The organism is Paenisporosarcina sp. P5_A11, from assembly GCF_056400705.1.
This window is the reverse complement of the sequence record NZ_JBFUKT010000004.1, coordinates 1-57,671: the sequence shown is the minus strand read 5'-3', so window position 1 is coordinate 57,671 and position 57,671 is coordinate 1. Positions and strand designations below refer to the sequence as shown.

At 38.4% G+C, this 57,671-nt stretch carries 54 protein-coding genes, 2 pseudogenes and 1 other annotated feature (1 of these 57 running past the window's edge); of the genes and pseudogenes, 25 read left to right on the top strand and 31 right to left on the bottom strand.

Annotated elements, in window-relative coordinates:
- Both AC1DOS_RS02605 and AC1DOS_RS02600 read right to left on the bottom strand, forming a co-directional pair.
- Positions 1-2,775 carry part of the coding region annotated (locus tag AC1DOS_RS02605; RefSeq protein ID WP_477536288.1) for an InlB B-repeat-containing protein on the bottom strand (this coding region is incomplete at its 3' end). 5,137 nt of the annotated region lie to the left of the window's left edge, so 2,775 of the 7,912 annotated nt are shown.
- Between the two features lie 39 nt (positions 2,776-2,814).
- A pseudogene (locus tag AC1DOS_RS02600) lies at positions 2,815-3,645 on the bottom strand (PA domain-containing protein); the annotation flags it as partial.
- Positions 3,646-4,547: 902 nt separating this feature from the next.
- Here AC1DOS_RS02600 and AC1DOS_RS02595 point away from each other — a divergent pair.
- Positions 4,548-5,708, top strand: a complete 1,161-nt coding sequence (locus tag AC1DOS_RS02595; RefSeq protein ID WP_477536287.1) for a CapA family protein — start codon at positions 4,548-4,550, stop codon at positions 5,706-5,708.
- A gap of 14 nt (positions 5,709-5,722) precedes the next feature.
- Here AC1DOS_RS02595 and AC1DOS_RS02590 read toward each other — a convergent pair whose 3' ends face one another.
- Together AC1DOS_RS02590 and ku are read right to left on the bottom strand one after the other, a co-directional pair.
- Entirely contained in the window at positions 5,723-6,016 is a 294-nt protein-coding gene (locus AC1DOS_RS02590) for a hypothetical protein (RefSeq protein ID WP_108587696.1), read from the bottom strand.
- Positions 6,017-6,145: 129 nt separating this feature from the next.
- Complete coding sequence (ku, locus tag AC1DOS_RS02585) at positions 6,146-6,973, bottom strand: non-homologous end joining protein Ku (protein WP_477536286.1); 828 nt, start codon at positions 6,971-6,973, stop codon at positions 6,146-6,148.
- 112 nt (positions 6,974-7,085) lie between these two features.
- Between ku and AC1DOS_RS02580 the strand changes: the two genes are divergently transcribed.
- Together AC1DOS_RS02580 and AC1DOS_RS02575 are read left to right on the top strand one after the other, a co-directional pair.
- A complete protein-coding gene (locus AC1DOS_RS02580; RefSeq protein WP_477536291.1) occupies positions 7,086-8,918 on the top strand; it encodes a DNA ligase D in 1,833 nt (610 codons plus the stop codon).
- Positions 8,919-9,005: 87 nt separating this feature from the next.
- On the top strand, positions 9,006-9,233 hold the full coding sequence (locus AC1DOS_RS02575) for a hypothetical protein (protein ID WP_477536285.1): 228 nt from the start codon (positions 9,006-9,008) through the stop codon (positions 9,231-9,233).
- A 48-nt stretch (positions 9,234-9,281) separates the two neighbouring features.
- Here AC1DOS_RS02575 and AC1DOS_RS02570 read toward each other — a convergent pair whose 3' ends face one another.
- A complete protein-coding gene (locus tag AC1DOS_RS02570; protein WP_477536284.1) occupies positions 9,282-10,091 on the bottom strand; it encodes a cytochrome c oxidase assembly protein in 810 nt (269 codons plus the stop codon).
- On the bottom strand, positions 10,081-10,599 hold the full coding sequence (locus AC1DOS_RS02565; protein ID WP_108587700.1) for a DUF2243 domain-containing protein: 519 nt from the start codon (positions 10,597-10,599) through the stop codon (positions 10,081-10,083). The genes AC1DOS_RS02570 and AC1DOS_RS02565 overlap by 11 nt, the downstream gene beginning before the upstream one ends.
- Before the next feature lie 185 nt (positions 10,600-10,784).
- Here AC1DOS_RS02565 and AC1DOS_RS02560 point away from each other — a divergent pair, with 185 nt between their 5' ends.
- Positions 10,785-12,362 carry a glutathione ABC transporter substrate-binding protein gene (locus AC1DOS_RS02560; RefSeq protein ID WP_477536283.1) on the top strand — a complete coding sequence of 526 codons (1,578 nt, stop codon included), beginning with the start codon at positions 10,785-10,787 and terminating at the stop codon, positions 12,360-12,362.
- A gap of 39 nt (positions 12,363-12,401) precedes the next feature.
- Here the strand turns inward: AC1DOS_RS02560 and AC1DOS_RS02555 are convergent, their stop codons facing one another.
- The 7 genes from AC1DOS_RS02555 to AC1DOS_RS02525 all read right to left on the bottom strand — a co-directional run bounded on the left by AC1DOS_RS02555 (position 12,402) and on the right by AC1DOS_RS02525 (position 19,088).
- Positions 12,402-13,709 carry a sodium:solute symporter family transporter gene (locus AC1DOS_RS02555; RefSeq protein WP_477536282.1) on the bottom strand — a complete coding sequence of 436 codons (1,308 nt, stop codon included), beginning with the start codon at positions 13,707-13,709 and terminating at the stop codon, positions 12,402-12,404.
- A 1-nt stretch (position 13,710) separates the two neighbouring features.
- A complete protein-coding gene (locus AC1DOS_RS02550) occupies positions 13,711-14,412 on the bottom strand; it encodes a response regulator transcription factor (protein WP_477536281.1) in 702 nt (233 codons plus the stop codon).
- Between the two features lie 21 nt (positions 14,413-14,433).
- Entirely contained in the window at positions 14,434-15,186 is a 753-nt protein-coding gene (locus AC1DOS_RS02545) for a sensor histidine kinase (protein ID WP_108587704.1), read from the bottom strand.
- An 82-nt stretch (positions 15,187-15,268) separates the two neighbouring features.
- Positions 15,269-16,267 (bottom strand): ABC transporter ATP-binding protein, encoded by a 999-nt coding sequence (locus tag AC1DOS_RS02540; RefSeq protein WP_477536280.1) that lies wholly within the window; start codon positions 16,265-16,267, stop codon positions 15,269-15,271.
- Complete coding sequence (locus AC1DOS_RS02535; protein WP_477536279.1) at positions 16,264-17,277, bottom strand: ABC transporter ATP-binding protein; 1,014 nt, start codon at positions 17,275-17,277, stop codon at positions 16,264-16,266. Before AC1DOS_RS02535 ends, AC1DOS_RS02540 begins: the two co-directional genes overlap by 4 nt.
- Positions 17,278-17,289: 12 nt before the next feature.
- Complete coding sequence (nikB, locus tag AC1DOS_RS02530; protein ID WP_477536278.1) at positions 17,290-18,210, bottom strand: nickel ABC transporter permease; 921 nt, start codon at positions 18,208-18,210, stop codon at positions 17,290-17,292.
- A 14-nt stretch (positions 18,211-18,224) separates the two neighbouring features.
- Positions 18,225-19,088, bottom strand: a complete 864-nt coding sequence (locus AC1DOS_RS02525; protein ID WP_477536290.1) for an ABC transporter permease — start codon at positions 19,086-19,088, stop codon at positions 18,225-18,227.
- Between the two features lie 235 nt (positions 19,089-19,323).
- On the opposite strand from AC1DOS_RS02525, the gene AC1DOS_RS02520 reads away from it, so the two are divergent.
- The 5 genes from AC1DOS_RS02520 (at position 19,324) to AC1DOS_RS02500 (ending at position 27,295) form a co-directional block, all read left to right on the top strand.
- On the top strand, positions 19,324-20,898 hold the full coding sequence (locus AC1DOS_RS02520) for a glutathione ABC transporter substrate-binding protein (protein WP_477536277.1): 1,575 nt from the start codon (positions 19,324-19,326) through the stop codon (positions 20,896-20,898).
- Positions 20,899-20,955: 57 nt separating this feature from the next.
- Positions 20,956-22,197: an amidohydrolase family protein gene (locus AC1DOS_RS02515; RefSeq protein ID WP_477536276.1), complete on the top strand. Its 1,242-nt coding sequence runs from the start codon at positions 20,956-20,958 to the stop codon at positions 22,195-22,197.
- On the top strand, positions 22,194-23,411 hold the full coding sequence (locus AC1DOS_RS02510; RefSeq protein ID WP_477536275.1) for an amidohydrolase: 1,218 nt from the start codon (positions 22,194-22,196) through the stop codon (positions 23,409-23,411). The genes AC1DOS_RS02515 and AC1DOS_RS02510 overlap by 4 nt, the downstream gene beginning before the upstream one ends.
- 95 nt (positions 23,412-23,506) lie before the next feature.
- The gene (locus AC1DOS_RS02505) at positions 23,507-24,388 is read left to right on the top strand and encodes a DMT family transporter (RefSeq protein WP_477536274.1); all 882 of its coding nucleotides are present in this window, start codon (positions 23,507-23,509) and stop codon (positions 24,386-24,388) included.
- A gap of 255 nt (positions 24,389-24,643) precedes the next feature.
- Positions 24,644-27,295 carry a PAS domain S-box protein gene (locus AC1DOS_RS02500; RefSeq protein WP_477536289.1) on the top strand — a complete coding sequence of 884 codons (2,652 nt, stop codon included), beginning with the start codon at positions 24,644-24,646 and terminating at the stop codon, positions 27,293-27,295.
- 208 nt (positions 27,296-27,503) lie between these two features.
- Here AC1DOS_RS02500 and AC1DOS_RS02495 read toward each other — a convergent pair whose 3' ends face one another.
- The 3 genes from AC1DOS_RS02495 to AC1DOS_RS02485 all read right to left on the bottom strand — a co-directional run bounded on the left by AC1DOS_RS02495 (position 27,504) and on the right by AC1DOS_RS02485 (position 30,276).
- Positions 27,504-27,659 (bottom strand): DUF1540 domain-containing protein, encoded by a 156-nt coding sequence (locus AC1DOS_RS02495; protein WP_477536273.1) that lies wholly within the window; start codon positions 27,657-27,659, stop codon positions 27,504-27,506.
- Between the two features lie 261 nt (positions 27,660-27,920).
- A complete protein-coding gene (locus AC1DOS_RS02490; protein ID WP_477536272.1) occupies positions 27,921-28,904 on the bottom strand; it encodes an ornithine cyclodeaminase family protein in 984 nt (327 codons plus the stop codon).
- A 67-nt stretch (positions 28,905-28,971) separates the two neighbouring features.
- Positions 28,972-30,276 carry an MFS transporter gene (locus AC1DOS_RS02485; RefSeq protein ID WP_108587715.1) on the bottom strand — a complete coding sequence of 435 codons (1,305 nt, stop codon included), beginning with the start codon at positions 30,274-30,276 and terminating at the stop codon, positions 28,972-28,974.
- A gap of 180 nt (positions 30,277-30,456) precedes the next feature.
- On the opposite strand from AC1DOS_RS02485, the gene AC1DOS_RS02480 reads away from it, so the two are divergent.
- On the top strand, positions 30,457-30,972 hold the full coding sequence (locus AC1DOS_RS02480; RefSeq protein WP_108587716.1) for a helix-turn-helix domain-containing protein: 516 nt from the start codon (positions 30,457-30,459) through the stop codon (positions 30,970-30,972).
- Positions 30,973-31,111: 139 nt separating this feature from the next.
- Complete coding sequence (locus AC1DOS_RS02475; RefSeq protein WP_477536271.1) at positions 31,112-32,008, top strand: thermonuclease family protein; 897 nt, start codon at positions 31,112-31,114, stop codon at positions 32,006-32,008.
- 202 nt (positions 32,009-32,210) lie between these two features.
- On the opposite strand, the gene AC1DOS_RS02470 is transcribed toward AC1DOS_RS02475, so the two are convergent.
- Positions 32,211-33,398 carry a hypothetical protein gene (locus AC1DOS_RS02470; protein ID WP_477536270.1) on the bottom strand — a complete coding sequence of 396 codons (1,188 nt, stop codon included), beginning with the start codon at positions 33,396-33,398 and terminating at the stop codon, positions 32,211-32,213.
- A 332-nt stretch (positions 33,399-33,730) separates the two neighbouring features.
- On the opposite strand from AC1DOS_RS02470, the gene AC1DOS_RS02465 reads away from it, so the two are divergent.
- Positions 33,731-34,828, top strand: coding sequence for an MBL fold metallo-hydrolase (locus AC1DOS_RS02465; protein WP_477536269.1), 1,098 nt, complete (start codon positions 33,731-33,733; stop codon positions 34,826-34,828).
- 190 nt (positions 34,829-35,018) lie between these two features.
- Here AC1DOS_RS02465 and AC1DOS_RS02460 read toward each other — a convergent pair whose 3' ends face one another.
- The 3 genes from AC1DOS_RS02460 to AC1DOS_RS02450 all read right to left on the bottom strand — a co-directional run bounded on the left by AC1DOS_RS02460 (position 35,019) and on the right by AC1DOS_RS02450 (position 37,444).
- Positions 35,019-35,303 (bottom strand): DUF6509 family protein, encoded by a 285-nt coding sequence (locus AC1DOS_RS02460; protein ID WP_477536268.1) that lies wholly within the window; start codon positions 35,301-35,303, stop codon positions 35,019-35,021.
- 102 nt (positions 35,304-35,405) lie between these two features.
- Positions 35,406-35,735 (bottom strand): VOC family protein, encoded by a 330-nt coding sequence (locus tag AC1DOS_RS02455; RefSeq protein WP_477536267.1) that lies wholly within the window; start codon positions 35,733-35,735, stop codon positions 35,406-35,408.
- Between the two features lie 56 nt (positions 35,736-35,791).
- Positions 35,792-37,444 (bottom strand): M20/M25/M40 family metallo-hydrolase, encoded by a 1,653-nt coding sequence (locus AC1DOS_RS02450; protein ID WP_477536266.1) that lies wholly within the window; start codon positions 37,442-37,444, stop codon positions 35,792-35,794.
- Between the two features lie 109 nt (positions 37,445-37,553).
- Between AC1DOS_RS02450 and AC1DOS_RS02445 the strand changes: the two genes are divergently transcribed.
- Positions 37,554-37,853: an MGMT family protein gene (locus AC1DOS_RS02445; protein ID WP_108586734.1), complete on the top strand. Its 300-nt coding sequence runs from the start codon at positions 37,554-37,556 to the stop codon at positions 37,851-37,853.
- A 64-nt stretch (positions 37,854-37,917) separates the two neighbouring features.
- Here the strand turns inward: AC1DOS_RS02445 and AC1DOS_RS02440 are convergent, their stop codons facing one another.
- The 3 genes from AC1DOS_RS02440 to AC1DOS_RS02430 form a co-directional block, all read right to left on the bottom strand.
- Entirely contained in the window at positions 37,918-38,478 is a 561-nt protein-coding gene (locus AC1DOS_RS02440; protein WP_477536265.1) for a M15 family metallopeptidase, read from the bottom strand.
- Positions 38,479-38,607: 129 nt separating this feature from the next.
- On the bottom strand, positions 38,608-39,564 hold the full coding sequence (locus AC1DOS_RS02435) for an ABC transporter permease (RefSeq protein WP_477536264.1): 957 nt from the start codon (positions 39,562-39,564) through the stop codon (positions 38,608-38,610).
- Positions 39,533-40,456, bottom strand: a complete 924-nt coding sequence (locus AC1DOS_RS02430) for an ABC transporter ATP-binding protein (protein WP_477536263.1) — start codon at positions 40,454-40,456, stop codon at positions 39,533-39,535. Before AC1DOS_RS02430 ends, AC1DOS_RS02435 begins: the two co-directional genes overlap by 32 nt.
- Before the next feature lie 262 nt (positions 40,457-40,718).
- On the opposite strand from AC1DOS_RS02430, the gene AC1DOS_RS02425 reads away from it, so the two are divergent.
- Positions 40,719-41,429, top strand: coding sequence for a serine hydrolase (locus AC1DOS_RS02425; protein ID WP_477536262.1), 711 nt, complete (start codon positions 40,719-40,721; stop codon positions 41,427-41,429).
- A gap of 28 nt (positions 41,430-41,457) precedes the next feature.
- Here the strand turns inward: AC1DOS_RS02425 and AC1DOS_RS02420 are convergent, their stop codons facing one another.
- Positions 41,458-41,886 carry a YkvA family protein gene (locus AC1DOS_RS02420; RefSeq protein WP_477536261.1) on the bottom strand — a complete coding sequence of 143 codons (429 nt, stop codon included), beginning with the start codon at positions 41,884-41,886 and terminating at the stop codon, positions 41,458-41,460.
- Between the two features lie 56 nt (positions 41,887-41,942).
- Positions 41,943-42,677 (bottom strand): sulfite exporter TauE/SafE family protein, encoded by a 735-nt coding sequence (locus AC1DOS_RS02415; RefSeq protein WP_477536260.1) that lies wholly within the window; start codon positions 42,675-42,677, stop codon positions 41,943-41,945.
- 113 nt (positions 42,678-42,790) lie between these two features.
- Between AC1DOS_RS02415 and AC1DOS_RS02410 the strand changes: the two genes are divergently transcribed.
- A complete protein-coding gene (locus AC1DOS_RS02410; RefSeq protein ID WP_477536259.1) occupies positions 42,791-43,318 on the top strand; it encodes a GNAT family N-acetyltransferase in 528 nt (175 codons plus the stop codon).
- A 44-nt stretch (positions 43,319-43,362) separates the two neighbouring features.
- Here AC1DOS_RS02410 and AC1DOS_RS02405 read toward each other — a convergent pair whose 3' ends face one another.
- Entirely contained in the window at positions 43,363-43,749 is a 387-nt protein-coding gene (locus tag AC1DOS_RS02405; protein ID WP_477536258.1) for a hypothetical protein, read from the bottom strand.
- A 103-nt stretch (positions 43,750-43,852) separates the two neighbouring features.
- On the opposite strand from AC1DOS_RS02405, the gene AC1DOS_RS02400 reads away from it, so the two are divergent.
- The gene (locus AC1DOS_RS02400; RefSeq protein WP_477536257.1) at positions 43,853-44,488 is read left to right on the top strand and encodes a histidine phosphatase family protein; all 636 of its coding nucleotides are present in this window, start codon (positions 43,853-43,855) and stop codon (positions 44,486-44,488) included.
- Between the two features lie 95 nt (positions 44,489-44,583).
- Here the strand turns inward: AC1DOS_RS02400 and AC1DOS_RS02395 are convergent, their stop codons facing one another.
- The 5 genes from AC1DOS_RS02395 to AC1DOS_RS02375 all read right to left on the bottom strand — a co-directional run bounded on the left by AC1DOS_RS02395 (position 44,584) and on the right by AC1DOS_RS02375 (position 49,198).
- A complete protein-coding gene (locus AC1DOS_RS02395) occupies positions 44,584-45,060 on the bottom strand; it encodes an acyl-CoA thioesterase (RefSeq protein WP_477536256.1) in 477 nt (158 codons plus the stop codon).
- Between the two features lie 143 nt (positions 45,061-45,203).
- Complete coding sequence (locus tag AC1DOS_RS02390) at positions 45,204-46,145, bottom strand: C40 family peptidase (protein ID WP_477536255.1); 942 nt, start codon at positions 46,143-46,145, stop codon at positions 45,204-45,206.
- A gap of 11 nt (positions 46,146-46,156) precedes the next feature.
- Positions 46,157-47,260 (bottom strand): mandelate racemase/muconate lactonizing enzyme family protein, encoded by a 1,104-nt coding sequence (locus AC1DOS_RS02385; protein ID WP_477536254.1) that lies wholly within the window; start codon positions 47,258-47,260, stop codon positions 46,157-46,159.
- Positions 47,261-47,277: 17 nt separating this feature from the next.
- Positions 47,278-48,201, bottom strand: coding sequence for a S66 peptidase family protein (locus tag AC1DOS_RS02380; RefSeq protein ID WP_477536253.1), 924 nt, complete (start codon positions 48,199-48,201; stop codon positions 47,278-47,280).
- A 172-nt stretch (positions 48,202-48,373) separates the two neighbouring features.
- On the bottom strand, positions 48,374-49,198 hold the full coding sequence (locus tag AC1DOS_RS02375) for a M55 family metallopeptidase (protein ID WP_477536252.1): 825 nt from the start codon (positions 49,196-49,198) through the stop codon (positions 48,374-48,376).
- Between the two features lie 451 nt (positions 49,199-49,649).
- Positions 49,650-49,862: a binding site (T-box leader), on the top strand.
- A gap of 79 nt (positions 49,863-49,941) precedes the next feature.
- Here AC1DOS_RS02375 and trpE point away from each other — a divergent pair.
- The 9 genes and pseudogenes from trpE to AC1DOS_RS02330 all read left to right on the top strand — a co-directional run.
- On the top strand, positions 49,942-51,306 hold the full coding sequence (gene trpE, locus AC1DOS_RS02370) for an anthranilate synthase component I (protein WP_477536251.1): 1,365 nt from the start codon (positions 49,942-49,944) through the stop codon (positions 51,304-51,306).
- Positions 51,303-51,869, top strand: coding sequence for an aminodeoxychorismate/anthranilate synthase component II (locus AC1DOS_RS02365; protein WP_477536250.1), 567 nt, complete (start codon positions 51,303-51,305; stop codon positions 51,867-51,869). Before trpE ends, AC1DOS_RS02365 begins: the two co-directional genes overlap by 4 nt.
- Before the next feature lie 31 nt (positions 51,870-51,900).
- Positions 51,901-52,932 carry an anthranilate phosphoribosyltransferase gene (gene trpD / locus AC1DOS_RS02360; RefSeq protein ID WP_477536249.1) on the top strand — a complete coding sequence of 344 codons (1,032 nt, stop codon included), beginning with the start codon at positions 51,901-51,903 and terminating at the stop codon, positions 52,930-52,932.
- Entirely contained in the window at positions 52,929-53,717 is a 789-nt protein-coding gene (gene trpC / locus AC1DOS_RS02355) for an indole-3-glycerol phosphate synthase TrpC (protein ID WP_477536248.1), read from the top strand. Before trpD ends, trpC begins: the two co-directional genes overlap by 4 nt.
- Positions 53,717-54,331 carry a phosphoribosylanthranilate isomerase gene (locus AC1DOS_RS02350; RefSeq protein WP_477536247.1) on the top strand — a complete coding sequence of 205 codons (615 nt, stop codon included), beginning with the start codon at positions 53,717-53,719 and terminating at the stop codon, positions 54,329-54,331. Before trpC ends, AC1DOS_RS02350 begins: the two co-directional genes overlap by 1 nt.
- A 2-nt stretch (positions 54,332-54,333) precedes the next feature.
- Positions 54,334-55,542 (top strand): tryptophan synthase subunit beta, encoded by a 1,209-nt coding sequence (gene trpB / locus AC1DOS_RS02345; protein ID WP_477536246.1) that lies wholly within the window; start codon positions 54,334-54,336, stop codon positions 55,540-55,542.
- Positions 55,535-56,323 carry a tryptophan synthase subunit alpha gene (gene trpA / locus AC1DOS_RS02340; RefSeq protein ID WP_477536245.1) on the top strand — a complete coding sequence of 263 codons (789 nt, stop codon included), beginning with the start codon at positions 55,535-55,537 and terminating at the stop codon, positions 56,321-56,323. The genes trpB and trpA overlap by 8 nt, the downstream gene beginning before the upstream one ends.
- A 321-nt stretch (positions 56,324-56,644) precedes the next feature.
- Complete coding sequence (locus AC1DOS_RS02335) at positions 56,645-57,133, top strand: hypothetical protein (RefSeq protein ID WP_477536244.1); 489 nt, start codon at positions 56,645-56,647, stop codon at positions 57,131-57,133.
- 104 nt (positions 57,134-57,237) lie between these two features.
- Positions 57,238-57,671: pseudogene (locus tag AC1DOS_RS02330) on the top strand (dihydroorotate dehydrogenase); the annotation flags it as partial.

The following is a 57,671-nucleotide window of genomic DNA, read 5'->3' as shown; positions in this document are numbered from 1 at the left end:
TACCATATAGAAGTTTTCCATTGTACTATTAATGGAGAAGCTATAGCCAGCTGCTCCACCTGGCATTGACATTGCCTTATAAAGAATTTTAAAAGTATCAATTCCTTTTTCCGCAACGGTAATAGTGAATGGAATACGATATGACTCCGATGAGTTCGTCGCATTTACCAGGTAAATATAACCCTCGTAAGTGCCCTCAATTGCGTTTGACGGAACCGTAATTTTTGCTGTTGCTTTAACGGTACTTCCACCGTCAACATTAATGGATGTCACGCTTGAACCACCGGTAGAAAAATCGATTTTCACATCATTTCCAGTGCCAGGACCTACTTTATTGGATCCAGCAAATTTTGTAGAAATAAATTGAGTACTTACATTAAATGTTTTACTGCTAGCTCCTTGGTTGGTTACGTTAAAGTCTTTTGATGAAATTACATCATCAGAGCCGTTCAATGCGCCTTCTCCTCTACCATTAAAACCAAAGAACATACTGCCTGTAAGGTTATCAACTTGACTTAGTGTAGAATCTGAATCAACGGTATATGCTTTATCCAAAACTTGGATTTTTACATCCTCTTTTATCGCACGTGCAGGATCAACACGTCCAGCACCGACTTGGTATACGCTATAAGTCTTTGAATCTGTGTTAATATCCTTTGCTGTATTCATTAATGCCGACTTGACATCTGCCGGAGTATATTCTGGATTTGCAGCTAAAATCAATGCTGAAATACCTGCAACGTGAGGCGTTGCCATTGAAGTCCCGGACATTAATTCATAAGCATACTTATAATCTCTATTTTCTACACTAACTCCGTCTTGTGGCTCCCAAACGTCATATGGAACGGTGGACGAAATGTCAACACCAGGCGCTACAACATCTGGCTTGATTGACCAATCTTTTACCGGCCCCGTTGAGCTAAAGTTTGCCAACTCGTCGCCTTTCTTTGCGATCGGCGCATCAAGTGTATCTGGGAACGTAATCGTTGCTGATTTAGGATCCTTGTAAATGGCATCAGAAAGAGCTTGTCCCTGCGCTTGAGTCAATGAAACAGAATAAACATTATCCATGCTAACGCCTAAGAAGCTTGTTATATAACCTTGGTTATCTGCATCGGCACTATTGTTCCAAATAATCATACCTGCAACGCCGGCTTTTTTAGCATTTGCCATTTTAGTCTGTAAAAAATCTCCACCACGTTTCACAAGAGCAATTTTACCAGACATATCTAAACCATTGTAATCTGCCGCACTACCTAAGCCGACATCAACAATTGGGAATGATTGTCCTTTAAATGCATCGTCTGCTTGTGCGAAGGTTTTACCAAACAAACGAGCTTGATGGGAAGCTGAACCATTCTTAAGTGTCATCACTGGAATGTCTCCCGGAATCGTACTTGCACCAACCGTTATCGCCAGTGGAGAAGTTCCTGGTGAGCCTACAGTAGCTGCACCTGGACCACTATTACCTGCTGCAACATCACACACAACACCAGCTAAAGTAGCGTTGTTAATAGCGATACTGGTTGGGTAAAGTGGATTATTAATCGTTGCACCAAGCGAAAGATTGATGACATCCATATCATCCTTAACTGCTTGATCAATACCGTTCAATACGGAGTCTGTTGTGCCACGTCCACCTGGTCCTAGTACACGATAACCATAAAGGTCCACGTCTGGCGCTACACCATTTGCTGAATAAACGTCGTTATTATTTGTCGTATTTGCAGCTATAGTCCCTGAAACGTGAGATCCATGAGATGTAATATACTGTTTATAATCTGCAGGAGGTGGTCCAACAACTGGATCAGGATTCGCCTTAGCAGCTACCCAATCTTCATAATTCGTTTCCATTGGATCATGGTCATCCACATAAATGACATTTCCATTTGCATCGAATCCTGCATTGTTGACTAAGTCATGTCCACCTTTATATACAGCCTTTAAATCAGGGTGGTTGTAGTCAATACCTGTATCCAATACACCAACCTTAACTTTTTGGCCTGCACGAGGACCTGATTTAATAATACCTGTATGACCCTCAGCTTGAAGTTTATCTAATCCTAATAAAGAAAGCCCTGTTGTAGGCTTGCCTACAGATTCACTTGTCTCTAAAGCTTTTGGAGTAGATCCTTCAGGCACCGTATATTCTACTTGAGACCAAACAGAAGCAACTTCTGGATTTTTGGCAATATTTTCAACTATTTTTGCAGGTAGTGATAAAGCTACTCCATTAAATGCTTCTGAATATTCTCGCGTAATACTCATAGCCGTTTTAACAGATTTCCCGCCAATTATTTGCGTTTTAGGCTGCGTATTCACAAAGCTTTTAAATTTAGCATGAGAATCTTTAACCCTTTTTTGTGCGTCGGAATATTCGCTTGCAAAAGCTTTACTATTTACAGTTGCGCGACCTTTAGCCAACGATTGCTTAATGATTTGTATCTTAGCTGGGTCTTCTTTAAATTGAACAATCACGTTAATATTTTTTGAACTACGTAAATCTTTTTGGTCCACATGGATTTTTTGAGCGTTATCTGCTCCAGTGAGCTTATTAATGTTTGCTTTTTGCTCAGGAGTAAGCCCGTCAAGAATACGGTTTACTTCTTTTGCATTATAGGTTTCACTGGATAAAATTTGCTGATTTGGTTTAGTTTCAGCATGTACATGTGTTAAAGCCTGAGGTAATGCAATGTTTAATAGCATTAAGCTTAACGCAAAGCACGAAAATACTTTCTTCGCTTGTCTCTTACTAAACTTTTTTCTGTACTTCATATTTCTCCTCCTAAAATAATGAAATCATTTGATAACACTGAAACCTGTAGCTTTTCCTGTTTTTTACTGTCCTTAACAAGCACATCGATGGTTTCATTGGGCTATTCATCTTCAAGATTACATGGATAGTTCTATCTAAACATTGCCAAAAAGGTCTAGTTGGTTTCGCATAGGCAATTCCCTTTTCTGTCACCATGACAGCGAATGGAATTTGATAGGTTTCTGCCGGATTGTTCGCATTGGTCACATGGATATATCCTTCATATCTGCCTTCCTCGGCGCTGGAAGGAATCGTGATTTTCTGTTCCAGTTCCTGCGAAGTAGGCAGGTATTTGCCCGTCAACATTGTTGTACACAATCACTGCTTTAGCACCAGCGTTTTTGGCATTTTTAATTTTTTCATCAAAGGTAATTTCCCCGCGCTGAATCAACGCAAGTTTTCCGTTGAAAACATTCCCAGTAAAATCAGCTGCTTTACCAAGTCCTGCAAAGACAATTGGTAAAGTTTGTCCTTGCAAAATCTTCTAATCTATCAGAAAAATCTTTGCCTAGGAGCTGCATATTTTCAAACCTTTAATGGAAACGCTTCCAATTTTCCGCGCTGAATCAACGCAATTTTTCCGTTGAAATCTTTCCCAGCAAAATCAACTGCTTCACCAAGTCCTGCAAGATAATTGGTAAAGTTTGTCCTTGCAAATCTTCTAATCTATCAGAAAAATCTTTGCCTAGGAGCTGCATATTTTCAAACCTTTCAATGGAAGCGCTTCCATTGAATGTAGGAATCGACATGGAAACATCACTTGCCCCTACTGAAATGCCGAGAGCCGCTGTTCCCGGAGAACCGAGCGTTTTTTCGTTCGGTCCGGAGTTGCGCTGGCGCCTGTTCGAATTCCACGATCACTTTGACTAATTCCGGAGAAATCGTAAAGTTTGGATTGGTATCCAATTGCTCTAACGCCTTTCTTTGTTCCGAAGACAGGCTCTTTAGGATTTCTTCAGCATGATCAACTGGATTCAGCTCAAACGGGCTTTGCGCCAAAACGTTATATGGAGCACCTTGAGATAATAACATACCAACAGCTAACGTTCCTGTAAGAATCTAACTGATTTTTTTCCTCTACATACCGTATCCCCTTGTCTAATATAATTGTTTTTTCTCTCCTAATCTATTGTTTTACAAACAAGTCATTTAAAAAAGAATTCCTACGATTCCATCCACATCATCCCACATTTCTACTTTTTAGAAAATTAAACATAAGAAGTAACTTTGTAGCAATTGGTTCTACACCTACATAAAACAAAAGCACTATTCCGATCATGTGGACTAATAAGGTACAGGACAGTTTGTTTTAACATTTTTATATCGATGCAGCACTTGAAACAGCTGATATTGCTTTAATGGCCGATGACTTAGAGAAGCTACCCTATACAGTAATAGCGCCCCTACTATAATAATCGCTGTTCCAATTAAGAAAAGCATCTTTGTCTTCTTTTTGATTTTCCGGTTTATGTTTTGTCTGTGAAGTCACTAAATCCATACGTATTTCAGTACGTTATCGAATTTTTGTTGAAGAATTTGAACCGGAATAAGTTTTGAAATTAAGAAGCGCTTTTTATTTGCTTGTTACTTGCTGCAACCTTTTAACTGTAGCAAAAGAAAATGTTGGAGGACCTCTTGTTACATACGTTTTAGAGACGGTATATTTGTAGAGACTGCATACACTTGAAACACCCTTTTTACCTGATTGCAAAAGAATTGTTGGAGGATCGACATGAAAAAACTCGTCATTTTATTTACACTTTCGCTACTACTTGGTAGTTGTTCTAATTTACCGGCGAACGAAATCCCCATTAAACCAGCGCCTGTTGTGAACGCAATGGAACCTGATAATCCCAAAGAAAAAACAATCCCAATTGACGTGTCTTTAGAAAAACCAATTGTAACTAGTGTAAAACTGGTAGCCATAGGCGATATTCTTATTCACCAACCTGTCTATTGGGACGCTGCGACTCCTCAAGGCGGATATAATTTCTCTTCAATGTTTACGAAAGTGAAGCCCTTTTTAGAAGAAGCTGATATTGCCGTCGCAAACCAAGAAACGATGATTGGGGGCGCAGAACTTGGCCTCTCCGGGTATCCGTTGTTTAACAGTCCTTACGAAATTGGTGATGCTTTGAAAGAAGCTGGGATTGACCTTGTCACGCTTGCCAATAACCACACTTTAGATCGAGGTGAAAAAGGTATCAGAAACGCCCTTGCTTATTGGGATCGCATCGGGATGACTTATACAGGCGCATTCAAATCAAATGCAGATCGGGAGAATATTCGAACGGTTATTAAAGATGGAATTGGCTTTTCATTTTTATCCTATAGTTATGGAACAAATGGGTTACCCGTGCCAGAGGATAAAGAGTATTTAATCAACTTGATTGACTTGTCATTGATTAAACAAGATGTTGAAAAAGCTAAAGCCCTCTCAGATGTTGTGGTGGTTTCCATGCATTGGGGAAATGAATACGAAAAAGAACCAAACCAAATGCAACTTGATTTAGCAAAAGAACTTTCAAATATGGGTGTCGATATCATCATTGGACACCATCCACATGTCTTACAGCCGATGGATTGGATTGAACGTGTTGATGGTTCGAGAACATTCGTTATGTATAGTTTAGGGAATTTTTTATCTGCACAAGATGGACTAGAAAGAATGACTGGGGGTATTGGCGGAATAGAAATCACTAAAACAACGTCCTATGGAAAATCCGTGATTTCGTTAAGTAATCCAAGTTTCATTCCTACTTATGCGTACAATAAAAACAAAAGAAATTTCAGTATTATTCCGATGGTTCAATTAAATGATTCTTATTTGTCTAATTATCTAAGCTACTATGAGAGCACACAAGATCATATGATGACCTTAATAAAAGAATAAGTGATTGTTTAATTTCATTTTAAAGATCGAAATGTATCGATAAAATTCTGTGGATTGCTGTGAATATTAAAAGGAAATACACCTTGATTGGTGTGGAGATATAAAATCCCAGCATCTGATGATGAGAAGGGTTTGTAGGACACATCCATCACTTGATGAAGAGTGAACACTGCTCGTGCAGTTTTAACGACTTCATGTGTAATGGTCAATTCATGGTGCGTAGCAATTTTTTGCATTTGATAATAGAAATCGATGGTTCGCTCCACTTCGGTGTAAATGATTGTTACTCGTTGTGTTTCTTTGGTCATCACGCATTCCCTCCTCTTCCCTCTAATGGTACAGGAGTTATCCAGTAGATTCAAAAAATACAGTGAACCTCCTCGGAAAGTGAGGAGGTTTTTTGTTTGGGTAAGGATTCTTTTTTATGCACATTCTATTTAGGAAGTCTTTGCTTTTGCTGCGCGCTTTCGTGGTACTGCCTTTTTCTTTTTCGTTTTATCAAGTGAAGCTTGGAGAGCTGACATTAAATCTGTCACATTCGAAGGAGCAGTAGGTTGTTTTTCGGTCGCAGTAACTGTCTGATTGCCGGTCTTTTTCTCTTCAATTAATTCCATTAATGCTGTTCGATAGTCATCCGTATATTTCTCGGGTTCAAACGTAGTTGTTAATTGGTCAACGAGCATTAAAGCAGTCTCTAACTCTTTTTGAACAACGGCTGGTTCACTTGGGATATTCGGTACATCCTTAGCACTGCGAACCTCATCTGGAAAATGAATCGTTTCCATAACAAGCAATTCTTCAAAAACGCGAACAACTGCCAACTGTTCTTTCGAACGAATCATAATTTTAGCCACGCCAATTTTACCAGATTCCATCAATGCTTTTCGCAAAAGGGAATACGCTTTTCCTCCACCACTATCAGGTGCCATAAAATAACTGCGTTCAAAGTAGATGGGATCAATCTCCTCCAATTTCACAAAGTCGATGATTTCAACTGCCTTATCTTCGTTTTCTTTTTTCAACTTTTCTAGTTCTTCGTCATCCAACACTACGAACTTATTTTTCGAGTATTCATATGCTTTTACGATATCTTCACTCTGAACTTCTTTTTTGCATCCTGAACAAACCTTTTGATAATTAATAGGTGTGTTACATTCTTTGTGTAATTGTCGTAACTTGATATCTTTATTTTCAGTCGCTGTATGAAGTTTTACAGGAATATTTACGAGTCCGAAGCTTATGCTTCCCTTCCATACTGTATGCATTTGCTTACACCTACTCTTTCTTTTACTTACTATGCAATGTTTTGATCATTTTTATGTATTAGGAATGCGAATTAATCAAAAGCTACAACAAAAAGCGAGAGTAGGTAAACAATTGAAACCGATGCTTTTAACAGTGGCAACAGATATCCCTTTAGGCAAAAACTGGCTGTATGAAGCAAAGTATGATGGTTTTCGTTGCCTATTGGAGTGGGATGATAATGGGGCAATACTGAAGAGTAGGAATGGCAATGACCTTAGTGAGCAGTTTCCTGAAATTATTGGTTTTTGCCTGGAACTTCATGATCGAGTTCGTTCATTTTTACCCATAATTCTTGATGGAGAACTTGTTTATTTAATCAATAATGTTCAAAGTAATTTTTCAATCGTCCAACTAAGAGGACGTATGAGAACGCCAAGCGTTATTAAGAACCATGTTAAAGAATTCCCATGCCATTTTGTTGCATTTGATTTATTGACAGCCAAAGGAGAAAGTTACAGCGATCTTTCTTTAACAAAACGTAAGCAAAAACTAAAAAAGATATTTCAAACAATGACTCTTCCTATTTCAATTGACTATGAAGACAATCGTAAACTTCAAGCAATTGATGTTTATCACAATAGCGAAGAAATATGGAATAAGGTCACGGTAAATAACGGGGAAGGCCTCATTGCTAAACAAAAAACAAGTCTCTGGCAAAGTGATAAAAGAACCCCTCATTGGCTAAAAATTAAAAACTGGCGATATGTAACTGTTGTCCTCACGAAATATGATAAAAGTAATGGCTTTTTCCATGGTGCCATTTACGTCCATGATGATCTCGTTGAAGTGGTGACTTTTCGTCACGGTCTTAAAGAGGATGAACTACAAACACTCGTCACCGTATTCCAATCAAATGGTTTGAAGACTGGCGAAAACATATGGGCGTTAGAACCCTCCATTTGTGTCGAGATTGCTTGTATTGATTTCGACGGAAAACACTTAAGAGAACCTCGGTTCCATGCCTTTAACTTTGAAAAGGAACCAACCGATTGTCACTGGCAACACATGCAAAGGCAACTCTTTCCTGTCCCAGAAGCCATACAGATTACACATCCTGATAAGCCCATCTGGCCGGCAAGCTCTATTCAAAAAGACGATTATTTGCTTTATTTGCAGCATAGCTCTCCGTATATGCTCCCATTTTTACGAGACCGACTTCTAACGGTTATTCGTTTTCCACACGGAATGCTCGGTGAAAGTTTTTATCAAAAAAACGCGCCTGACTCAGTTCCTAATTTTGTAACCACTCAACAAGACGATGATATACGGTACATTATGTGTAATGATGTTGAAACCTTATTATGGCTCGGAAACCAACTTGCGCTTGAGTTCCATATTCCTTTTCAAACCATCCATACTCTTATGCCTACTGAAATCGTTTTTGACCTTGACCCTCCTTCAGTTCATGAGTTTTCTTTAGCGATTGAAGCAGCTTTGCGCATGAAAGCTATTTTCGATCAGTTTGGTCTTCAATCTTTTGTGAAAACTTCAGGTGGTAAAGGCATACAAGTTTATATTCCTTTACCAGTGAACGAATTTTCTTACGTAGACACTCGTGTATTCACGAAGTTTGTCTGTGAATTTTTATGCGAGCAAGAGCCTCAATGGTTTACTACAGAGCGATTGAAAAAGAACCGTCATAATAAATTGTATTTGGATTATGTACAACATCATGAAGGCAAAACAATCGTGGCACCATATTCTCCGAGAGGAAATGAAAAAGGCCTCATTGCGACTCCCCTCAATTGGGTTGAGGTCAATGAATCACTTAAACCTGATTTATTTTCAATTCCCGCAGTTTTAGAACGAATGAAAAACCAAGGCAATCCATTTCGTGATTTCCGATTAAAGATAGAAGAACAGAAATTCCGTGATGTTCTAAATCAACTGCAAAATCTCGATTAATCAAATAGAGTTTCTCGCGTCAACTGTCGTGAATAGTGAAAAAACACAAGGACATACTAAACATGCTAAGGAAAGGATGAAAATTCCATGGAGAAAAAGGTTTTCACTGAAGAAGATCGTGAACTATCAACTGGGGCTTTTTGGAAAAATCCAGACGGAGTTAAAACAGACAAATTAAGCTTATTCGATATGCACGAGGATATGAAATTCGTCGATGTCCTTATGGTTGATGAGTTAAATAAACAAGTAATCAATGATCCCGCACGGAAAGTAACCAAAGACCCTTCTGCCAATGAAGAAATTCATCCAAACTAACATCTTTTATCTACGAATTAAAAAACACCCACTCAAGTGTGTAATTTCTTACACATGAGTGGGTGTTTTAATTATGAACACTTTGCCACGAGGTCGCGCATTTTTATACCATTGAAAACAGAAAATAAAGATGACCAAAAGCTCGATCGCATCTCCGCCATAGTACATGATTAGTCCACCTATTTCAGACTGGGCTGATGAAATTCCACTTGGTGGATGTGCATAAATATACTTAGATAAAATACTGTGAGCAGCAAAAGCACCGACTAGTACCATTGAACGGTATGTAAAGCTTAACCGGTGTGGAGTCGGTTCCAAATAGATTATGGACATGGTGAAAAGATATCCAGCTACGAACACATGAATGTGAACGAGTATATGAATGATGATGTTCTGTTGCATCAAGACGTACAAGTCCGTGGTATAAAGTAGCCAAAGACCCCCTACGTTTAGGCTTGCTGCACAAAGTGGATTCGTAATTATTTGTACTGGCAAACTCTTCAATATACGTGTTAGACGTCTCGCAGAACGCACAGGGATTGTTCTCAAGATAAGCGTCATTGGTGTAGCTAGAACCATAAGAAGAGGTGCCAACATGCCAAGAAGCACATGACCTACCATATGCGCAGCGAAATCCTCATGCGCACGCTCCGCTAGTGGTCCGATGATGGCCATTGACGCACAGAGAATACCCACCATCCACAAAACACTTCGTACTTTTGACCATTGTTTCTTAAGTTGCCGATTAGATACAACAACAGCAGCTAAATAAAGAACTACGGCTAACAAAAAAGGTATAGCCATTATGAGTTGTAAGTTCACTTCACTTCCGGCGACATGACTGTGACTATTCCCCATTAAATTTGGCATCTCCTGGTTGGAATGAATGCAGTTTTACTCTACCAATCAGCAAAACGCCTGCTAAAATCATTGCCAACGCCGTAAGATTCCAAATCATGTCGTAAGGACGAATCTCCACACCGTAGCGAATTTGGTGCAATCCCATCCACTTATGCTGAATGGTCCCGTCGTACAACTGGAATGCCCCTCCCCCAAGAAACACACCTGCTAACCACCTTTTGAACCAATAAGCTTCCTTGCGGTGTAAGTCTGCTAATAAAAACGAAGAAGCAATGGTTGCAAACCAACTAAAAGCATGGAACAAACCATCTGAAACCAGCCCAATGTCTGTCGTTGATTTGTCGTAGAAATGGTGCCAATGTAACAGCTGATGAAACACAACTTCATCGATAAAACCGACTAGGCCTAGTCCGAATAGAATACCAGTCCATAGATTACGGGTCGCATACGTATAGCGATTGGTGAATTTTGAAGGATTAGATGAATGATTTATCTCAGCAGTCATAATATTCTCCTTTGATTGCACATCTACTGGATTACAAATCGTATTTTCCCTATGTTCACCTTTTGCTAGAAATTATATACGTTTACATGACAGGATTAATGCGGAACTTTTCTATACCATCAACCTAGTAATAAAATTGTAAAAAGAACTTAATATTCCGAAAAAATAGTTTACCAAAAAAGAATATGCTTATTTTAGAAAATAGGAGGAGTGATAACTTGAGAAAAATTCATCTAGTCATAATTATCGGTGTTATCTTTCTACTTCAAGCATGTTCTACTGGAGAATCTTCACAAGTAGACAATGAATCCGGTAAAGAGAGCAAAGTATTAATAGTAGCGAGGAAATCAGATGTTACTAATCTAGATCCTCATTTTATTGTCGATGTATCGACGGCTAATGTATTATACGAAAAGGTCTATGAAACTCTAGTGATTCCAAATGATAATATGGAACCCCAACCTCATTTAGCTACAGAATGGGAACAACTAGATGAAACAACTTGGGCATTCACATTACGAGATGATGTTGAGTTTCATGATGGGACTAATTTTAATGCGGACGCAGTAAAGAAAACATTTGATCGCCTACTCAATCCAGAGACTGCTTCTCCTCAAGCTAGTAAGCTTGGAATGATTAAAGAAGTCGAAGTAGTAGATGACCGACATGTCATCTTCCATTTATCAACACCCTATGCACCTCTATTGTCTATACTGGCTAGTAATGAAGGTAGTATCTTAAACCCAGAAATTTTAGAGAAAGATCCAGAGTCATTAAAGAAATCTGCAAACGGGACAGGACCTTTTGTCTTCGAGGAATGGAAATCTGGTCAAGTCGTGAAACTTTCAAAAAACAAAAAATACTGGGGAAAAGAACCTAAAGTTGATGGAGTTGAATTTAGAATAATTCCAGAAGATACAACGCGTCTAGGCATGGTTGAAAGAGGAGAAGTCCATATAATGGACCAAGTTCCCCTCAATGAAATAGAAAGAGTTGAAGCTTCAGATTCACTAAAGTTATATCGAAATGAAGGTTTAGGTGTTGAGTTTATAGGATTTAACGTACAGAAAACACCTGTTAATAACGTGGCGTTAAGAAAAGCAATTAGCTATGCCATTGATCAGGAAGCAATATTATCAGGAGTGTTTAACAACGTAGGTTTACTGAGTAATTCAACCATGAGTCCCAAAGTGTTTGGTTATTCTGATCAACTTACTGGACCATCGTACGATTTGAATAAGGCCAAACAATTCTTAAAAGAATCTGGTGTGTCAGAAGGTACACGATTAACCTTATTAACAGCAGATCGAGCTGAAAGAATTAGCTTATCTGAGGTTGTACAATCTCAGTTGAAAGCGATAGGTCTCGAGGTAGATATTAAAGTACTTGAATATGGAGCTTATATAGAGGCCAACTCAAATCAAGAAGGTCACCTCTTTATTGGTAGTTGGGGAAATGCTACTGGAGATGGAGATTATAACCAATACAATTTATTTCACTCGAGCTCACAAGGATCTTCAGGTAATTATCAATACTATTCAAATCCTATAGTGGATAAATTATTAGATCAAGCACGTCAAGAGAGTGACCCAGACAAACGCAATGAAATTTATGCAGAAACACAACAAATTGAATTAGATGATGCAGCATATGTTCCAATCAGAAGTTACGAAAACTTAGTTGTTTATCATCCCTCAGTAAAAGGAATTAAGTTAAACCCTATTGCTTACTTAATGTTAGGCGATGTAGAACTAACAGAATAAATAAGAGTCAAACTTAAAAGATTTCCTTTTAAGTTTGACTTAATTTTTTCGTTCGTATAATTCTATTCTTGCAAATAACATAAATACGATAGAGAAAAGCAATGAGATAATAAAACTTACCCATATTGATTGGAGAGATGTTAAATCAGGAAATAACGTTAAACTAAGTATCCATCCGAATAGGATCGAATATGGTAACATTCTAGAAATTGTACGCTTTGAAAAAATAAGAAATAACATTACAGGAATTACCGCTGCATATAGATGTCCATAGAAGAATAGGAAATCTAGTAAACTAAATTGTATAAAATGAGTAATAATTAATAAGATAAGAAGTAAAATTCCAGAGAAAACGTATGATTCCTGTCTCATTTGTTTATCCGTCATTCGAGGTTTAAACGGAAGGCGAATGTGTTTGATAAAGTGAACAGTCGTTGCATGAAGCTCTGCATGTACTGTCGTGGATAAAGTACCAAAACAAAATAAAAAGAATATGATGGACAGAAAAAGCGGTTCTATTTTTGTCATTAATTGGAATAGTAGCGAATAAGTTTCACTAAATGTCCCTTCAAAAATGACAATCAACAACATGGCAGAAAGTGCGATTGGAATGGTACTCCATACAAATGCGGTTGACCAAAAAGTAAGTCGCAATTTTTTTTGTTCAATCATATAAAGCCTTTGCCAGGTAGATCGATCTGTGAGCACCTGACCGAAACCAACTAACATAAACGTTAGGATAAAATAGTAAGCTTCTTGATTTTTTATAAACAATAAATATGGATGGTATAAGCGGATTCCATCATAAACTGTAAACGCGCCTTCTTGAATAAAAAAATACATAGGAATAAAAATAATTGCAGCAAAGATAAAAAAAACAGAAATCCCTTCGAATCGTCGTATCCACTTCATACCACCTACTCCTGCAATTAAGAAGCAGTACAGGAAAAAGAAAAAAATAGAAATCGTAAAAGGAATATTAAATAATAAATCAAATAATACCGCTGCTCCTATGGCTTGCATAAATAAGGAGTCTAAACCCAGAAAAAGAATAATGATTGTCATAATCCAATAGCCATCTTTTTTAAGACGATGTTTAAATAAATCCCCTATCGTTTCAAAATTCGGAAATCTTATTCTTATTTTATTGGCCACAATACCAAACAAAAATATCGACAAAGCCCCGGCTAAGGAATAACCAATACCCCCTAATAGACCGTATTTCACAAGAGACTCGGGTGACGATAGAATAGCATTCCCAGTTATCCAACGGGCCAATAAACTCATCATTCCAGTTGAAACCCCAAATACAATTGATCCAGTAATATAATGCCTATATGTTTTCATACTACTGATTTTCCGTTCTTTTAGGATTTATACGAAATTCTGAAGGTGTCACTCCGAATTGCTTTTTAAACATGGCGCTAAAGTAATGTTGACTATTAAAACCAGCCTTTTCTGCAATAACGGCCATACTCATATCTCGTTGGTTTATTAGCAGTTTTTTTGCCATTTCTAACCGATATGCATTTAAATAATCCGCAAAACCAATCCCAATTTCTTCATAAAACTTTCGACTTAAATAGTTTGCATTTAAATGAATTCTATTTGCAACGAAACTAAGGCTTAACTTTTCGTGATATTCTTCTCGAATAATGCTTAGAACTTCTTGCATGGAATCATTTTTCGAACTCCACTTTTGATATTTTTCGAGGAGACCTAAAAGTTCGCTTTCTACGATGGGCTTTGTTAAATAATCATTTACACCTATTCTTAACGAAGCCTTTGCGTATTCAAACGATTGAAAGGCAGTTACCATGATAATATCTAGTTCATAGTTCTTTTTTAATTCTTTTGCTAGCTCTAATCCATTTTTACCTGGCATCTGAATATCTAAAAAAGCCAGCGAAATTTTAACCTTTCCAGCTAACTGAAGTGCTATTGAAGCATCTTGTGCTTTGTAGAATGTCCAGTTTGGAAACTGGGCCTTCATGAGATATTCTAATTGGTCTAATTCCAAAACTTCATCGTCTACAAGAAGAATGTTCATTTTTGCTCCCCCACTCTTCAATTACTTCGTAAATGGAAATTTCACTTCTACTAATGTTTCATTCTCAATATGTATCATTTTTAATGATGTTACTTGGTCAGCAAATATCAGTTCCAATCGTTTCTGTATGTTTCTCATACCATAGCCCTCATCTTGTAAAGCATATTCTTTTTTTTCATTTATAGGTTCAATGAGATGTGTATTCCAAACTTCAATGTACATAAACCCGTCCGTTTGGAAAACATTAATTTTCAACATCGATGGGCCAATATTTTTCTCGATACCGTGCTTAAAAGCATTTTCCACAATCGTTTGTATGACAAACGGAGGTATCAAAGCTTGCTCACAGTTTTCTTCCACCTTTTTCATTACAGTAAGTCGATCTCTGAATCGTAAACGTTGGATTTCCAAATAATTTTCCACATAAGATAATTCATCTTCTATCTTAATAAGCATTGCATGTGAAATATATTTAAATTTAAAAAATTTAGCCATAACTTCCAAACCTTTAATCAGTTCTTCTTTGCGGTCTAAACGTGCCAAACTTAGCATTGTATTAAGTGTATTGAAAAAGAAGTGTGGTTGAATTTGTTGATTTAACTGATCATAATTTGCATGTTGCAATTCTTTTTCTAAGACAAGCTTCGAAGCTTCTTTTTGTAGATTATCAATTTGTCTCTCAAAAATCATAACAAATGAAAGTGTAAAAGCTCCCACTAAAGGAGCTAATACACAAATTAAGACGTATAATGAAAAAGTTTCTAAAGGCATCATTATATATACGTCCTTCCTTATATAAAATGTAATCTATCTCATTTTAATCATACCAATTAGTGAATAAAAATTCTATTGGGCATTAAGAGGATAATTCTTCAGCATAATGGCAAGCAACTGAATGACTACTCTCTAATTCTCTTAATTTCGGTTCTTCTTTTCTGCAAAGGTCGGTGGCAAAAGGACAACGTGTATTGAATCTGCAGCCTACAGGTGGATTCAGTGGTGATGGGACATCTCCTTTTAAAATAATACGGTCTTCCCTCTTTGTTTGATCAGTTACAGGAATAGCTGAAAGTAATGCTTTTGTATACGGATGCAATGGATTATTGAATAGTGAAGATTTATCAGCAATTTCAACAATCTTTCCTAAATACATAACCATAACTCGATCTGATATATGTCGAACTACACTTAAATCGTGAGAGATAAATAAAAACGTAAGATTTAAATCTTTTTGGAGCTTTTTGAGCAAGTTCAAGATTTGTGCGCGAATGGATACATCTAGTGCAGAGACAGCTTCATCACATATTATAATTTCAGGATTAACCGCTAGCGCTCTAGCTATTCCAATTCTTTGTCGTTGTCCACCTGAAAATTCATGGGGGTACCTTTCAAGATACTCAGGTCGTAAACCAACATGGTTCATCAATTCTAACATCCGCGCTTCTCTCTCATTAGGAGGTAGTACCTTTTGAATAGCCATTGCTTCATATAACATTTGACGAATCGTTCTTCTTGGATTTAGTGAAGCATAAGGATCCTGGAATATTACTTGAATATCTCCTCTTACTTTTCGAAGTTCTTTTTTGCTCATTTTCGTAAGAGACTCATCTTTAAATAAAACGTCTCCACCTGTGGGTTCATCTAAACGTAAAATTGATCTTCCGGTTGTAGACTTCCCACATCCTGATTCACCGACAATACTTAACGTCTCTCCAGGAAAAAGTTCAAAACTAATTCCATCTACAGCTTTGACCACTTGTTTTGCTTGAAAAACCACTTCTCTTTTTAGTGTGAAATGCTGCTCTAACTCTGTCACTTTTAGTAAGGGTTTTTTATCTATCAGAAGGCTATTCATGTTGTCACCAACTCTTTTGTTAAACTAACTTTCCATTCATTCGTATACTGCCAACATCTTACTTTACTTTCTTCATCATACTGGATTAAGTCTGGTTGTTTTTCACTACAAACACTTCTCGCAAATGGACATCTTTCAGCAAAACGACACCCTTCTGGATAATCATATGGACTTGGTACGGTCCCTTCAATAATTTGAAGTTCATCTTGGTCTTCATACAATTTCGGAAGAGACCCTATTAACCCTTGGGTATAAGGATGAAGAGGATTTTTAAATAACTCAGCAGTGTTTTGGTGCTCGACAATTTGCCCAGCATACATGACCGCAACTTGATCGCACATTTCTGCTACTACACCTAAATCATGTGTAATAAAAATAATTCCCATTCCAATTTTCCGTTGGAGGTCCTTCATTATTTCCAGTATTTGCGCTTGAATTGTAACATCTAGTGCCGTTGTGGGTTCATCCGCTATTAGAACTTCCGGTGTGCATGCTAATGCCATGGCAATCATGACTCGCTGCCTCATACCACCACTTAGTTGAAATGGTTCTTGTTTCGCTCTTTTCTCTGGCGAAGGGATTCCTACTAATCCAATCATTTCTACTGATTTAGCCCAAGCAGCCTTTTTAGATAAACCTTGATGTAATCGCAATGCCTCTGCAATTTGTTCTCCTACGGGAATAACTGGATTCAAACTGGTCATCGGTTCCTGAAATATCATTGAAATTCGATTTCCCCTAATTTTTCGCAATTCCGCATTAGACATGGTAACTAAATCCCTGCCATTCAATAAAACTTCACCGTCTACAATTTTTCCTGGTGGAGATGGGATTAGTCTTAATATAGATAAAGATGTCATTGATTTACCACATCCTGATTCCCCGACAATTCCAAGAGTTTCTCCTTTTCTTAATACAAAATCGACTCCGTCAACAGCTTTTGCTATTCCTTTACTCGAAATAAAGTGTGTTTTTAAGTTCTTCACCTCTAAGACAACATCATTACTCATGGCTTATACCTCCTAGTTTAAATCGATTCGTTTATTGAAAACTCTGTACAAAGTATCAACTAGTAGATTCACGAAGACAAAAACTAGAGAGGCTACCAAAACGCCACCTTGTACCATTGGAATGTCTCTCGTTCGAATTGAATCAACAATCATTCTCCCTAGTCCATTAATAGCAAATACGGATTCTACTAATACAGTTCCTCCAAGTAAGCTCCCAAACTGTAGACCTACAACCGTAATGACGGGGATTAATGCATTTCTTAGAGCATGTTTGTAAATAATTACGTGTTCTTTAAGTCCCTTTGCCCGTGCTGTACGAATATAGTCTTGCCCAACAACTTCTAACATACTTGATCGAGTCATACGTGCAACAATAGCTGCTCCTCCTGCCCCAAGTGTAATAGCAGGTAAAACGATATGAGCCATGCTATCCCACCCTGCAACAGGGAGCCACTGCAACTTAATAGAGAATATATACATAAGTAATAAACCTAACCAGAAACTTGGAAGAGATATACCTAACAGCGCTACGAGCATAACTCCGATATCAGAGAATGAATACGGTTTCACTGCTGAGATAATACCAGCTATCAACCCTAGAACTACCGTAATAAGAATACTGAAAAAAGCCAGTTCCATGGTTATGGGTAAACGAATCATAATCTCTTCCAATACAGGCTGATTATTTTTTAATGAATGACCTAAATCACCTTGAAAAATATTTCCAATATACGAAAAATACTGTTCATGGAGTGGTTTATTTAATCCTAAGTCTTCTCTCAATTCCTCAACTGTTTCTTTAGATGCCCCTTCTCCAGCTAAAATAACAGCTGAATCTCCTGGAACCATTTGCATAATGAGAAATACCACTAAGGTAACACCCAAGATGACCGGAACAATTTGCATTAAACGCTTTAATATAAAAAAGATCATGAGTATTCCTCCTTTTATTTTTTCATTCTTGGATCTAAAGCATCACGCAAACCGTCCCCAAACAAGTTAAAACCTAATACTAATATTGAAATCATGATACCAGGGAAAATCGCCATATAAGGTGCGCTAAATATAAAGTCACGTCCACTAGATAACATTGCTCCCCATTCAGGCGATGGGGGCTGCGCACCTAAACCTAAAAAGGATAATCCTGCTGCTGATAGAATGGCTGTCGCCAGTCTCATAGAACCTTGTACAATAATGGGCGACAATATATTAGGGAAAATATGACGAAATATAATAATGAAATCATTAGCTCCTAATGTTCTAATTGCATCAATATATTCTAATTGCTTAACTTCCATCGTTGACCCTCGTACAATTCTTGCAAATAAAGGAATAGAGAATACCCCTACAGCAATTGTTACATTTATTAAACTAGGACCCAGTGCACTAATAATTGCTAATGCTAATAGAATTCCAGGGAATGCTAGCATGACATCTAAACTTCTGCTAATGATTGTGTCCACCCATTTACCGTAATATCCCGCGATTAAACCAAGAAGAATTCCAAAAAATGCTCCGAAAAATACAGAAGAAAAACCAACGCCCAACGATAAGCGTGAGCCGTAAAGAATTCGACTAAGAATGTCGCGTCCTTTGTCGTCTGTACCCATCCAATGTGCAAACGATGGAGATTGTAATTTCTCTTGCAAATTAATGGTATAAGGATCATAAGGAGCTAGTACAGGAGCTAATAATGTCATTGATATGTATAGAAGTATGATGATACCGCCTACAACAGCTGCCTTGTTTTGACCGATACTTGTATAGAAAGATTTTCGTTTCTCTCTACGAACTTGCCTTCTTGCTAGCATCAAATCTGCTGTTTCTACTATAGATGTGTTAACAGTCATTTATTAATCCTCCTCGTTTTATCCTTTTCGTTTATAAGGTAATTTCAAGATAGATAAAAAGAGAAGGAATGTAAATACAAATAGAGAGAGTAGTCAAAAAATTTAAAAAACAAGTCAATATCGTGTAAATATGTTCTTTTTCTTTTCTTTATAATTCAATTTAGAAGTACAAATAAATTGTTGGAGGGAAAAGTTAATGAAGAAGGTTCGATGGATTCAATTTATTTCATTACTATCAATATTGATGCTTCTGATGCAAGCGTGTTCTACTGGTTCATCAGAAGAAAAAGACAACAAGGACGACAATAACTCAGCTAGTAATTCTGAAAATGGCGGGATTCTAAAAATTGTTCGTCTATCAGATGCAACTGGTCTTGATCCTCATTTCATAACGGATATTCCTTCAGCTAATATCGTTCATGGCAAAGTGTATGAAACGCTCGTTTCTTTTGACAAAGATATGAAGATTACACCACGTCTAGCAAAGGAATGGGAACAAACAGACGAGTTAACATGGGAATTCACTTTACAAGAGGGCATCGTATTCCATGATGGAACACCTTTTAATGCAGAAGCTGTAAAAATAACGCTCGAAAGATTGTTAGATCCTGCAACCGGGTCACCACAAAAAGATAAACTAGGTATGATTTCAGAAGTAATCGCTAAAGACGATACACATTTGACGATTAAATTGTCCGAGCCTTATGCTCCATTGCTTTCCATACTAGCTAGTAATGAAGGTAGTATTATTAGTCCAAAATCAATTAAAGAAACACCTGATGAATTAGCTACGCATCCAGTAGGAACAGGACCTTTCATTTTTGATTCTTGGAAATCCGGACAACAAATTACTTTAAATAAAAACGAAGAATATTGGGGCGAAAAAGTTAAAATTGATAGCGTTGAATTTAAAGTTATTCCTGAAGATGCTACGCGCCTTGCAATGATTGAAAGCGGTGAAGCACACATTTCTGATCAGGTTCCTGTAACAGAAATTGATAGAATCGAAAATTCGGATACTCTAAACCTTTTCAGAACGGACGGATTGGCTGTTGAATATGTAGGCTTCAACACCACAAAAGCACCTTTTGACAATGTTCTAGTGCGTCAAGCAGTTAGTTATGCAATCGAAAGAGAAGCTATTATTAAAGGTGTTTACAACGACATTGGAACACTGGCAAATGTAGCGATGAGCCCAAAAGTTTTTGGTTACAGCAAAGATGTGAAAGCCTATCCATATGATGTCAATAAAGCTAAAGCATTACTGAAAGAAGCTGGATTAGAAAACGGTATTAAAATCAAACTGTTAACGAGCGACCGAAAAGAACGCATTAATATGGCTGAAGTTATTCAATCCCAGCTAAAAGGTGTGGGTGTTGATGTAGAAATTCAAGTTATGGAATATGGTTCATATATCGAACAAGTAGATAGTGGAGAGCATCAAATGTTTATAGGTGGTTGGGGTAATGCTACAGGTGATGGCGACTACAATCAGTATAATTTGTTCCACTCTAATTCTATTGGTTCTCCCGGAAACCATTTCTATTACCAAAACCCTGCTGTCGACAAACTAATTGAACAAGGCCGAGTTGAAACTGATGCCAATAAACGATTAGAAATTTACGAACAATCGATGCAAATCGAAATGGATGATGCCGTTTATGTTCCAATAAGAAACTATGAACATTTAGCAGTTTACAATAATAATGTTGAAAACTTTTCGTTAGACGCGTCAAATTACCTGATTTTGAATGAAGTAACAGTAAAATAATTAGGATAAGAGACTGTTTTTTACAGTCTCTATCATCCAATTGGGAGGTCAAATTAAATGAAGTCTCTTCTTATTAAAAATGCATTACTCGAAACTGGTTTTACTTATGAAAATTCACGTGCAGTCCATACTGAAACAGAATTATTTGATGTATTAATACAAGATGGGAAAATTACTGAAGTTGGAAAAGATATTCAGTTTTTAGACTGTGAAGTGTTAGAGGCTAATGGGAAACTGTTAATGCCTGCTTTTAGAGAGATGCACATTCATGTCGATAAAACTTATTTTGGTGGCCCTTGGAAAGCCTGTAAACCTATCACAAATGGCATCCTTACAAGGATTGAAGAAGAACAAATATTAYTACCCGCCCAACTTCCTTTTGCTCAAGAACGAGCTGAAACTATGATTAAATGGTTAATTTCTCAAGGTCACACTCATATTCGTTCTCACTGCAATGTAGATCCTCAAATTGGAACGAAACATATAGAAATCACTCAAGAAGCTTTCAATCAGTTTGATGATCAAGTTACATACGAGATTGTTGCTTTTCCACAACACGGCTTATTACGCTCAAACGTTGAACCTTTAATACGTGAAGCAATGCGAATGGGCGCAACATTAGTTGGTGGACTTGATCCCTCTGTAATTGACCGTGATATCGATCGTTCCTTAAACCTAACGATGGATATTGCAGTGGAATCTGGAAAAGGCATAGACATGCATATCCATGATCCAAACTCTTTAGGCGCTTTTGAATTTTATAAATTAGCAGACCTAACAAAACAAGCTAACAAAGTAGGACAAGTTACCATTAGTCATGCTATAGCTTTAGGAGATTTACAAGGTAAGGAACTAGATGAGCTCGTAGCTGCACTTAACGAAGCTAAGATTGATGTTACCTCAACTGTACCAATTAATCGGCCAACTATTCCAATCCCATATTTACATGAAAATGGAGTACCTGTTTCACTTGGTCATGACAGCTTGACTGATCACTGGTCCCCCTTTGGCACTGGGGATACAGTTGAAAAATTAAGTATGTTAGCTCAAAGATTCAAATTTATAGATGAGTATTCATTAAATCGTTGTTGGAAATATGCATCGGGAGGAATTATGCCTCTTAGTGATACTGGTGAAAGAGTATGGCCTCAGAAAGGGGATCTCGCAAATGTTCTTCTTCTTGATGCGGTCTGCTCTGCTCAAGCAATTGCAAGACAACGCCCTATTACGCATGTTATTTCTAAAGGGAGCCTTGTCTATAAAAATGAGGATGTTCTAATGAAGGAGGGAACAAAATGAGTAAGGTAAAATGGCTTTCTAATGTGAAGTTAGAGACTGGTGAAAGAATGTTAGACAATGGAACAGTAGCAACTGAAACTGCACTTTTTCACCTTAAAATCGAAAATGGTAAGATTGTTGAACAATTAAGAGGGAATGAAAAAATTCCTGTTGGACAAGAAGTTATTGATATGAAACAAAAATTGGCGGTACCTACGTTTAAAGAAATGCATAATCATTTAGATAAAACCTATATGACACTGGATTGGAAAGCTTGTATACCTGTTTCAAATTTAAAAGAAAGATTAGCCTTTGAGGCCGCTGAGTTAACTTCTCTTTCTGACACTGCTCAACAAAGAGCAACGAAAATGGTAGAGACTCTTCTCGAAAAAGGTTCAACTCATATTCGAACACATGTGAACATCGACCCTTATATTGGGCTGAAAAATTTAGAAGGCGTAACGGCAGCGCTTGAGTCGTTTAAAGGCAAAGTGACTGCTGATATAATTGCTTTTCCACAACATGGACTTTTACGTGAATCTGTTCCCTCACTCATGCGGGAAGCAATGAGAAGCGGAGCGACCATGGTCGGAGGACTGGATCCAGCAGGAATAGATAACGCAATTGAAAAATCATTATTTGTAACGATGGATATTGCAACAGAATTTAATGCAGATGTAGATATTCACCTCCATGATGGTGGTTTCGTGGGATATTATACAGCAGATAAATGGATCGACATCGTCGAAGATGCCAACTATAAAGGGCGAACTGCTTTAAGTCATTCCTTCTGCTTAGGTGATATTCCAGTTTCTCAGCAAGAGTTAGTGGCAACCCGCCTTGCTGAACAAGATGTTGCCATTATGTCTACTATTCCTATTAATCTCGGTAGAATTATTCCACCTATCGATCTTTTAGATGCACATGGTGTAAAAGTTCATTTTGGTTGCGATGGTTTTTATGATTCTTGGAGCCCATATGGAACTGGAGATGTACTGGAAAAAGCTACTCGTTTTTGTGAACTGACACGCAAGATTGATGAAAAATCACTTAGAAATTCACTTAAATGGGTTACTGGTGGAATTGTTGCTTTAAATGATGACGGGCAAAAGGTCTGGCCAAATATTCAAGACGATGCAAGTTTCGTATTTTTTGATGCTGCATCTTCAGCAGAAGTCGTTGCCAGAAAACCGAATAACCGCTTAATTATGGTAATGGGTGAATTATTATCATGACACCCGTATTATTTTAAAATGAAAAAGGGAAAGAGTCCCCCTCTCTTTCTCTTTTTCATTTTTCATCCCACTGAAGGGTAGGAATTATATACGTTATGAATAAACAATGGGTCACTTATATAATCCTTTTATTTTGTGTCGTTGCTTGGGGTAGCAATTTTGTCTTTGGTTCTATTTTGGTTAAAGTTTTTGACCCTAGTTTAATTGCATTTTTTCGATTAATGTTTATATTGATATTCTTATTTTTCATGACATTTAGAATCAATAAAACTAAGAAATTAACTTTACACAACTACTTTTGGTTAGCGATTGCAGGTTTAATTGGTGTTTCCTTGAACCAATGGAGTTTTTACGCAAGTCTCCAATTTACCGAACCTGTTACTGCTTCATTGATCCTTGCCCTATCCCCAATCGTCACTTCTTTGATTTCTTCTTATTGGTTTAAAGAAAGAAAAACATTCCGATTTTGGGGAGGATCTCTCGTGGCTCTGTTAGGTGTTTGGTTAGTAATCACAAAGGGTTCATTTCTTGTACCTAGTATTGGAAAAGGTGAATTATTAATTGGATTGACGATGCTATCATTTTCTGTTTTTTTGATTTTTGTTCAACATTTATCTAAAACTATTCATCCCGTAACCATCACTTGGTATAGCAATGTATTCGGATTGATAGGATTACTTCCATTTGTCCCTTGGGAAGATACTCATCGTGTATGGTCCGTTCCTTTTTCTTATTGGATATTACTTATTGTTACTGCCATTGTTATGCATGGACTTTGCACCTATATGTGGAATAACTCCATTCATAAAGTCGGTGCTTCAAAAGCAGCACTTTTATTGAATCTTGAACCGTTTGTAGCTATGGTTTTTGGTTTCTTCATACTCGCACATACCATCCAAACTCTTCAACTTGTCGGTGCATTCATCATTGTCATGGGCGTTTTCATATCACTTCGAACAAAAAGAGAGACGATTTAACCCTGTTGTGAACTGAGCCCTTATTAACGGACAGTTTAATAAAAATGCACCTTAAAATTCATGTTGCGATTAGATGACTTCGGTATTGTTCCGGAGTCATCTTTTTTAAGTTCCATGCTTATTGAACAAAATAACTACCCTCAAAAAGTCCTATTCCTCCTTTTAATATGCACTAGAATATACTCCCTACTTGATGTAAAATAATCATTATAATTTTCTATTTTTTACCATGAAATTAAGTAGTTATTCACATTGATGAAAGTAGGAACAAGCCACTTGATGAAAGATTTAGCATTACATATATCATTACTAATTTCGTATCTTTTTATTATAGGGCAGTTGGTTAGATTCTTTTCAAGAAGAAATGCCTCTAGCAATTTCTCAAACAGTAAAATACAAATCATTGCTGGGCTTTTACTTGGTTTTTTAGGAATTATTCTTATCTACTTTGGTATTGATCTTAATGAACAAGTCATCATAGACTTCAGACATATTCCGATCATCATTGCTGGAACTTTTTTTGGTTTCCCTGCAGCTATTTTGTCGTCCATTCTAATTGCAATCATGCGCTTATTTGTTGGTGGGATTAACGAATTTTCATTGTCGTCTTCTTTCTTTATATTATTAATTGGAATTGTTACGGGTTTTTTCTCGAGATTATCTTTTAGAAAAGAAAGTAAGATGTTATTACTCACTTTGATGAGCACAATCCTTATTTACGTCACTTATTATGTAAATCTGACGTTTCTTTCAGATAGCGGGAAGCAATTTGCTGAAATTTCCCAGATCTATTGGGCTTTCTCTTTATTTGGGAGTGTTTTTGCTTTTTATGTAGCCAAATATATTTTTTGGAGCATCAAGGTATTTGTAGAACTTGAAAACACAAAAATTAGACTCTCCACTTTCATTTCACATTTAAATTCTGGGGTAATTGTTGAAACGCCAGATCGTCGTATAGAAATTGTTAATGAAAAATTTTATGACCTATTTCATATTCCAAAAAAAGAAAATCTAGTAGGTTTACATGCCGAGAAATTATTAATCGACCGGTATTATGAACTAGTAAACACCAAAGAAACTGTTTTAAATGAAGAAGTTCTGCTTGGAGACGGTCGGGTTATTGAACGTGATTTTATCCCAATCACATCACCAAATCAAAGGAGTTTAGGGCATTTATGGAACTTTCGAGATATAACAGATCGTAAAGATGATGAAAAAAGAACTTTTGGTTCGAAAGAGAACTATAAACGACTGCTTGAACAGTATCAGTCAGTTATTGAAAATGTGAAAGAAGTTATTTTCCAAACGGATGTAATGGGAAATTGGACTTTTTTAAACAAGTCTTGGACAGAAATAACTGGTTATTGTGCAGAAGAATCTTTGGGTCAATCATTTTTAAAATTTGTCCACTCTGATGAGCAAAACCGCCTTAATGAATGGTTTGACTCTCTCATCCATGAACGCAACGATGAATACAAATGCGAAGTCCGTTACGTGACGGAAAGTGGGACAACCAAATGGATTGAGATGTTTGCGAGACTTACATTTGATACACAAGGAGAAATCATTGGTACTTCGGGGACGCTATTTGATATTACAAATCGCAAACAGATGGAAATTAAAATACTCGAAAATGAACAGCTGTATAAATCATTATTTCAACATAACCAAAGCCCTTCATATTTGTTGGATACTAGAGGGGTTTTCACACAAGTTAACGATGCTACGGAATTGGTTACTGGATACACAAGAGAAAAACTCGTAGGAACGTCCTTTGCTCCCTTAATTTCCAAAAACTTTGTCGAGGATACAATTTCGTATTTTAAGAGGACTCTTAACGGTGAATCTTTGACATTTGAGACTGAAATTAAGACAAGAGATGGCAATAAAGTTAGATTAAATATAAATATTTCGCCTATTATTATAAATGAGAAGATTACAGGCGTGATCGGTATGGCTTATGATATTACAAAAGAAAAAGTAGCCGAAAGAAAGTTGATTGAAAGTGAACATAGGTATCGCAGTCTAATTGATCTTTCGCCAGAAGTGATTTTTGTTCACAGTCGTCATCAAATTGAATTTATTAACCATAAGGTAGTTGAATTTATTGGTGCGAAGAGTATTGACGATTTAATAGGAAAAACAGTTTTTGATTTCCTACACCCAGACGATCGACGAACTGCCGTATTTAACATGGCATTAGGATTTAAAAATGAAAGTCTTTTAATCAAAAATAGTGAGCTCCGTTTGATTCGGTTTGATGGGAAAGTGGTCATTGCGAATGTGGGTGCTACCCTTATTGAATACAATGGGAAACCTGCAATTATGGGGGTTATTCATGATATTACCGAGAAAAAAGAGATTGAAAGGCAACTGGTTGAAGCGAATGAAATGTTACACGAAATCTCTAAATTAGATGGATTGACTGGCATCCCTAATCGCCGCTCTTATGATGAAAAGTTACAACAAGAATGGGAACTTGCGTTAAGCAATAACCAATCTATTTCACTCCTGATGATAGACATTGATTATTTTAAATTGTACAACGATGCTTATGGACATCAACAAGGTGATAATTGTTTACAAGAAGTAGCGAAGTCATTACAACAAGAAATAGAGCAATCTGGTCATTTTGTTGCAAGATATGGTGGCGAAGAGTTTTCAGTGATTCTACGTGATCGAGATGAAAAGAGCACATTCCAATTAGCGGAAACACTTCGGTCGAACATTGAAGCACTCAACATTCCACATGTTCATTCATCCATTGGGCCCTTTCTTACCATTAGCATTGGGATGGCCAGTTTCCGGCCAACTTCTGACGTATCCATACATGATTTAATGAATTATGCTGATCGAGCTCTCTATGAAACAAAGAGAAATGGACGAAATACTATCCACACAAATTGATAATGTATAAGAAATATTACCGGTTTGCAATAGATAACCAGACTGACTCATTCGTTTGTTAAAACGACCGAATGAGTCAGTTTTTATTTACATGCTTTATATGTTTCTCCTCCCATTATGTTGGTTCGAAGTCTTTATATTTTCTTGAATGAAATGGTAGCCATTATCAGTAATTAAGGGTAACCAAATTTCTGGTTACCCTCAAAAATTAAGCTTTTACTACAAATGTTTTACAATCCGTTTCTTCACTATTGGATGCTTTTCTTCCCTTATGACTGACTACATAAATGGCACTAGCACGGCATTTGTTTCCATCGCCCCAATAATTGCAGTTATTTACTTCACATCGAACATCTTGAGCCATAATATCACACCTCCTTCGTAGTTATGGTTTACAACTTTAAGGAGTCTGATACTTGTTTCGAGTGGAATGTTATTATGCATATGTTAATCAAGAAATTGCCAGTGTTATATCATCTTTACGAATGAGAGTAGACTTTTATAGTTTAAAATTTATATATCTTTCCTAAATCATAATCAGCTTATTCAAAAACGACATTATCAAACAAAAAAGGCGATACTCTCTAGTTACAGAGAAGTAATCACCTTTATATAAAACTTTCTATTATACTTCCACTTCTATTCCTACACCCGCTTCTTTCGCTTTCGCATAGACGCCTTTTGATACTGCCAGATCAAAATAGGCGGCTCCAACTGATTTGAAGAAAGTGATTTCTTCTTGAGCTTGTCTTCCTGATTTCTTTCCGACAACTAGTTCTCCGATTTGTGCATGGAGACCATCAAACGACCACTTGCCACTATTGGCAGCATGCATAAGCTCACCCGCTTCATCTTTAACTCCGGCTAAGTCATCTACGACAATTTTGTCTGAACTTAAAACAGTAGTTTCATCCACTTCTCGCATATGGGGTAAATAAGAACCGACCCCATTAATATGAGTGCCTGGTCGTACGTCAGAGCCATTGAAAACTGGTTCATTTGAACGTGTAGCACAACAAATTATATCTGCTTGTTGCACTGCTTTTGAGACATCCGTTTCTACTTCAAAAGGTATTTCTACACCGTGGACACGTAATTTCTCTCCGAACGCTTCGGCTTTCTCTACTGTACGGTTCACCAGAATAATTTTTTCGATGTCACGAACCGCTAGCACACCGAGTACTTGTTCAAAGGCCATAGCACCTGTACCAATTACACTTAGTATGCGACTATTTTCCTTCGCTAAATAGCCTGTCGCTATGCCGCTAAGTGCACCTGTACGCAATCTAGTTAAATACGATGCGTTGATCATCGCGAGGTGCTCCCCATTCGTGGCATCAGACAATAACACCACGCCTTGTGTGGTTGGTTTTCCATTCGCAGGATTATCCGGGAAAATCGTTACAACTTTTACCGCAGATACTTCGGAAACTAAATCCGCACTCGGCATATATAAAGCCGAAGCTTCGTATGCAGGGAAATCGAAAACGGTACGATGTGGATTATTTATTTTCCCTGCCTCTTTTGCCTTCAACATCGCAGTGATGTCTTGAATAGCATCGGTCATTTTATATAATTGCTGAATTTGTTTTTCATTTATAACGAGCATGGCCATTCCTCCTATAAGAAAATACGAAAGCGTTTAAAGATGGACATAGTATGAGAAAAAGAGCCGCTTACGCACGGCTCTCTTTTACTATAACGCTTTTTTCTACTTGTTTTTGACTGCGATCTTTTACTGCCCAAATGGACACTAGGGAAATAACTGCTGTAAAGATAATGTATATAGCTACTGGTATATACGAGTTATCAAAACGAACTAGTAATGCAGTGGCGACAAGTGGTGCTGTACCACCCGCTACTGCGGCACCGATTTGATATCCTAGTGAAATGCCTGTGTAACGAATTTTCGCATCAAAGATTTCAGAGAACATAGTTCCAAGAACTGCAGTGATTGGCGCCCAAATAATTCCTAAACCAATCACTGTTGCAATAATGAGCAAAGCAACTGAACCTTGTTGCAATAACCAAAAATATGGGAATGCAAAAAGTGCCATAGCTACAGTACCTGCAACAAATAATCTTTTACGTCCTACTTTATCCGATAAGTTCCCCATTACAGGAATTAAAATCGTCGTCACAACTGTAGCTATCATAACAGCTGTCAATGTAGAGGTTCTAGTAAACTCTAAATTGGTCGTAGCATACGAAACAACGAATGTACTGAAAATATAAAAGGGTGCTGTTTCAACCACTTTTGCCCCAATGGCAATTAACACTTCGCGCCAATGGTATTTAAGTGTATCAACAATTGGTAGCTTCGGAACTTCTCCAGATTCTTGCACTTTTTTGAATTCAGGAGTTTCGTCGATCCCTTTACGAATCCATAAACCAAAAATAACCAATAGCGCGCTTAAAATAAATGGTACACGCCATCCCCACGTCATAAATGATTCTTCTGGTAGCATGGTCATCAACCATAAAGCGATTGTTCCCATGAACATCCCAATCGTGACACCCATTTGAGGAATACTACCATATAGTCCTCGTTTTTCAGGAGGTGCGTATTCAACGGCTAGTAGTAGTGCCCCTCCCCACTCACCGCCAATTCCTAATCCTTGAACTAAGCGAAGTGTAATCAACAAGATCGGTGCCCATATCCCAATTGCTTGATATGTTGGTAACAAACCCATTCCAAACGTAGCCACACCCATTAAACTTAATGTTACGACGAGTGTTTTTTTGCGGCCAATACGGTCACCGATATGACTGAAAATGATTCCGCCAAATGGTCGGATGAAAAAGGCTAAAGCAAATGATGCATATGCTAATAATAGTCCGACAGTCGGATCCTCAGTGACAAAGAATAGTTGGTTAAAGACGAGTGCGGCAACTGTTCCGTACAAGAAATAGTCAAACCACTCAATTGAACTACCTACTAAACTTGCAATTAAGACTCGACGAGTTTGTTTTTTATTCATCAAAAATCCCCCTTGTGTTTCGAACAAAATTGAAGTGTCACTTTAATTACTTATGGATTCATTTTAGACAGTTAAAAATTTTCTGTCAATACATTGTCGTGAATATATATATCATTGAAGTTCGTAATTTGATTGTTGTAAGATATAAGGTACATGTCATGATGAAGCGAGGAATTTTTTATGTCGCAAGGTTTAGTGGGTATTACATTAAAAAGTCTTCGCAAAGAGCGGAAATTAACATTAAAAGATTTGGCAGCGGAAACTGGGGTGTCTATCAGTTTTTTATCACAAGTTGAGAGAGGTAAATCGAGCGTCACATTAGAGTCGCTAAAAAAAATAGCGGATGCTTTAAGTGTAAATCCAAGTGTTTTTTTTGCAAAAGATGATGTCCAAGACGATTTGAGCATTCGCCAAGAACGCTTTTTTTATAAAGATCTATCTCACGGAGTTCAAGATGCCAGCTTCTCTCCGATTTTGGTAACGCTCCAACCCGGAGAAAATGAAGGAAATGCTTTTTCTCATGGTGGACACGAATTTTTATTTGTTGTGGAAGGTTTATTAACCGTGGAAATCGATGGAAAGCCAGTGCAATTAAATGAACAGCAATCCATTTTATTCGATGCTCGCAAAACACATTATTGGTATAACCATACAGAACACATCGTTAGGTTTTTAGTCGTTTCATCTAAAAACTAACCAATAAAATCAAATGGACCTCCTCGGAAATAATGAGGAGGTTTTTTGATTGGGTTGTTTTTCAAGCGAGAATATTAGTGTTTAACCAGTTGACCTAATTGTTATACTAGGAAAGTAAGTATTAAGGAGGATTTTGGAAGTGAACTTTAATTTTCGTAAAATAGTAGCGTTATTGATTATTGGAAGCATCCTTATCTTTTCAGGTTGCGGAACTACTTTATCAAGTAGTGAAGATGAAAAGTATGAGCCAGTTGTAAAAGAGACGGAAGCTCTAGAAACTCGCTCCGATGATGCCGTAAAAGAAGAAACTGTTGAAGACGAGAACGAAGTCGCGAAGGAAAAAAAAGTGACGACCTCAGCCCCTACCAAGACTGTTCCGAAAGAAGGAACCACAGATCAAATTCCGGTGACGCTTGTTTCAATCACTGACGGAGATACCATTCGCGTGATGTATAACGGTGTCAATGAACCGGTTCGTTATTTATTAATAGATACACCTGAAACAAATCATCCACGTCTTGGGAAACAACCTTTTGGGTCTGAAGCCAAGGAACGCAATCGTGCCCTTGTGAATAGTGGGAACTTAACACTAGAATTTGATGTTGGTGAAAAACGTGATAAATACGGACGTTTGTTGGCATATGTGTATGTCGACGGTAAAAGTGTTCAAGAAGCGTTGATACGCGATGGGTTAGCACGTGTTGCTTATGTGTATCCTCCAAATACTCGCCATTTAACACCTTACGAAGAAGCACAGCAAGTTGCTAAGTCGAAAAAATTAGGCTTTTGGGCAGTTGAAGACTATGCTACAGATTCAGGATTTGCGAATACGCCAACTGCTTCTTCAGAAAGATCTTCTGATGCAAGCTCGGAAGCTGGATCTGAGCGTTCGTCAGAAGTTTCAACAGAGACGACAGAATGGTTCGATAATTGTACGCATCTGCGCACTAAGTATCCAAACGGAGTTGCAAGCAACCACCCCGCCTATCAGGTCAAAATGGACAGAGATAAAGATAACTTTGCATGTGAAAACTAATGAGAATAGCGAAAATCGACTTTGAATGCGATTCATCCAATTAGAATGTCTTTTCAACCACCTTTGGCGGATTTTCGACCAACTAGAAGACCTTTTCAACCAAGTTGACTTTTTCACTCGTTTTAATCACTTAAAAACAAAATGGACCTCCTCGGAAAGAAATCGAGGAGGCCTTTCGTGTTTTTAAGATAATTCAATACGATTACAAGAAGCCGACGAAGATACCTGCCAGTATGACAGAAACGATTGTTACAGTGATGAAACCTGCAACTAACATTGGTGGCAACATGTGGCTTGTTAACACTTCGCGTTCCTTTTCATCTGTTGTTAATGAGTTGATTACTTCGTTTGTAATGATGTAATCCGCTGGGAAACCGTATAGTGCGGTTAATGAAACGGCAAAAGCCATTTCTTTACTGACTTTTAATACTTTGCCCATAATCAATGAGAACACGTACATGCCTGCTACTCCAAGGACGATACAGCCAATCAACGGCCAGATCAGTTCCACCATCATTTCTGGTGTGGCTTTTTTCAAACCGTCCAGAATGAACAACATCAATCCTAAAATGGCGAATCCAAAGCCATTTGCTTTTTTCAAAGGGTGTTTTTCTAAGAAGCCAACACTTGTTGCGATTACTCCAAACAATAAACACAATACGAATGGACTAATGGTCACTATCGGTGCAAGCCATACAGACACTTGATAAGCTAAGAAACCAACAAATGCTAAACGGAAAAATTTGAAGAATTCGGTATTGTATTTTTCGGGCATCCACTTAAATAATTTCAATTCATTTACAGCTGAATCAATGTTCCCGCCTTCAACTTGTTTCTCCACAATTTCCCCATCTCGGAATTGTTGAAGCAAACGTTTTCCTTCTTTTTTCAACACAACTGATGTTAATGGATATCCTGCGAAACCTTGCATTACATAAATAACGATAGCGAAAACTGCTAAGCTTGGAAGTCCTGCCGCTGCAGCACCTTCGGACATAATAAGTGCTGAAACAAGTCCGCCTACTAAAGGTGGAATGGCAACGATAATCGTTTCACTGCCAAATAGGAATGTTCCTATTGCAAATAAGGCTGTGATAATACCGAGAATTCCAGCTAATGCGATTAATATCGTTTTCCATTGATTGATCAATTCTTGCACAGATAACAACGTTCCCATGTTAGTAATTAACAAGTAAATTAGCATCACCGCTACGGTTGGTGGTATGCCAGCCAGCTCCACAATATTTTCCGGGAAAAATGTCCAATATCCGATTAAGAAAAGGACGGCACTAATAAAAATGGAAGGAACCCAAGCTTTCGTGCGAACCGCAACTACATCTCCAATAAAAAGGAAAAATACCAAAATACTCAATGCTAACATCTGTGACATTACGATTTCCCTCTCTCCATAAACTTTTCTCTTACTCTTCGTTTGTCGAAGTAATGTGTACAACAGTAACATGATTCGACATGATAAATATATAGAATAAATAGAATTGAATGAATATTATGATTTAAATAAGGAAAAACGTGCATGTAAACGCTTATATATGACATAAACGATTAATTATCGTCAGGAAGACTTTATTATGTAAGGAAAAGAGGAATAGAATAAAAATGGACATTAAACTTTCTTAAAACATGACGAATCTACCAATGTCTTTTATGCTACTAATTACAGAATGAATTTTCCCAAATTCTTTGAAAGTTTAGGTGCTCTATATGAAAAAAACAGTACTCGGAATTGCGGCTATCGGAGCTGCTTCTACTCTATTTTTACAGCATTACCCGATGTTCGGAAAAACGCCAAATGCGAAGAAAAGATTGGATTATCAAGGCTCACCAAATTACGAAAAAAATAAATTTAAGAATATCTACCCAACGACTATGGGAAGTGATTTACAGTCTTTAGGTTCTATCATAAGAGATTATACTCGGAAAATCCCTAATTTAACGCCTTCTCTCCCACTTCCGATGCAGAGTTTTAAGTGGGATAATCATTCGCATAATCAAGCAAGAGTAACCTGGTTCGGCCATTCAACTGTGTTCCTAGAGCTCCATGGAAAGACGATTTTTATCGACCCGATGCTTGGTCGTTCGCCATCGCCGTTTCCACAAATCGGTGGAAAACGCTACAGCCAAGACCTGCCATTTGATAAGGAGGACATTCCATTCATTGATATTGTGCTTTATTCTCATGACCATTACGATCATCTAGATTATGATTCAGTTAATTTGTTGAAAAATAAAGTCGGGCAATTTATTGTACCTCTAGGTGTCGGGAGTCGGTTAGAAGGATGGGGTGTTCCTACCGGAAAAATTAATGAACTGGATTGGTGGGACGCAATAGAGCATTCGGGAATACAGTTTATTAGTACGCCTGCTCGTCACTTTTCAGGACGAAGTCTGTTCGATCAAAATTCCACACTTTGGACGTCTTGGGTTATTCAAAGCGGAGAAACGAATATTTTTTATAGTGGTGATAGCGGATACGGTCCTCATTTCAAAGAAATTGGAGCTCAGTACGGCCCATTCGACTTTACTATGATTGAATGTGGACAATATGATGATCGTTGGGCTGATATTCATTTAACTCCTGAAGAAACGGTGCAAGCTCATCTTGATGTAAATGGAAAATTGATGATGCCAATCCATTGGTCAGCGTTTACTCTAGCCTTTCATGAGTGGACCGATCCAATTGAACGTGTAACGAAAGCTGCTATTGAACGGGGTGTCGCCATTACAACGCCGGTAATTGGACAGTCGATAGTTGTTGGAGCTGAAGAATATCCATCAGAACAATGGTGGATGACGGTTTAATGTTACAAACATAGAGACGGGCAATTTTAGTTCCATAACGATATAGCTATCATTTTTATCAATAGACCGTCTATTTCGTTATCGATAACACAGAACTATTTCGGTTGTTTGAAATAAGCGCAAAGAAAAAACTCCTTTTACAAAGCTAAACATCTTCTTGTAAGATGTTGCTTTTAAAAAGGAGTTTCCATTATGCTAAGTTTTTTTTGCAGTACTCAAGAATTTCTGCTTCTTCGTCGTCTTCCAGAGCAAAGTCAAGTGCATCTCTTGATGCTTTTTCCGTAAAGTAATATTGTACAACGCGTTCCCCTTTTTCATCATCTGAAGCAAAAATCACACKAAGCTCTAATCCACCTTCTGTGTATAGCTCATCGTCTTCTTCGACTTTAATATCTAGTAAAAATTCATAACGGTCTCCGACGATAATACCAGTCGGATCGTTTATTTTATTAACCAAATGACTTATAATTTCCATTATTTATTCTCCTTTAGATGATTTATTGGTCTTGATGTTGTCTTCCTATGGTCTAATTGTATCTGTAGAGCTTATATAATGCCAATCAATATAATAAATCTTTTAATTCTCCTCCCACACATTAAAAACCATGCCGAACGGATCGCGCACATAACAATCCTTTCCTTTACCTTCCCAGCGAACAATTTCACAGCCATTTTGCACAAAAAGTTCCTTAGCCTCATCCAAATTGTTGACGACTATTTCCATAACAGGACCTAAATTTTCATTGCCTGGAATTAGAAAAATGGAATTGTGGTTCGTTCGAAATTCCACTTCATCTACCTCACTTTGGGCAGGCTCTTTCAAACCCATAACCCTCTCATAAAAAAGTTTCGCCTTCTCTACGTCGTCTACTTGAAAACCAATATTCTTAGACATTCTAAAATTCATCTTATTATCTCCTCCTCATCAAGTAAAAGTGTGAGATGCCTTGTTAATTCCATATTCTATCTAGATCCTATTAGGTTTTTCAATACTTCATTAGTTAAGTTTGGCACGATATTAAGCGTAAAATCGCGTTCCATTCGTTCGTATTGTTTATGTGCATCGTATCCGTAAGGTCCGATATTAATAACAGGGACGTTTATGGCACGAATGGCTTCATAGTCGACATAGTGTTTTGTTCCCCATCCAGGATTATTCGTTGAGACAGCAGAAATCCCTGACTCGTCGTCGCTTAATGCGACAAAACTCATGTCCGAAATGTACGGGAAAAAGTTTTTTGTGACGATTGGATGCGGGTAGTTAGGTTGAACGGTTTCCACTGCCATATCTAAAGCATCTAGTAGGTTTTGTTCTTTGTCATTTTTTCCAGTCACTTCAATTCTTGGTGAATAGAGTGATGAGTAGAACAAGATGATGGCTGGATTTTTATCAGGCATCCATTTCCAAGCTTCTTCCACAACGCGAGCAGCGAACATGCGTGTATCGAGGTCGGTTTGCTGTAATAATTGATCTTTGAAAGCTTCCACATGTAGCGTAAAAGCTTCACCATGCTCTTTCTGCAGTAGAGATAGCATGTCCTCGTACTTCATGACTCGTGGTTCCCACAGGATGTCATTCATTGGTTCCCCACTTACTTTGCTAAACGTTGCATAATGTTGTTTGAATTCTTGTAGTGCCGTGGAAAATGCCGTTTCTGCTTCGACTGTTAAGAGCTCAAGTACTTCTTTTGGTGACCACGAATGTATAAAGAAATTGAAATAGACATACGCAGATAAAGCTGTCTGCACAGTGTATGTTGGTTTTAAGTCCATTTGTTTTAATGAAACTGGTGGCACCGTCGTTTCCCCAAAAGCTTCGTTGCAAAGTGCCGGATTATAACTGATTTGTCTTGTTAAATGAGCAGCGATAAAATTAGGATCAATTCCTTCAAAGCAAGAACCCACATGGGTTTCAGACCCTGTAATGAAGAATGATGGCAATAGCTTCCCAACTGTTCCTTTGTAAATGTAGCGGTTAGGATCCCCATTGTAACGAGGAGATACAAAATCAGCATTAATCGCTGCTACATAATCAAATCTATGAACGTCACGAAGACGTTTTAATTCGGTTAATGAAGATATAATCCCGTGTGAACCATCTTCTTCATCACACTCAAAGACCGCCATTAAATTACCTTCAAGCTCTTCAGGATGCTCCGAATAATATTTCAACAAGTACAGATGACTAGCCACGCCTGACTTCATGTCAAGAACACCTCGTCCAAATTCGAATTCACCTGACGTGAGATGATCTTTCACCGCTTCAGGCAAGTCTTCTTGTTGTAAGGCTTGTGCTAATGCATCGGGGTCCAGTGCATGCTCTTTTAAATTAAAATCGTCGATGCCAACTGTATCAATATGTCCCATTAATAAAACCGTTTTATTGGAAGGGTTTTTTGTTCCTTTAACAAACGCAATGACATTGTAACGCTCTTGCTCATCGTTTTCCGTCTGTTGATAGATTATGTGTTCAATATGTTGTTGGAAATAAGGATAGGAAGAAATGAGCGTATGAAGTGCCTGCGACATCACCTTTTCTCCGCCCTCATTCACAATACTTTCAATTCGCACTAACTGTTTCGTCAATGCCCACACTTCTTCACGGCAATCAAACATGTCTAGTCACCCCTCTAGTCGATATATTTAGTTACACGTAATATATCATAGACAGTCGACATGGGGAACACGCTTTGATTACAATAAGGAGAGTTAGGAGTGAACGAGTATGCAACCATTTACAGCAGAAGTTGTACGCGTATTAAAAGAAATACCTGAAGGCTACGTAGTCACTTATGGACAAGTCGCACGCATGGCAGGTAGTCCTCGCGCTGCAAGACAAGTCGTACGCATTTTACATACGATGAGCGAGAAACACGGATTACCTTGGCATCGAGTAGTCAATATTCGAGGCGAAATCGCCATTTCTGACGAAGAGTCAAAGAATTTGCAACGCACGTTGCTTGAAAGTGAAGGCGTAGCGTTTCTAGCAAGCGGACGAGTAGATTTAAGTGTGTTTGAAAAGTAAGTGTTTGCGCCAACACTAAAAATCCTCAATAGAAAAAGGCTGCCGAGGCAACCTTTTTCATACTCTATTTATTTTTAATTTTATCTTCTGGACGCCAGCCATTTTGCAAATCTCTTATCGATAAGTCGAAAGTATACTCTAAATGAGGATAGTCTTTGAAGCCAGCCCAGTCACCGCCCCAGTCAAATCCTAGTTCTTTACCGAGTTTGGCAACCTCTACCCAATCCGCTTCACCATTGTTGTTCATGTCGCGTTCCAAATCGTAACTAATCGAGCCATCCTTGTTTTTCAAGACGAAATCGATGGCAAGTCCATAGTTATGAAAGCTTTCACCACCACGCGCATACGTAACGATGTCCCCTTCCATCGAACGTCCTTTGTCATATAATACGTCTTGAGATTCTACAGATCGAAAGCCATCACTTATCATGATGGGGACGCCTATTTCTTCTGCTTGATCTAGTAATTGATTACTTTTTTCTCCAACAATTGGATGCAGTCCTTCTGGTAAAGTTCGTTCCTTAAGCTCTTCTCTAAACTCTAATTCATTGTGAACCCATATAAAGAAGAGCCCGCCGATCACGAGCCATAACGTAATATTTAACCATGTCCATAGTCGTTTCAAGCGAACTCCTCCTTCCTACACACTGTTTTCCATCTTACGAAATTTCTTTATTTCTTTCAATGATTTTAAACCGACTATTCCCTTATCGATAAAAGAGTCGCTCCTTTGAAAGGAACGACTCCATTGAAATTAAGCTGTGACATCTCGCTTAGTAAATGACCAGAAGCTGATGACTAAGAATAACAACATATAGATGGTCAACACCACAAGTGATAGTGGCCAAGTAAGTCCTGGAACAAACATATCTCCCGAGATATATCCAGTTAAATCTGTATGTGTAAACAAGATGTATTTCACGAATTCATATTTACTTAGGAATAATACGATACTTGGTCCAACAAATAAAAGGAATATCGATAATCCAATGGCAAGAGAACTTGAACGGAAAACACTGCCAATCATAAAGGCAAATGTTAAATAAACGATTATACCTACGAATTGCAAGGCGTATAACGCAAGCACCCTTCCCCAATATGATACTTCGACAACTGCTCCATTACGATAGTCTAAAATTGCGCCACCACTTGGATCATAGAACAAGTAACCTGCAATTAATGATGCGACAAATGAAATCATAGTTAGCATCAAAGCAAATAACAATGTCGTCAAATATTTAGAAGTTAATATTTTCCATCTCTTGACCGGTCTACTTAGTAACATCTTAATGGTGCCTTGTGAGAATTCAGATGCCACAATACCAGCTGCCGCAATAACTGACAACAAGACAACCAATGACAACATAAAATGCGAATCAAGTATAGACTGTTCTCTACCACTAGGATCCATTGGTTCTAAATCTTTTTCTATACGATATTCTGAAATTGCTAGTTCTTTTTCTAATTGTTTTTTCGTCGTATCATCTATGTTAGGATTTGCAAGTTCAGCAGTCAAAAACGCTTTATTTTCAGCTTCATTTTCTTCCCATGATGGCTGGTTTTCTGGTTGGTCTAAAGTGGATTGTACAAACTTCATAATTCCGCCAATTCCAATTAATACGAGTAATAATATGGCTACCATAATCCAAGTGGCTTTTTTATGCCATAACTTCATCCATTCATTTCTTATGAGATTCAGCAATTTGGCCACCTCCGGTCATTTCTAAGAATTGATCTTCGAGCGTTTTACGGAATGGTTGCACAGCAAATATTTGAAGATTTGCAGTTACCATGGATTGAATGATTGCAGGAATTTGGTCTTGCTCTACTTTGACGATAAATCCATGACCGCTTTCTGCCACAGTTAGCCCCAGTTCTACTAATAATTCACGTGTTTTTTCAACTGGTTGAGCTTCAATATAATAATGTGCTTCTTCTTTTTGATTCATTTCACGAATATCGATAAGTTGACCGTTTTGAATGATTGCAATTCTGTCACACATAAGTTCGATTTCAGTGAGTAAGTGACTCGATACAAATACGGAAACTCCATCTTCTACAGCGATTTTCCGCAAATATGTACGAAATTCTCGAATCCCTGCAGGATCTAATCCGTTTGTTGGTTCATCGAGAATTAAGAATTTCGGACGATGTAATAAGGCTTGTGCTAAGCCTAGACGTTGACGCATTCCGAGTGAATATGAGGATACTTTTTCGTGTATACGATTTTGCATGCCTACTTGATCCACTACTTCGGTAATACGCTCTTTTGTAATCGATTTATTCATGCGCGCAAAGTGCAATAAATTTTTCCATCCAGACATGTATTTGTACATCTCAGGATTTTCAACAATTACTCCTACTTTACTCATCGTTTCTTCAAAATGATCTGTCAGTGTCTGACCTTCAACTATAACTTCTCCACTTGAAGGTTTCATTAATCCTGCCATCATTCGAATAGTCGTTGTTTTACCTGCTCCATTCGGCCCTAAGAAACCTGTGATTTGACCAGGGAATAATTGCAAATTCAAGTTATCAATAATTTTCTTTTTGCCGATGGTTTTTGACAAACCCTTTAACTCAACAATTGGTTGTTGTTCCACTCTTATCACCTTCCTTAAATAACGACATCTGCCATCTACTCCATAAGACGAAGTAACTACTTAAAAGTTCATCATTTCATTGATTACTAATCAATAATCTTTCGGTGGCTATTTTTATATACGAAACACCTGGGTCAAAGTTTCATTTTTTGATAAATTTTCTATTTATTTTACAAGTAATTATATGGGAATTATTTCATGTGAAGGATTTATTCGGTGAAGTTTATAGGATAAAATAGGGAAAAGGATGTGGTGAATTATCGTGAAAAAATTTCCCAGGAAATATGGGTTACATTTAGAGTATCCTGTAGGAGCAGTCCGCTATTCTATAAATATTGATGAAGTGTTTAAGTCTGCTAGTGTCATCAAGCTACCTATTTTTCTTTATGGTTTCAATTATGCAAAGGATTTGGATGATCTCGTAGAAGTTTCACCTGAAGATATCGTAGATGGATCTGGCGTTTTGCAAACACTGGTCACACAGGCGAGAAGTTTTTCAGTACGTGATTTACATGTACTAATGATTGTAGTTTCAGATAATACTGCAACTAACCTACTGATAAAGCGTTATGGGTTTAAACGTCTAAACAGTTATTTGCAGCATCTTGGCATGACGAAATCGAAACTGGAACGTGAAATGTGTGACCCTATTGCAATTTCCGAAGAACGAGATAATTTTATTTGTGCGCGTGACGTAGTAGCTTGCTTACGTACGCTGGTTAGTTCTCCTGTTTTTCATGACATGTTACATATTTTAGAGAAACAACAATTTCAAGATAAAATACCGGCTGGAGTTAATAATGAGAATTTTGTTTTCTTTAATAAAACGGGTGAGTTAGATGATATTGAACATGATGTTGGACTATTTGTTTATAAAGGACAAATTGGACTTTTCGTTGGCTTAACTGAAGGTGATAATTCACTATGTCGCGAGTTTTTACATGAATTTGGCCATATGTTTAATGAATTATAAAAGAGCAAACCGCTAACGGCTCGCTCTTTTATTTTTCATTGAACAATTGATCATCTATTTTACTTGATTGTCCTGAATCCCCGAACCATGATTTCATTTTTTCTTGGGCACGTTGTCTAGTTGGCTCATCAATATGTGAAATTACTTGATACAAAGCATATGCAATAACACTTGCATCATCCGCCAAACCAATGACTGGAATGAAATCCGGAAGGACGTCAGCTGGGAATATTAAGTATCCTAATGCACCAATAATCGTTAGTTTTGCAGATTTCGGTACTGCTGGATTTTGAGTAGTGAAGAATAGTAATAAACTTGTATATACTGTCGTTTCTCCTGCTTTTTTGCTATATTTCAATAGTTTGCTCCAAAATTTTTCTTCTGAATAATGCATTTGCGAGCTTTCAATCTCACTTTGTGGATCTAAGTTTTTTATCAAATCCTTGTTTTTGTTCATGTCAACACCCCTTTGAAACTAGTATGTCGGTTTGTGTGATAGTTTTCAATGAATACCTATAATATGTTTTCAACGACTAATTGCAAAATGAGCAAAGCCGTAACTATCCGTAAGATTGGTTTCACATACTGAGGTTTTATTTTCTCCGCAATTCGTACACCTAGTTGGGCACCTGTAATCGATCCAGCCATTAAGGCAAGTGTTAATGGCCATATAATGACTCCAGATGAAATATAACTAATCGCTGCACCAAAACAACTAGAGAAGGTAGCAAGCCTCACTAGCCCTACTGATTTCACATATGCAATGTTCATGTAACTAAACAAGTAAAGCATTAACGTACCTTGTCCCGGACCAAACAAACCATCATAAATACCGATTCCAAAAAGACCTGGTCCACTAACTCGTGTCAGTTTTAACGGTTTTTCTCCTGTGAAATTGCCTTTTCCAATAAAAGATGTGAGAAAAGCAAATGCTAGCAGGCAAATTGCCAGTACATACAGATTGCTTGCAGATAACTGAGAAGCAATAAACCCTCCAGTTACGCCCCCACCCAAACTTATCGGAATTAGCCAAAAAGAATCCTTCAACGTGATTTGTTTACGTTTATACAATGTGAAAAAACTGGAGAAAGAACTTACTGTGTTGGATACTTTATTTGCGCCAATGGCTGAATGAATCGGCATGCCTAGAAGCAACATCGTTGGCAAACTAATGAGGCCACCACCACCTGCCAGAGTGCCGATTGTCGTTGCCGTAACACCAATCAAATACAGTAGTAGATAATCCATAGTCGTCACCTGTCTTTCTTGTTATTCTTATTGTACTTCGCGTCTCGAAATAAGAACATGACGATGATATAATGAGTTACGATAAGAAAAACTTATGACAAGGGGAATTGATTATGTTTATTGGATCAAAAATTCGTTTAACAGCTATCAGAAAAGAAGACCTTCCAACATATCGTCAGTGGAATAGTGTTGAATCATTTGGCCGTTTTTATAATTCTTCACCTATTCGTGAAGAATCTGAGAAAAATGCGAACCAATTAATCGATGATCATTCAGACCGCAGTTACCGTTTTGCGATCCGTCCTCTTGATACGGAAGAGTTTTTAGGCGTTTGTGCAATTGAAGAAATCGTCTGGCCACATCGTGTTGCCTGGCTTTCAATTGCTCTTGGTCCTGATTTTCACGGCCAAGGGTTTGGTAGGGACGCCATGCTGTTGTTAGTGAATTACGGTTTTAACGAACTCAATTTACATAGATTGACTCTGACCGTTTTTGGCTATAACAAAGGCGCTATCAAGCTCTATGAATCTCTCGGATTTAAACATGAAGGTACTTACCGTGAATTTTTGCAACGCGATGGAAAACGTCATGACATGCATCTATACGGAATGCTTGCCTCAGAAGTAAAACTACTCAAATAATGGAACAGAAAAAGGATGCCTTCTTTTTAGGAGGCATCCTTTTGTTATGCTTTTGAATGGGTAAAACGCTCATACAAACTGCGCACAATCGTCGTGAGACTTAATATAAATACAATGATTAATGTAATTTGAATCACCATAATCATCCAGTCTGGGAAGGACAGGATGCCAATATTTATTAAGTGATTTAAGCCTACAAAAATAGAGACGAGGGCCGCCAAAAACGCGATCATGGTTGCAAAGAGGGCTGCGAATTGTAGGAATGATAATTGTTTAATATGTTTTCGCAAGCGAACCACTTGGAACAGAATGACCAATAAGAACAGGATGAATGACAGATTGGAAGAACCTATGTAGATTGAATTAGCAATATAGAAAACTAAAATTATACTAAGAATGATGCTTTGGTATTTGTCTATAAATGTTATCATGATGATTTCGCTCCTTTACAATTAGTACGAAAAAGCTATTAAAAAGTTTCAATTTTGGTAAAATTAGAGAAAAAACCCACACTTTAACGAAATGAGGAATTTGATGCTTACAATATATATTACTCGACATGGTCAAACTGAATGGAATGTACAATCTCGCATGCAAGGGTGGGCTGACTCCCCCTTAACAGCCAGTGGAGTGGCAGCGGCAACTCAATTAGGCAAGCGTCTTCAAGATGTGCCACTAGACGCCGTATACAGCAGTACGAGTGGTCGCACGATGCATACTGCACAACTTATACTCGGCAAACGTACTATTCCACTCATTCAAAAAGAAGACTTACGCGAAATTAATGTCGGTGAGTGGCAAGGAAAGTTATCTTCTGACATCGAGCGTGATTTCGCGGAGGATGTAAAGACCTACTATGAACAGCCAAGTCAATTTCAACCAACTTCTGGTGAAAGCTTCTATATGTTGAAAGAACGCATATTGCGTGCTGTTGAAGAAATCGTCACTGCTCATCCAAATGGTCATGTTTTGATTGTAACGCATGGTGTCGTTAAAAAATGTTTAATCAATCATTTTAACGGCGCTGAGTTGGATTCACTTTGGGATCCCCCTTTTATCCACGGCACAAGTTTGACAATGCTGGAAATTGATATTGATCGACGAGAACTCACCTTGATTGGCGATATGTCGCATGCGGAAGAAGTAGAAGGTACAGTTCGAGTGCAGTAATTTTGGATTTTGTACAACCTGGAGCCGCACTCCGTCAACCTAGAGCGACGCGACACAACACAACAAAAGCGGGGCTATTAACCCCCGCTTCTCATTTAATGTTTCATTTGAATACGTTGTTTACGGTGTTCCCGACGAGCAGGGCCGGATTCGTAAAGTCGAATTTCGGATTCGCTTTCAGCGATAATGCCCGGCACAGGTGTTGGCTTACCTGTATCATCAATTGCGACAAACGTTAAAAAGGATTCGGTTGTTAGCTTCGTTTCACCTGTTAACAAATTCGTTGATTGCACGCGTACATAGATTTCCATTGATGTTCGACCTGTCGAACTGACGACTGCTTCTAATTCGAGTACATCACCTACACGAGCGGATGATAAAAAATCGACGGAATCGATAGACGCGGTCACGACTGCATTTTTACAATGCTTCATGGCTGTGATTGCAGCTATTTCGTCAATATAAGATAAAACTTTCCCCCCGAAAATGGTTTCGAGATGATTGATGTCGGGCGGCAACACTAAATGTGTTTGAATCGTACGGGACTGCTTCATCGGAATTGGTTGGGTCATAATTTAATCTCCTTCATGATTCATAGGTTCATCATACAAAACCTGACCATCAATTTAAAGTAACTAACATCATTATTGTCTTTTACAAATAAAAAAAGCCAGTCCTCTATTCATGGACTGGCTTTCAAACTATACGTAATGAATCAGGAAACTGCTTCTTCAGATCTTGCATAGCGTCTTACTGCACACAATTCATTCTCATACTTCGTACCCGCTAATTCAATAATTTCTACACATTGTCCTGTCGATGGAGAATGAACCATTAGTCCATTTCCACAATAAATTCCAACATGTCGAACTTTGTTAGATCCTTCATTTGCAAAAAATAATAAATCGCCTATTTCCCACTGATTTGTATCTGTTGAATTAACTTCTTGCCCATTTCTTGCTTGATCGTCTGCATCCCTTGGAAGGAAATATCCATGTGCTTTATACATGTTGTAACTAAGGCCGGAACAATCATAGCCATATGAAGACATTCCGCCCCAGAAGTATGGTTTCTCTATGAATTTAGTAGCACAAGAAACGATGTCGCCTCCTGAACGTTCAACAAATGATTCAATACCTGGTGAATGTTCGACTTCTTCACTTAAAATTAGCGCTTCTCCATGAGGGGTGTTCACTAAAGTAAACTGATCATTATTATCGATAACCGGTAAGATTGTATTAAATGGAACCACAAGTAACGGTTTTCTTTCCTTCGTCCAAAGCTGAACTTTAGGGAGACGGACTTTCGCATATCCGAAATCTGAAATGCGTTCCATTTCTTTTAATTGAACGAGGGGTACCCATCCTGGATAGCCACGTTCATCTTTCTTAGAATGTTGCCAAGTACAAATTACTTTAGCCCAGTCGCCGACAATTTCTTCGATTAACACAGGCTCCCCATATAACAATTGTGTTTGAATGCGGTTTCCTTCACACAGATCGAGCAAGTCTTTATACGTTAATTCTTCCAACCATTTTGGAACACGGACTGGATTTTCTAAACCTGGTGTATCTTTTTGACGTGCTGATTCAGGAGATGTCCATACTGTTGCTACTGAAACTGAACAAACCCATCTTGTTGCTGATTGAAATAGCATTTTACCTCTCCTTATCCTTTTAGAAGTAAACGTTTATTCATTAACTCACTATGTAATCCGAGACCAGATAATTTAGAAAATCGAATATGTCTGCCTTCGTAAGTTATACCGCCTTCAACAATATCTTCAGCCAACATTAACGGTGCATCAAAATCAAAACGTGTCACATTCGGTTGACTTGCAGCAAAATGAGCGGCTGCTGAAATGCCAAGTTTTGTTTCAATCATGCTACCTGTCATGCATTCTACACCATAACTTTCAGCTAATGCATTAATTTTCAGCGCTTGATAAATGCCTCCAGCTTTCATGAGTTTAATATTAATTAAATCAGCTGCACGCAGTTGTAACACACGTACTGCATCTTTGGGGGTGAATATAGTTTCGTCCGCCATGATTGGCGTATGTGTATGCATCGTTACATATTGTAGTCCTTCTATATCATACGCTTTTACTGGTTGTTCGATGAGTTCTATTTCAAGACCAGCGTCTTCCATTTGACCAATAGCTCGTACCGCTTCTTTTGCTTCCCATCCTTGGTTCGCATCGAGTCGCAGCTTTGGTTCGTTACCAATCTTCTTTCTGATTGCACGGATACGTTCAACGTCTTTTGCGATATCATCAATACCTACTTTGATTTTCAACACATTAAACCCTTTACCTACATAACGGGCCGCATCCTCAGCCATTTCTGCTGCATCATTTACACTGACCGTAAAATCGGTTTCAAGTGTATCACGATAGCCTCCGAGAAGTGTGACAAGCGGAAGCCCCGCTAGTTGACCGAGCAAATCATGAATGGCCATATCAAGCGCCGCTTTCGCACTTGAATTACCAACCATGGAGCGATGCAATTTTTGGAATACCCGCTCCGAATGGTGTAAATCAAGACCAAGTAAGTGAGGCCCGATCACTTGATCGATTGCAAATTGAATACTCCCAAGCGAATCACCTGTAATGACATGAGTTGGGGGGGCTTCTCCCCACCCATCCAAGCCATCCTCGGTGGTGATTTTCACAAAAACAGATTCGGCAATCGTGACGGTACGAAGTGCAGTTTTAAACGGTTTTGTGAGCGGTACCGCAACCGAAAAGGTTTCGATTGAATGTATGATCATGATGGATTACCTCCCGTTTATTTGACGCCTGGTAAAATGGTCAATGTTTTTGCATCCGCATCTAATCTTGCCTCCACTCCAAGTGGTACTGCAAAATGTGGTTGACAATGACCAATTTTAAATCCGGCTACTACTGGCTTTCCTAAATCCCCTAAATAGTGGTTCAGTACTTCTTCAAGTGTTAATGTTGTTTTTCGTTTTTTGGGTTCAGTTTTTGAAAAATCACCTACTACGAATCCAACAGCATCATGTAGTTTCCCTGCTAAACGCAATTGGTTTAACATGCTATCCACTTTATATGGTTCTTCATTTACATCTTCAATTAACAACAATTGCCCACGTGTATCAATCTCATATTTAGAGCCAAGCGCACTGACCAGCAGCGATAAATTACCTCCAACCAATTCCCCTTGTGCCATTCCACCACTTAGAGTTGTTAAAGGTGATATATCTTCGGTATAATGCAGTTCGATTGGTTCGAATAATTGTCCAAACATGCGACCAGATAGTTCCTGGAAGGTGTCTTTTCCGACATCCGATGCGAGCATTGGTCCGTGGAATGTGACTACGTTGGCGAATTGACCAATAGTCGTGTGTAAATAGGTAATATCGCTATAGCCCCACAATATCTTAGGTTGCTCAGTCATTAATTGAAAATCGATGCGGTCCGCATAGCGAGCAGCTCCGAATCCTCCTCCTGCGCAAATAATAGCTTTAACGTTTGGATCTGAAAGCATATCGTGTAAATCTTCTAAGCGTTCATCATCTGTTCCCGCTAAATAACCATGGATTTTTTCAACATGTTTCCCCATTTTAACGTTTAATCCTAATTGGTCTAAAAAGGCTAGCGAGCGGTTTAAATTTTCTATATTAGGTGGACTTGATGGAGCGATAATTCCAATCGTATCCCCTTTTTGTAATCGTGTTGGTCTAGTGCGCATGGATGTTGCTCCTCTCTTCTGTCTTGAAAACTAGTTATCTATATTTAAGTATAACTTTTTTTCATAATAGAAGTATTCGACGTCCATTTGAAACGCCACAGCTTTTCATTAATTTCCGAGTCAGTTTTCAGCGTATTGATTATTTGTTGCTGTTGTGCAAATCGCACTCATACTAGCAAAATGTCGTTTGGCACGCTAATTCCACTTGGACTAACATCGCACGGTAAGCTTCCAAAATATCTTTGGCTTCAAATTTCACAATTGTTGTTCCTGGTTCAATTTCACAGCCCGGCATAAGTGCTGCCCACTCGGCTTGTCCGTAGTTGACAAATTCAATTCGTAAAGTTGGATTTTTAGGTGGCAGGAGTGGTTTTACCAAATGTCGATTGTCGACGGCTTTTTGAATTCGTTCAGTTAAAAGTGCTTGTGATTTTTTGGGATGCATCGTTTTTACAGCTTGGCGTGTAATTGATTCTTTGACCGCTACCGTCGTAATGTTTGGAATAAGCTCTTCTGCTTCACGACACGCACCGTCATCACCGGCAACTAGGATGACCGGCACACCAAAATGACCCGCCACATATGCGTTGAACCCAAGTTCCCCAATCTCCACTTCGTTAATGTACATATTGCGAACACCGAAAATCATGCTGTGACTCATGACACCAGGCTGTCCAGCACGCGAATGATATCCTACAAAAATCGCTCCAGCATATGTTTCATCCAGCGCCTGCACCATCGAATACGGTTTCACTCCACCCGTAATCAATAGCGCTTCTGGATTCAGTTCTTCTATTAGCAAGTTATTCATTTTCGAATGACTATCATTCACCACTATCTCGGTAGACCCTTTTTTCAGTAAACCTTCAATAACCGCATTTGCTTCATTGGTCATGATACGACGAGCACGTTCATAATTGTGTTTCTGCGAATCTACGAAAGTGTGATCTGGTAAACCAGTAATCCCTTCCATGTCGACTGAGATAAAAAATTTCATATTCTTGCTGTCCCCCTCATATAGTTAATATGTGATTGTTATTATTAAAGTACCAATATTGATTGAATATTTCAATATTATTCCTTTGTTTTTTTCGAGTATCGAAATAAATACAGAGAAAACTCTTTTGATTACTCGTATAAAGACTGGATATTCTATCATGCATAGTTTTCGTCCATTCGAATAGTTTTTCCGACCATTCGTGCATAGTTTCCGACCACTAAACTGGTGTTTCCGACCACTTACGCTTCGTTTTCGACCACTAAAATGTAGTTTCCGACCATTCGCCTATTTTTCTGATCATTTATTAATTTCTCCCCGTATCTGTTGACATATGATTCTATGCGTACTAAGATAGGAACAACTTTTTGATTCGGAATTTTGGTAGAAGGTGTCGGGAGCGACATCGCCAATAAAATTTTAGAAAATAGTTGAGAGTGAGTTTAGCTGAGAAAAATCGATGACAAAGAATAGTAGCAGGAGTTTGTCTTAATAGAGAGTCAGCGGCTGGTGGAAGCTGATAGACAACTTGTTGTGAATGGTCTTTGGAGAGTTTCCCAGAAGGTAAGTATGGGAAAACGTTTGATCTACGTTACAGGTCCTAAAGTGAAAGCCATTAGAGGCTTTTAATTTGAGGTGGCACCGCGGTAATTCCGTCCTCTGTACATGAACTTTTCTGTTCATGTACAGGGGACTTTTTTGTTTTTCCGGATGTACACGAGCCGAGCAGAGGAGAGAATAGTATGAATACAAACCTACTACAAACCGCACGAATTACGATTAATGGTGACACGTTATCACCCATAGCCATTTACAAACGCTTGCAAGGCAAGCGTAAGTTTTTGCTAGAAAGTTCTTTAAAACATGATGCATCTGGTCGCTATTCTTTTATCGGAGCAGAACCAGTAAAAGAATTTAAAGGATCGGCTCAAGAGTTAAAGGAAACGTCCTTTCTGTCTGGTCAAGTAATTAACCATTATGGAAAACCGCTTGAATTGTTAAAAACTCTACTACCCGTTATAAATGAACACGATGAATTCCCATTCAACGGTGGTGCAGTTGGCTATATCGGGTATGATGTTATCTCGCAATATGAAGACATAGGTCCCCCACTCCATGACGACCGAGGAATGCCTGACATCCATTTACTCGTTTATGAAACCGTCATTGTCTATGACCATCTAAAACAAGACGTAACGATTTTGCACACGGGTAACAATCCAAGCAAGATTGAAGCAGTGGAGCACCAATTAGCAGTGAAAGAAAGTGAGGTAGTACCTACCACATCCCCACTTCCTTTTATATCGAATATAACAAAGCAAACTTTTATTGATAACGTCTTACGAGCAAAAGAACTAATACGTGCAGGAGAAATTTTTCAAGTAGTGTTATCTCAACGTTTACAAGCACCCTTTTCAGGTGACTCTTTCTCATTGTATCGAAAACTAAGAAAAGAAAATCCTTCTCCCTATATGTTTTATGTGGATTTTGACGAACATGTGGTACTTGGTGCTTCTCCAGAAAGTTTGATGAGCATTCAAGAAAAACGTGTGACGACGAATCCAATTGCAGGTACTAGACGTCGTGGCAAGACATCAGAAGAAGATAAGTTGCTTGAAAAAGAACTTCTCGCGGATCCAAAAGAACTCGCTGAACATCGCATGTTAGTGGATTTAGGACGAAATGATTTGGGGCGAATTAGTGAAGTTGGCAGCATCCATTTAACAAAATACATGGACATCGAAAAGTATCAACATGTTATGCACATCGTTTCTGAAGTTGCAGGTACTTTACGAGAGGACCAACACCCCCTCGATGCACTCGTCGCTTGCTTACCCGCTGGCACAGTATCGGGTGCACCAAAAATTCGAGCAATGCAAGTCATTCAAGATTTGGAGAATGTGAAGCGCGGGGTTTATGCAGGCGCTGTCGGCTATATCGGATTTAATGGCAATATCGATATTGCCTTAGCTATTCGAACACTAGTCGTGAAAAATCAAACCGCTTACGTCCAAGCTGGTGCTGGAATTGTCTATGACTCTAATCCACAAGCAGAATATGAAGAAACGTTACACAAAGCAAAGTCATTGCTAGAGGTGTTGTCATGATTTTACTACTCGATCACTATGACTCGTTTACGTATAACTTGTTTCAAAGCTTGTCGATGCTCGGCGAAGATGTACGGGTGGTTCGTTTCGATGAGATCTCACTTGAAGAAATCCGTCAGTTGAATCCAAAAGCGATCGTCTTATCTCCTGGTCCTGGATCGCCAAATGACAAGTTGCACTCTTTATCAATTATCAAAGAATTTTATCAAACAATTCCGATGCTTGGTGTTTGTTTAGGACATCAACTGCTCGGCGTAGCATTTGGCGGAAAAATAAAGCGCGCTACACAAGTCATGCACGGAAAAGTATCCGCAGTTCGTCATTCACATGCGGGCATGTTCGCTTACCTTTCGCAACCTTTACCCGTCATGCGTTACCACTCTCTCGTGTTAGAGGATTTGCCTTCGTGTTTTAACACGACTGCGATTGCGATGGACGATCAAAGCATCATGGCAATTCAACATGAGAAATATCCGCTTTATGGTTTGCAGTTTCATCCAGAATCCATAGGAACCCGTGATGGCGGAAAAATTCTACAAGCCTTTTTAACAGACATAGCTTAGCTGAGAATATTTACAATGAGGAGAGATTGAGATGAGAAGATTTACTGAGAGTGTACGTGCAGGGAATTCACTGACGTACCATGAGATGAGAGAAGCAACGAATGCTATGTTTTCAGAACAAATTGCCGGTGTCGACATCGCGAATTTTTTAACTGCATTATCGATAAAAGGGGAAACAACAGAAGAAATTGCTGCACTAGTTGAAGTGTTAAGAGAAAATGCTACCCAAATTCCAGTTTCCTCTTCAGTCGTATTTGATAATTGTGGTACTGGGGGCGATGGATCGCAAAGTTTTAATATCAGCACGACGTGTTCTTTTGTATTAGCGGGAGCAGGATTAAAAGTCGCTAAACACGGAAACCGCAGCATCTCGAGCCGCACAGGGAGCGCTGATGTATTAGAAGAACTTGGAATCGCTTTGGATTTCCAACCTCATGAAGTTGATGAGTTACTCAAGTCAACGAACATCGCTTTTTTATTCGCACCACATGTTCACCCAAAAATGAAACGAATACAAGTCATTCGGAAATCTTTAGGGAAACCGACAATTTTCAATATGATTGGCCCATTAACAAATCCCGTTTCTTTATCCTCTCAGCTAGTCGGTGTGTATCGACAAGATAAACTAATGGATTTAGCGGATGTCCTTCATCGCTTAGGTCGCAAACGCGCAATCGTACTAACTGGGGCAGGTGGAATGGATGAAGCATCTCTTGCAGGAGATAACTATCTCGTACTGATGAATGAAGGTAAAAGTATTCAGTTTACGCTAAATGCTCATGAAGTAGGTTTATCCTATGCACCATTAGAAGCGATTCGCGGTGGAGACGCAAAAGATAATGCAGCTATTTTAAAAAGCGTATTACGGGGTATTCCTTCGCCTTATTTAGATACCGTTTTGCTTAATGCCGGCATTGGTTTATTTGCAGCAGGTGTCACCTCGACCATTAACGAAGGCGTCCACCAAGCTCGCAAAAGCATTCAAAGCGGCCGCGCACTAAGTATCATGAAATCAGTCATCGCATATAGTCAAAACCGCAAGCAATTGGAGATGAACGCATGACCATTTTAGAGAAAATCATAGAAGTGAAGAAACTAGAAGTGGAAAACTTATTAGAACATCAAATCCCTTTTGAATTAACTAAAGCACCTACTGATAAGCTTTCTTTATTTGAAACTTTATACAACACGCAACATTTACAAGTAATTTCTGAAATTAAACGTGCCTCTCCTTCCAAAGGATTAATTGAAGGCAATGTGAATCCCGTACAGCAGGCGCTTGCTTATGAAAATGCGGGTGCTGTAGCTATTTCCGTGTTAACAGATCAACAATTTTTCAAAGGATCCTTGAGCGATTTACAAGCAGTTTCTTCAGCAGTTCGCCTTCCCGTGTTGTGCAAAGATTTCATCATCCATCGATTGCAAATCGAGCAAGCAAAACGCGCGGGTGCTTCTATTATTTTGTTAATCGTGGCAGCACTTGAACAAGAGACGCTAAAAGAATTATTTGATTTTGCCACGACTTTAGATTTAGAAGTTTTGGTCGAAGTTCATGATGTTGAGGAATTGCAGAGAGCTTTATTAATAGATGCAAAAATCATTGGAATAAATAATCGTAATTTAAAAACATTTGAAGTGAATTTGGGCAACACAGTAGAAATCTCTGCACACTTCCCTTTTCATGAACAACGCGTGTTAATTAGTGAGAGTGGAATTCGGGATGCAACTGATGCTTCAACAGTCGCCCAAGTTGGTGCCCATGCAGTGTTGGTTGGAGAGACATTAATGCGTAGTGCACATATTGACGAAACGTTGCGTTCGTTTCACGTGAAACGTAGGGAACGATGATGACAAAAGTTAAAATTTGTGGATTGATGGAACTTGAACATGTAAAAGTAGCTGTGGAATCAGGTGCTGACGCAATCGGATTTGTATTTGCCAAAAGCCGGCGACGAGTCACAGTTGAACAAGCTAAAGAACTTGCAACAGCCGTGCCGATTGATGTGTTGAAAATTGGTGTGTTCGTAAATGAAGCGATAGAAGAAGTGGAACGAATCGCAAGAGAAGTATCTCTTGATATGGTTCAGCTACATGGTGATGAAGATCCAGATTATGTTCGACGTCTTTCCTTCCCTACTATTAAAGCATTGTCTATAAAGACTCAAAAAGATGTACAAAGGGCTTCACAATATGAAGTCGATTACTTTTTATTTGATGCACCCGGAGTTGAGTTTCGTGGAGGATCAGGCCATTCATTTGATTGGTCGTTACTCGCCAAGGCGAATATCTCACATAACAAAGTGATTTTAGCTGGTGGACTCACTGAAACTAATATTAATGAAGCAATCAATACCGTACACCCTTTTATGGTGGATGTATCAAGTGGAGTAGAGACAGCGCAACGGAAAGATGCAGAAAAAATCCGCACGTTTATCCGTGCAGTCCGAGATGAGGAGAGATGAGCATGGTAACAACTTACAACCAACCAAACGCAACTGGTCATTACGGCAGATTCGGTGGACGATTTGTTCCTGAGACATTAATGCAAGCCGTGATTGAATTAGAGGAAGCGTATGATATAGCAATAAAGGATGAAGAGTTTCTAAAAGATTTTCGGTACTATTTAAAAGATTATGTGGGACGAGAAAATCCGCTTTACTTTGCTGAGCGCTTAACGAAGAAAATGGGCGGCGCCAAGATTTATTTGAAACGCGAAGATCTCAATCACACAGGTGCACATAAAATAAATAATACAATTGGCCAAGCTTTACTTGCCGTTCGTATGGGCAAACGAAAAATCGTCGCGGAAACAGGCGCTGGTCAACATGGAGTGGCAACCGCTACCGTCTGCGCACTTTTAGACTTAGAATGTATCATCTTTATGGGAGAAGAAGACGTTCGCCGTCAGCAATTGAATGTTTTCCGTATGGAATTATTAGGTGCAAAAGTCGTAACTGTGACGCAAGGTAGTAGAACGTTAAAGGATGCAGTGAACGAAGCATTGCGTTACTGGGTGACGAATGTTGAGGATACTCATTACATTATGGGATCTGTTTTAGGCCCCCACCCCTTCCCTAAAATTGTCCGTGATTTCCAACGTGTGATTGGCGATGAAACGCGAAAGCAAATCGTTGAAAAAGAAGGTCGTCTGCCCGATGCAATTGTTGCTTGTATTGGTGGTGGCAGTAACGCAATGGGTATGTTTTATCCCTTCATTGAAGATACAGATGTAAAATTATTCGGTGTTGAAGCTGCGGGTGCTGGACTAGGAACGGATAAACACGCGGCCACTTTAACAAAAGGTTCTGTTGGCGTGTTGCACGGAGCACTTATGTATTTACTGCAAGATGATGCGGGACAAATTCAAGAAGCGCATTCAATTTCGGCAGGACTCGATTATCCTGGTATCGGACCTGAGCATAGCTATCTACATGAAAATGGCCGCGTTAAATATACATCCGTAACAGATGACCAAGCGTTAGCAGCTGTTCAAATGCTGGCTCACACGGAAGGTATCCTCCCTGCTCTTGAATCTGCACATGCAATTCATTTTGCTGGAGAACTGGCGGCTACGATGAGTCAAGATGAGATTGTTGTCATTTGTTTATCAGGACGTGGAGACAAAGACGTCGTCACTGTGCGTGATGCTCTTGGAGGTGGAAGTAATGACTAAAATGAAATTACAAACTGCCATTGAACAGCAAATCGCAACAGGTGGAAAAGCGTTTATTCCATATATCATGGCCGGTGACGGTGGGTTGTCAAAACTTCGTGAGCAATTACTGTTTCTTCAAGAAGCTGCTGCCACTGCGGTTGAATTAGGTATTCCTTTTTCTGACCCTGTTGCAGATGGACCAACTATTCAAGAAGCTGGCAAACGTGCGTTGGCTGAAGGTGTGACGTTGCGTGGTGTATTAGAAGAAATCGGTCGCTTGCGCAGTGAAGTGACCATTCCGATTGTCTTAATGACGTATTTGAATCCAGTGTTCCGCTATGGCATTGAGGCATTTGCAAAGGATTGTGCAGACGTGGGCGTTAGTGGATTAATCGTTCCAGATTTGCCTCTTGAAGAGAGTGCCATGGTGCATGATGAATTTATTAAACACGATTTAGCCCTTGTTCAATTAGTGAGTTTAACAAGCCCTACAGAAAGAATCGAACGCATAGCAAAAGCTTCGGAAGGATTCTTATATGCCGTAACTGTCACTGGAATCACGGGAGCTCGAGCAGAATTTGCGGCAAACGTTGGGGAACATTTGGCGAAGCTGAAAAAAGTCAGTTCCGTACCCGTCATGGCAGGCTTCGGGATATCAACACCTGAGCAAGTTCGAGAAATGGGCAACCTAGCAGATGGCGTCATTGTAGGCAGTCGTATTGTTGATGCGCTACATGCCGGTGATCTAGATAGTATTCGTGAGTTGATTGCTGCTTCAAAAGCAGTGGGCATCGTTTGATCGTGTAATTTAAAGCTTAATTTGGACCTCTTGCCACGTGCGCAAGAGGTCTTTTTTAGGAGGAAATTGGGTGAAACGGAGTAAAATACTGGCTGAAGCCGATCAAACTATATTCTTAGCCGAAAAAATTAATTGAAATTTACTTCACCTTTTTTCGGAAAGCTTTTCATTAAATGCAAACTTGATGATTACTAACTAAATCAGTTGTTAGTCATTTGATTGTATCCATATCGCATACAATCAAGATTTCCTTTTTACCGTTGCCTCTATGAAACTCTTACGTGCATGACTCGTCTAGTGTTTTTTAAAGGAGGAATACATGTGGAGATGAAACTTTTGTTGGTTGCCATTATATTATTTTCATCACTTTGGATCACTGGGTGTTCTGGCAATACGTTTAACGCAGGAAAAGACACTGCGGTAGTAAGTAAAAATGAATTTCCTCCATCTATCCCTGGAGTCGTTAAGGTTAATAATACAAAACACGAAATGGTAGCTGTAGGTTATAAATGGGAAAGAGAACAAGGTTCTGAAACTCAGGTTGTCCAAACTGACGCTGCTTCCCCATACCAAATTGCGGAAGATTTCAAAGCCCTTACTTTAGAACAGCACCAAAAAATCACAATTGGGATTGAAGAAAATCCCGAACTAGTTGTTTACTTATGGAATAAGGACGGAAGAGAAAAAGAAATTACTTTAAATGAAAATCAAATAACAGCTCCTGCAAGTAAAGGTAGATATATATTTGAAGTGTTAGCAAAATGGACTAACGGTGAAGTATCATACACATTTGTGACAGAAGTTAAATAAATAATTCGTTTTTATATAAAGAGAAATTACTATTTGAACTATCGGCACAAGTTAGTTAATTAGTTGTATGATTATAGAATAATCTTTTCCAGGATGTGATTACATTGCCCGATTGGTCTTATCATACTGTGTTTAAACCCGTACTTACCCGCTTGCCGGATTCCTATGGAAGAGAATTCATTCATCGTGGCATGAGTCTTATCTCTACAATTTCAGGGGGAAGCAGTTTAATCAAGAATCTTGGTCATACTGAACCCTCCCAAAAGCTCGAAACAAGTATCTTCGGTCTGACCATTTCGAACCCAGTAGGTTTAAGTGGGAAAATTGATCCTAAATTAACGGGGACTAAGGCTTTTGGACATCTCGGACTAGGTTTTTTAGAAGTTGGCCCTGTTTCAATAATCCCAAATGAATCGAGTTCACCACGATTTACACAAGAAAGGGACAATCTTGTCTACTCTTATCCATTAGAATCACTAGGTATAGAGGAAACAGTTAATAAGCTTAAAGAACTGAAGAAATTTAACAAGCCTATCTT

Excerpts from the sequence above, each read along its gene's own strand:
- AC1DOS_RS02595 (WP_477536287.1), top strand. The coding sequence starts at position 4,548 with ATGAAAAAACTCGTCATTTTATTTACACTTTCGCTACTACTTGGTAGT.
- AC1DOS_RS02590 (WP_108587696.1), bottom strand. The coding sequence starts at position 6,016 with ATGACCAAAGAAACACAACGAGTAACAATCATTTACACCGAAGTGGAG.
- ku (WP_477536286.1), bottom strand. The coding sequence starts at position 6,973 with ATGCATACAGTATGGAAGGGAAGCATAAGCTTCGGACTCGTAAATATT.
- AC1DOS_RS02575 (WP_477536285.1), top strand. The coding sequence starts at position 9,006 with ATGGAGAAAAAGGTTTTCACTGAAGAAGATCGTGAACTATCAACTGGG.
- AC1DOS_RS02570 (WP_477536284.1), bottom strand. The coding sequence starts at position 10,091 with ATGGGGAATAGTCACAGTCATGTCGCCGGAAGTGAAGTGAACTTACAA.
- AC1DOS_RS02565 (WP_108587700.1), bottom strand. The coding sequence starts at position 10,599 with ATGACTGCTGAGATAAATCATTCATCTAATCCTTCAAAATTCACCAAT.
- AC1DOS_RS02560 (WP_477536283.1), top strand. The coding sequence starts at position 10,785 with ATGCTTATTTTAGAAAATAGGAGGAGTGATAACTTGAGAAAAATTCAT.
- AC1DOS_RS02555 (WP_477536282.1), bottom strand. The coding sequence starts at position 13,709 with ATGAAAACATATAGGCATTATATTACTGGATCAATTGTATTTGGGGTT.
- AC1DOS_RS02550 (WP_477536281.1), bottom strand. The coding sequence starts at position 14,412 with ATGAACATTCTTCTTGTAGACGATGAAGTTTTGGAATTAGACCAATTA.
- AC1DOS_RS02545 (WP_108587704.1), bottom strand. The coding sequence starts at position 15,186 with ATGATGCCTTTAGAAACTTTTTCATTATACGTCTTAATTTGTGTATTA.
- AC1DOS_RS02540 (WP_477536280.1), bottom strand. The coding sequence starts at position 16,267 with ATGAATAGCCTTCTGATAGATAAAAAACCCTTACTAAAAGTGACAGAG.
- AC1DOS_RS02535 (WP_477536279.1), bottom strand. The coding sequence starts at position 17,277 with ATGAGTAATGATGTTGTCTTAGAGGTGAAGAACTTAAAAACACACTTT.
- nikB (WP_477536278.1), bottom strand. The coding sequence starts at position 18,210 with ATGATCTTTTTTATATTAAAGCGTTTAATGCAAATTGTTCCGGTCATC.
- AC1DOS_RS02525 (WP_477536290.1), bottom strand. The coding sequence starts at position 19,088 with ATGCTAGCAAGAAGGCAAGTTCGTAGAGAGAAACGAAAATCTTTCTAT.
- AC1DOS_RS02520 (WP_477536277.1), top strand. The coding sequence starts at position 19,324 with ATGAAGAAGGTTCGATGGATTCAATTTATTTCATTACTATCAATATTG.
- AC1DOS_RS02510 (WP_477536275.1), top strand. The coding sequence starts at position 22,194 with ATGAGTAAGGTAAAATGGCTTTCTAATGTGAAGTTAGAGACTGGTGAA.
- AC1DOS_RS02505 (WP_477536274.1), top strand. The coding sequence starts at position 23,507 with ATGAATAAACAATGGGTCACTTATATAATCCTTTTATTTTGTGTCGTT.
- AC1DOS_RS02500 (WP_477536289.1), top strand. The coding sequence starts at position 24,644 with ATGAAAGTAGGAACAAGCCACTTGATGAAAGATTTAGCATTACATATA.
- AC1DOS_RS02495 (WP_477536273.1), bottom strand. The coding sequence starts at position 27,659 with ATGGCTCAAGATGTTCGATGTGAAGTAAATAACTGCAATTATTGGGGC.
- AC1DOS_RS02490 (WP_477536272.1), bottom strand. The coding sequence starts at position 28,904 with ATGCTCGTTATAAATGAAAAACAAATTCAGCAATTATATAAAATGACC.
- AC1DOS_RS02485 (WP_108587715.1), bottom strand. The coding sequence starts at position 30,276 with ATGAATAAAAAACAAACTCGTCGAGTCTTAATTGCAAGTTTAGTAGGT.
- AC1DOS_RS02480 (WP_108587716.1), top strand. The coding sequence starts at position 30,457 with ATGTCGCAAGGTTTAGTGGGTATTACATTAAAAAGTCTTCGCAAAGAG.
- AC1DOS_RS02470 (WP_477536270.1), bottom strand. The coding sequence starts at position 33,398 with ATGTCACAGATGTTAGCATTGAGTATTTTGGTATTTTTCCTTTTTATT.
- AC1DOS_RS02465 (WP_477536269.1), top strand. The coding sequence starts at position 33,731 with ATGAAAAAAACAGTACTCGGAATTGCGGCTATCGGAGCTGCTTCTACT.
- AC1DOS_RS02455 (WP_477536267.1), bottom strand. The coding sequence starts at position 35,735 with ATGAATTTTAGAATGTCTAAGAATATTGGTTTTCAAGTAGACGACGTA.
- AC1DOS_RS02450 (WP_477536266.1), bottom strand. The coding sequence starts at position 37,444 with ATGTTTGATTGCCGTGAAGAAGTGTGGGCATTGACGAAACAGTTAGTG.
- AC1DOS_RS02445 (WP_108586734.1), top strand. The coding sequence starts at position 37,554 with ATGCAACCATTTACAGCAGAAGTTGTACGCGTATTAAAAGAAATACCT.
- AC1DOS_RS02420 (WP_477536261.1), bottom strand. The coding sequence starts at position 41,886 with ATGAACAAAAACAAGGATTTGATAAAAAACTTAGATCCACAAAGTGAG.
- AC1DOS_RS02415 (WP_477536260.1), bottom strand. The coding sequence starts at position 42,677 with ATGGATTATCTACTACTGTATTTGATTGGTGTTACGGCAACGACAATC.
- AC1DOS_RS02410 (WP_477536259.1), top strand. The coding sequence starts at position 42,791 with ATGTTTATTGGATCAAAAATTCGTTTAACAGCTATCAGAAAAGAAGAC.
- AC1DOS_RS02405 (WP_477536258.1), bottom strand. The coding sequence starts at position 43,749 with ATGATAACATTTATAGACAAATACCAAAGCATCATTCTTAGTATAATT.
- AC1DOS_RS02400 (WP_477536257.1), top strand. The coding sequence starts at position 43,853 with ATGCTTACAATATATATTACTCGACATGGTCAAACTGAATGGAATGTA.
- AC1DOS_RS02395 (WP_477536256.1), bottom strand. The coding sequence starts at position 45,060 with ATGACCCAACCAATTCCGATGAAGCAGTCCCGTACGATTCAAACACAT.
- AC1DOS_RS02390 (WP_477536255.1), bottom strand. The coding sequence starts at position 46,145 with ATGCTATTTCAATCAGCAACAAGATGGGTTTGTTCAGTTTCAGTAGCA.
- AC1DOS_RS02385 (WP_477536254.1), bottom strand. The coding sequence starts at position 47,260 with ATGATCATACATTCAATCGAAACCTTTTCGGTTGCGGTACCGCTCACA.
- AC1DOS_RS02380 (WP_477536253.1), bottom strand. The coding sequence starts at position 48,201 with ATGCGCACTAGACCAACACGATTACAAAAAGGGGATACGATTGGAATT.
- AC1DOS_RS02375 (WP_477536252.1), bottom strand. The coding sequence starts at position 49,198 with ATGAAATTTTTTATCTCAGTCGACATGGAAGGGATTACTGGTTTACCA.
- trpE (WP_477536251.1), top strand. The coding sequence starts at position 49,942 with ATGAATACAAACCTACTACAAACCGCACGAATTACGATTAATGGTGAC.
- AC1DOS_RS02365 (WP_477536250.1), top strand. The coding sequence starts at position 51,303 with ATGATTTTACTACTCGATCACTATGACTCGTTTACGTATAACTTGTTT.
- trpD (WP_477536249.1), top strand. The coding sequence starts at position 51,901 with ATGAGAAGATTTACTGAGAGTGTACGTGCAGGGAATTCACTGACGTAC.
- trpC (WP_477536248.1), top strand. The coding sequence starts at position 52,929 with ATGACCATTTTAGAGAAAATCATAGAAGTGAAGAAACTAGAAGTGGAA.
- AC1DOS_RS02350 (WP_477536247.1), top strand. The coding sequence starts at position 53,717 with ATGACAAAAGTTAAAATTTGTGGATTGATGGAACTTGAACATGTAAAA.
- trpB (WP_477536246.1), top strand. The coding sequence starts at position 54,334 with ATGGTAACAACTTACAACCAACCAAACGCAACTGGTCATTACGGCAGA.
- trpA (WP_477536245.1), top strand. The coding sequence starts at position 55,535 with ATGACTAAAATGAAATTACAAACTGCCATTGAACAGCAAATCGCAACA.